This is a genomic window from Xenorhabdus sp. PB62.4 (assembly GCF_014467285.1).
In the GTDB taxonomy this organism is placed as follows: Bacteria; Pseudomonadota; Gammaproteobacteria; order Enterobacterales; family Enterobacteriaceae; genus Xenorhabdus.
In genome coordinates this window covers 1-57671 of the sequence record NZ_NKHR01000016.1, presented here as the reverse complement: position 1 = coordinate 57671, position 57671 = coordinate 1, and the positions used below count along the sequence as shown (strand labels likewise).

Genomic DNA, 57671 nt, shown 5'->3' with positions numbered 1-57671 from the left:
TTGCCCAAAATGCTTGTTTGGCTGCGACTAAGTTAGATATCCCACATGTTGTTATTGGTGGTTTTGACGATGAACTCTGTGCCTCAACATTTCAGCTTAATTTCCCATGGGAGTGTGTGATTTACGCCATGGTTTTGGGCAAGAAAATAGAGAGATGATTTATGTCCAAAAATAATATAACCCATGCCTCTTTATCAGAATGGTTTGATAATCCATTATGTAAACTTCCCTCTGTTTATCGTAAATATGGATATTCTTGGCCTGATGGAACGTTACCCGATGATTATGCAAGGATGTGGGTAAAACCAAATATTACAAATACAGAGTTACCCTATATAGCTATCGCTATATTAAATGTATTGTGCTTTGATGGTACCACACGCTTACTCGTTGGTAGAGGCATAGATCCTGATCCTGATTATGCTCTATTAAAAGCCCGTGCGGAAGCGGTAGAACGAGTAAGTGCTTTTTGCCGACCCGCTGAAGAAGTTCATTTTGCTTCACCAAAAGAATTAAAAGGGAACATACATTCTGCAATACTTAATCTTATCGACCTTCGCCATGAAACCAATAATCCTCGTTGGTGGATATCCTGTAATAGCAAAATAGATGGTAGCCCAAGCTTTTTACCTCTCGAATTTGCACAAATTGAATCTTTGGCTACTGTCAAAAATCCACTAGTCTTCGCCGACTCTACTGGAATGGCTGTACATTCTTTATATGAAAAAGCAATCCAAAACGGGCTCCATGAAGCTCTGGAACGAGCTATTTTGAAAGACATATGGCAAAATGGTTTACTTTCCGTGCGCATAGCGAATGCTGATATAATAGGTAATAACCTAGTTTCATTTATCGAACAACTAGGTGCTTCTATCTGGTTTTCTCACATCAATCTAGAAGACAGTTACCATTTTTACTTAGCTTTATTTTTGGGGGATGGCATCAATAGTCCTGCTTTAATTACAGGCTGCGGTGTTGATAGCTCAAACCAGCAAGCAAAATACCATGCTATTACTGAATTGTATGGACAGCTTATACATGCCTTTGATATATGGCCAACTTTTATCTCTGAAGACAAATCCAAGTTATATTCAGGATTTAAAGCTAATATGATGAAAGAAGTTGCTCAGGAAACACTTATTCAGCTTAAATTTCATGATGCCTGCAAGAACAATGTTTATTCATACAACTATCACAATGCAAATAAGCAAATTACAAACGATTTTTTGATTATAGACCGCTCAACACCTTTATCTGAATTATTAGGTTTTCATTCAGTGCAATGTATCCTTCCTGCTAATCTACCTTTTTGTTGGAATGAGGGCCTCAAAAGCCTTCACCCTTTCTCATGAATAACTATATTAGAACTAGCAAATTTTTCACTATGATTATTGCATCTGGTGACTGGTATACCTGTAATTTAGCTCAATTAAGTAAAGCAAAGATTTCTGAACCAGATAATGAGATTTTTCGGATTATAATTAAATTATATGAAGCTGATGGATTAATAGATTTAGACTCAATTAGAAATGATTTTGGTTGGGATGAAGAATTGTGGAATTCTATTATTGACCAATTAAAACAACTTGGATTATTTGACCTATCTGATAGAGAGTTATGCTGGACAGATAAGAACTCCTTCCCATTACCCGAAACCGATATTGCTGCCTATCTTTGTGGAAAATCTATTCTATTCCATGCGGATTACTCAGATCCAGATATCTACAATCAAGATCGACATCAAATGGAGCAATTTTTAAATATATCACCTTCGCCACCTATTTATTCAGCCAACTCTTTTATCAAAACAGGTCGTCTTCCCCATCCTGCATTTTATCCATCAGGTTATCAACCGAAAACACAATTTGAGAAGCTCGGTTTTTTACTGTTTTGGACATTTGGGAAACTACGATTAGCTAGCTTTCTCGATGTTTTGGATGTGGTCCTTAAAGCTGTGCCGTCGAAAGGGTGTCGTCATCCTTTCACAATAATTGTAACTATTAACAATAGTATTTATGAGTACAATATACGTTATCACTCATTAAATTTAGTTTCTTCAGAAAAAAGTAATACTGTAAATTTCTTTGCACTTATTCGTGTCAAATGGAATTTCGAACAATTTCAATGGCGTTATCGGCATTCATGGGCTTGGAAAGATCTTTTTTTCGATTTGGGTCATCTTAATGAGCAGGCCCGTTTTGTTGCAGAAAAACTGGGATTAAATTTATCGATTGATAATACGTTGGATATTCAAGACCTCACTACTCTGGTTGACGAAACAGCCACTACTTGGCATTTATTATTGGAGACCAAAGGTGAAAAATTTAACTAATGTACATATTGCATTACCTTTAGAGTTAGATTTAAACCCTTCTCTTCCTTGGCATGAACTCTGTGTTGCAGTCCGAGAAGGGAATTTAGCTAAAATAACCAAATGTTTTCATGATGTTTTGCCTTCTCCGATACTACAAGATCAAATGGCGCTTAATTTGGGTATTTTAAAAGGGTTAGGTAGTAACTCTTGGGATGATGCAGTTGCCGAATTTGGACAACGTCGAGATGCTAAAAATTTCATATTTGTAGGCCCCATGAGAGCGATGGAAAGAAAGCCAGCTTCTCCAGGTTTATTAGCGGCATGTAGTACACCTAATGTTAAGTATTTAGTTGATCTTATAGAGAATAATCTTGACGCACTTGGTAGCCGTCTTTTTGGCACATCACTCGATCTTCACGGACGACATATTGAATTTTATGATATTGGATTAATTGAAGGGCCATTTAGACATGGTCTTGGTCAATATATCGCTTTATTTAGTCCTTTTTATTTTTCTGGTTGGAGCGATACAGCCCGGCAAATAAATTATCGCCGTTCAATTCTTTTTCATAACATTATCAAAATTCGTTTCAAAAACCTAACTTCTCCGTTACTTAAAAAGCATTTTATGGTTAACGGAGCTTCCAGTATTTTAGAAAATATATCCGAAGAGCAATTAGATCAATCTCTTGCTTTGTGGTTGACACTTCATGAATTACTACATGGCGCGGGGCCTATTCCTTTATTCGGTGCTTCAGTAAAAAAAATTCCTTTAGGCTTAGAGTATGCTGGCATTGAAGAATTTCGTGTTGATATGTCAGTCTGGCTCTTACTAGAATTATGCAAGGATTTATTCGGTGAATTAGTACCTATCACTCAGGAATTGATTTTAGCTGAACGATTACTTCGTTCTTTTCGCGGTGGATATTGGGTAAACTTGTCATCCGGTGGAATTTTAACTAACTCTGATGCTGAAAATGGCCTTTTTTGGTTTAGTTGCCTTTTTCAAAGTAACGTTGTAGAACTTAATGATATTGTTATAAATATTGATAAAAATAAAATTTACAATGTCTTATTAAATATTCTTGATGAAATTTATAAATCAGAAAGTAATAGCTCTCAAGTAGAGAATGGACAAGAATTTTTATTGGAACTCGCAAATCGTCTTCGCATGCGTTATTTTAAATTTATGGAGGGTAAATTTGTTTACACTGAACATCAGTCTTATTTTAACCGACTTATTTCTTCGTATCCAACGCATTTAAGCTTTAGCACTAGTTTTTAATTCATTATGATCAACTTTAGGGTATAATGTTATTATGGTATATAAAATTAGAGAAGCGTGTGTATCAGATGCAAGGAAAATTGCTTTGTTACATGTTAGGTCTTGGCAGGCCGCTTATAAAAACATTTTACCCAGTAAAGAACTGGGTGAGTTATCTCTCTCTGAAAAAGTAGGTTCTTGGAATAAAAGGCTAAATCATTCTGAGTCTAACTTCCCTAAAACACTTATTGCTGAATGTGATAGCGAAATAGTTGGGTTTTGCTCTTTTGGATCTGATCCTGACGATCCTAACACTGGCTCAATTTTAGCTATTTATTTTTATCAAAAACACTGGGGAATGGGATATTCTCAGCAGTTAATATATACAGCGCTTAATGAACTGAAACTTGCAGGTTTTACATTTGTAATAATATGGGTAATTGAAGATAATTTAAGAGCTTTAAAATTTTATAAGAAAATTGGGTTTTCCCCCTCTGAAAAATATAAAACTGTTAATTTGCTTGGCTGTCAGATTCGTGAGGTTTGTTTATTTAAGGAGTTGTTATGAAATTAAACTTTTTATTATTAAATAAATTAGAGCGGCTCATATATCCTTATCACACATTTCTTTGTGACATTTATGTATGCTCATATGTTATATCTTCATTTATACTTTTTCATGGCTTACATATAACATATACTTGTAACACAATAATATTGTGAGTTAAAAATGTTTACGTATAGCTAGTTGGTACGTGAAAAATTTCTAATTATGGCTGGGTTATATTTGAGAGCAATAATCCCAATAGTATAATTATTCAGAATACAAGAGATAATTTTTCCCTATATTTAGGCAAAAATAATTAATATCATTTGTAATTACAATACTTATCATTAATTTTTAGACTGATTTTATTTTTATAACCGACATTCCGCAGCTATATCTATAATAATATGATTTTTAAAGGTTTATGTGATTTCTGAACTCATGTTAAATTTTAATAAAAACAATATATTATGAATGAGGTGCGGAATTTCGGTTATAATATGATCATGAGGTAAATAATGAAAATACAAAAATCCCCTATTTTAATATTTCTTGGTAATACATTTGCAACTACAGTTGCGCGAGGAATAAGCCTCCCATTTATGTCGATATATCTAGCTAGTAATTTAAAATTACCACTAGGAATAGTTGGCGCTATCCTTACTGCAAGCTTGTTTATTAGTATTTCTTTTAATTTTTTTAGTGGATACTTAGCTGATAAGTATAACAAAATATTTGTCATGTTTGCATGCATGCTATTTTTCTCTTTTAATTTATTTGTAATCCCCATGATTTCTAAAGCTTGGATAATGATTTTTATACTAAGCTTAATTTATATTTCTAACGGCACGTTAAATATTACAGTTAAAGCATGCATTGCTGACTGGGTTTCTAGCGAGCAACGACCGCAAATTTTTTCTCTCAATTATACTTTATCAAATGCGGGCTGGGCTATAGGGGCCCCTATCGGAGTAATGGCTGCAAAATTAAATTTAACTATCCCGTTTTATCTTTCAGGAGGGATATCATTTTCAATGCTAATATTTTTAATTTTTTTCTTGCATAGTAAGAGATACTTTAAAAATAACACCAATTCAAATAACCCTCCCCCCTCAATAAATTTTTTTGAAACTTTAAACATCTTATTTAAAGACCATATTTTGATTTATTTCACCATTGGTAGTTTCTTCATGTCTCTTATTTTTAGTCAATCTTCTAGTTATATTTCTCAGTATTTATTGAGTGTTTATGATGCAGATTTTGCTTATAAAATACTTGGGGTAATTACTCCTGTAAATGCCTCATTAGTTATTTTATTACAATATATAATAAGTAAAAAATTGCATAAAAAAAACCTATTACTAAGTTTATCTTTAGGTGCATTAATGTTTACAATAGGCATTGTTGGTTTTTGGATTGCAGGAAAATCTATATTAATATGGATTATTGCAATGATATTTTTTACATTTGGAGAGATTATTGTTATACCAATAGAATATATATTTATTGATTGCATTGCACCTGAAAACTTAAAGGGAAGTTACTATGGAGTACAAAACTTTCGATATCTTGGTGGTGCTTTATCACCTATAATGGCAGGGTTTATCCTTAGCTACGCAACTCCCACAGCTTTATTTTCTACACTTATTATAGCTATTTTTTTTAGTTTGCTTTTCTATTTTATTGGTTATAATGATTTAAAAAAAATTAATAGGTTTGGTGAATTCGACTAATATGTGCAATTTTTCAGAAAAGCAATTAATTTCGTAAATATAACAATTAGGATCATTTCACCCAATCAGCTCCCTGCCGAAAAACCAGAACAACAAAATCAAAGAAGTGAATATAATACTCAAGTTTCCTTAACGCGGAGTCGTTTCGAAAATATAGTAGATCGAGCCTGGCAAAGGCGAAATGGCCTTGAAGAACGTAACGATCTCTACCGGAAAGTCATTATGGGAACCAGTGCTTATGCCATAGAAAATCGTATCGGTAATTGTGCAGAAAAATCCTGTGTCGCATTTACTCGATTAAAAAGAATGGTAGCAAAACCACTCGAACTTTTTGAAATTAACATTAATAAGCAACATGATGATTATCATAGTATTGTCATTATTGGCAGAACCACAGGGAACTCACAGTAACCCCGTACATGGAATCATGAAGCTGTAATTTGTGACACTTGGAATAAACAAGCCTACTCAAGCACGCTTTATGAGAACGACATTGCATTCGCAGGACAATTCACCTTACTTCATTGATACAACTAACCATCTCGTGGATAGCCGCTATGTGCTTTGTTCAAAACACCAAGCCGATCACACTTTCATAACAATTCATTCTCATTCACCGAAAAGTACCCGCAAACCTTCCGAAAGTCTCTTCAAGAGAAGCCTTTTAATCGCTTCAATCAGGCAATGAAAGAAACATAAAATTAACACCTATTCCCCATATGGATAACAAATCAAAATAAGGGGATTTTTCGGATGATGAGGTAGCCATGAAACTAGAAGACTTACGTGCCGACCAAAAACGCCCATTCACCAGCAAAGAGTATCTGAGTTCACTTCAAGATGGCCGTGAAATTTATATTTATGGTGAACGAGTCAAAGATGTTACAACGCATCCTGCTTTCCGTAATGCGGCTGCCTCAATTGGTCAACTATACGATGCCCTCCATGCACCGGAAACTCATGATGTACTCTGTTGGAATACCGATACCGGCAATGATGGCTACACTCACAAATTCTTCCGTTTTGCTACCAGTTCTGATGACATCCGCCAACAACGCGATGCTATTGCGGAATGGTCACGGCAAAATTACGGTTGGATGGGGCGCTCGCCCGATTATAAGGCCGCATTCTGCTGCTCATTGGGGGCTTATCCTGAATATTATGGGCAATTCGCTGATAATGCCCGTAGTTGGTATAAACGCATTCAGGAAAGTTGCATCTATTTCAACCATGCTATTGTTAATCCCCCTATTGATCGCCATAAGCCAGCGGATCAGGTCAAAGATATTTTTATTCAAATAGAAAAAGAGACGGATGCCGGAATTATCGTCAGTGGTGCCAAAGTCGTCGCCACCAACTCTGTACTGACTCACTATAATTTCATCGGCTTTGGCTCAGCACAGGTTATTGGGGATAATCCCGATTTTGCCCTGATGTTTGTCGCGCCCATGGATGCCGATGGCGTGAAATTAATTTCTCGCGCCTCTTATGAATTGGTGGCTGGCGCGATCGGAGCACCTTTTGACTACCCCCTTTCCAGTCGGTTTGATGAAAATGACGCCATTTTGGTCATGGATAAGGTATTAATTCCATGGGAAAACGTGTTAATTTATCGCGATTTTGATCGTGCCCGTAACTGGGCGGTACAAAGCGGATTTGCCCGGTTGTTCCCCATGCAAGCCTGTGTGCGTCTTGCCGTTAAGCTGGACTTCATTACAGCGCTATTGCAAAAGAGTCTTGAATGCACTGGTGTTGTGGATTTCCGCGGTGTTCAGGCCGATCTGGGGGAAGTCGTCGCATGGCGCAATCTGTTCTGGTCATTGACAGATGCGATGTGGGCAGAAGCCAAGCCGTGGGAAAATGGCGCTTATCTGCCGGATACCCAAGCGATTCAGACTTATCGCGTGATGGCTCCGATGGCTTACACGAAAATCAAGAATATTATTGAAAGTAATGTCACCAGTGGCTTGATTTATTTGCCATCCAGCGTGCGTGATATGAATAACCCTGAGATTAATAAGTATCTTGAGAAATATGTTCGTGGTTCTAATGGTATTGACCATGTAGAACGAATTAAGATTTTGAAATTAATGTGGGACGCCATTGGCAGTGAATTTGGTGGTCGCCATGAATTATATGAAATTAATTATGCCGGCAGCCAGGACGAAATTCGCCTGCAATGTCTGCGCCATGCTTATGGTTCCGGCAATATGAAGAAAATGACGGAATTGGTGGATCGCTGTCTCTCTGACTATGATTTGAATGGCTGGACCAGACCCCATTTACACAATAACCGTGATATTAACTTGTTAGATAAGCTGCTGAAATAAATCAGTAGCAGGAGGTCTATTATGTCTGTAGAAAATGAACATCGCCTGCGTTTCAGAGATGCGATGGCAAGCCTTTCCGCTGCGGTGAATATCATCACCACGGATGGCCCTGCGGGGCGCTGCGGTATGACTGCAACGGCAGTGTGCTCTGTGACAGATACACCTCCGACTTTAATGGTGTGCATTAATCGTAATAGCGCCATGAACCCGGTATTTCAGGAAAATGGCAATCTGTGTGTCAATATTCTGAATCATGAACAAGAGCTAATGGCGCGCCATTTTGCTGGCATGACCGGTGTCAGTATGGAAGATCGCTTCAAGTGGAATATTTGGAACACCGGAGTGTTGGGGCAACCGCAGCTACAGGAGACGCTTGCTAATCTGGAAGGACGTATTGAGCAAGTGCAGGAAGTCGGCACCCATTATGTCTATCTGGTGGAAATAAAACAGATCATTGTTCAGGAAAAAGGCCATGGACTGATTTACTTTAAGCGTGGTTTTCACCCTGTAATGGATGAAAACATGGCAATAACGGCTTAAAGTAAAACCATTTTTGAAACAGAATCATATTCAGCATAACCTCTCTTAAGATGAAGGTTCTTTATCAAAGAGCCTTCATCAATTTGAAAAAAGAGACAAACTCAGATCAAACGGTCATGAACCCAATGGTTAAATCGTTTAGAGAAAGTAGTATTCACGTTCAACGAATGTTCCTATTACCTTATCGTGCATCACTTCGGATTTAGAATAGCCTATCGTTTTTCGATTTAACCTTTTTATACGGATACGAAGAGTCAGGTTGGTTCTTTCGATACGTTAGGTCAAGGCCTTTCCTGTGAGATGTTTTTCCTCAGGAAGGCAATCATAAACGGCATAATTATCCGTACAGTAGAACTGGATATCCCCTCCTGCCAGAGGCAGTGTGGTTACCTGTCTGGGGGTGAGGTTTTTAGTGTGCGAATGACCGTGTTAATGCCGACCTTCAGGACGCGGGCGGTATCCCTAACACCGGCGTTATTCATCGCCATATCAATAATCCGCTCTTTCATGCCAGGATTACAGGCTTGATAGGTATAGGTTAGTTGAAAAGTTTTACGGCAGGCGTAACAGTGATAGCGGGGATGTCCAGTGGGGACTTTATCACAACATCTAATCATTGGGAACATGAACTTGAACTCGATCTTGTCCAGCTAGAAGCGGTTATCAATTCAGGCACTGACCGCCCATCTCATCATTAAAAACATGTAGATTTTCTTCTGTAATTGCTCCAAGATTATTCCAATATCATAACTACATGGATGATGTGAACATGAAAAATCCTTATTGCACGGTTGATGAATTGGGCTTTCCAAAATTTGATGCATTTGACTTTATGCGGTATAAATTTTTACCTGATAACCCTAGGTTCGTAACAGGGGAAAGTTATTTATGGGCCTATAAAGCCGCCTACTTGCAATATAATACAAATTTAATCATAAAATATGCACATGAAGCAAAAATACCAGTACTCTTGCTAGCTGGTGTCGCTGTTGCTGAGGCAGGAGGGAAGCCAGATAGAATTAAAGCATATGGTGTTTTGCAGGTGAGGCAAATTTTTCACGACACATTTAATGGTGACAATAAAAAATCAAATGCAACATCAGTTGGTGTGTTAGCTATTCAATTAAGAGCCGCTGCTGAAACATTGGGAATAGATCCATCAACGTTAACAACGAAACAACAACTTCAACTTTCTCATTGCCTCCTAACAGATGACTTCAATATAAGAGTATCTGCCTTGCATTTAAGAGATTTAATCCTCCATGACTATCCTGATATAAAAAATACAAGTGTGCTCACTGATGAGCAAATCATATTGGCTGGTTCTCGATATAATAGAGGAATAGAGAGAGACAAAAAGGATTTTATAAAATCCATATATTCACCGAGCAACTTAAAAGAGAGGGATTATAGCTCATATGGAAGAAGGATATTAGAAAAGAAAAAGTCAATATATATGATATTAGGGGTTAATGGTGAATTGTAAAATAAAATACATCATTTATTATATATTTTGTTTATTCATTATATATTCGTTTTCTTTTTTTGAAGAAGAAATATATATTGATGGAATGGAAATAAAAAATGCGTGTATAGCTCATCGTACGTTCGTCGCTGATGATACACGAGATGTCTCTGCCCCTGTGGCTGCTTTGTTTATACTTCCTCTGCTATTCAAAACAATAAGGATTAAGTTTAAGTCGTTGAAGATCAACGTCATGTTGATATCATTGATTATGTATTGGGCATGGCGTTTTTTTATAAGAATAATACTTTGTTGACCCCTCTAAAACATTCAGAGGGGATATAATATTAATATATCCTATCTTCCCAAAAACTATATCCAGAAGTACCAGCAATGTGATGTTGCCACGTTATACTCGCATATTGAATAGAAACCATTTCTTCAGGTTGCTGATTGGAATGATTTATCGAATGAGGGTTGCTCACATTCACTCTTTCTATGAAAGCTTTTTTTAATTTTACTGAATAATATAGTTCGTTTCCGCCATTCATTGATGTTCTATAAAAGAAAAATTCAATTTCAAGTTCTTCGTTCTCAGATATTGCAACACCGAGTAATGGTGAGGATTTGTCTATTGGTTTTATGAATGAAACAGGGCGGTGATTAACATTGTTCATTCTTGTTATTTCATGTTCAAAGGAAAGAACCAACACCTCATCTTCATGACCTGTTTGATATTTATTCCCTATGGAATCAAAGGTAGAGCAACCTGCAGATATCAAACCTTGTTTCTTCCCTTTTATCATTGCATATATTAAATTCGCCACACAATCCCCTAGATTAATGTACAATTTCCATTGTAAAGAGAATTAATAATACAAAATTATTTCACTCTAACGGTATCTAAAAAAATTAAGTTCCTAATTGAATTTGTTATACCATCTGGCTACTCGACTACTTAAGTTAAGCAATAACTTTTTTGGCTGTTTGAACACTATGTGCACTGACCACTGTATCATGACCACAACATTCCTGGGCCAGTCGCTGGTACTTCATGCTGTTTCCCCCCACTTTCTCCGTAGCTTGTATTGAGTACAGAATAGTCATGATCTATTTTCTGATTTTAGTTACTTTTATTTATCACTCAATTTACGAAAAATAGAAGTGTGATAGTGATCGCGGGGTTACATTAAATAACCTAAATGCTGGATAAAAGATTGAACTAAGTGCCTGTTACAAGACCAAAATTTTCGTCCGGGAAGACACCGTTATTAATAAGTAACAGGAATGGATAATGGATATCTTAGTGACGACTTAACCAATATTCAGATTAATATGAATACAGAAATAAACCGTCAATACATAACAAAAAATTAATATATAGATATTTATGATTCAATTTTATGTTTACTCTTCTTCCATCTACCATTTTCTGACAAAAAACAAATGGATTAGGTTAAATGGCAATCAAGTTGATTCATTTACGAACATACAAATCTTTTATTAATAATTTTTGATATTAATTTAGTGAATATTCTGCCAAATCTGGTATTACTTTTTTACGTTACTGTGATCAACCGTTGAGAAGATATTATATCAGTATATTAACCTCCCTCGCTTCACGATCACCCTGAATAAATAAACAAAATCACAACCCGTGCAATACGTTACGTTACAAACATGTTAACAACAGTATAATCATCTGGATGTATTGCCCATCGGAATGATAGCTAACAGAGGCATTCACTATGAGTAAAACCGCCCCGGTCGGTTTATGGGATCAACCGAAACCCTTTTTCATGATCTTTTTCGTTGAATTGTGGGAACGATTTGGTTACTACGGCGTTCAAGGCATTCTTGCCGTTTACTTCGTTCAGAAGCTTGGTTTTTCAGAAACAGAATCATTTATTACTTTCGGTGCATTTACCGCACTGGTTTACGGTCTGATTTCCATCGGTGGTTACGTCGGAGATCACTTACTTGGGACAAAGCGAACAATTGTTTTGGGTGCCATTATACTGGCAATCGGCTACTTTATGATTGGCCTTTCCATCATAGAACCTGAGCTGATTTTCTATGCCTTAGGAACCGTCGCTGTTGGTAATGGCCTCTTCAAAGCCAACCCTGCCAGCCTGCTGGCAAAGTGTTATCCGCCACAAGACCCGCGTTTAGATGGTGCATTTACGCTATTTTATATGTCCATCAACCTCGGTTCTCTGGTTTCCCTCTCTCTCGCTCCCGTCATTGCTGAAAAATATGGTTATGCCCTCACCTATAATATCTGTGGTATTGGCCTGATTATCGCTCTGCTGGTTTATATTACTTGCCGTCGCATGGTACATAATATCGGTTCAGAACCTGACCATGCGCCAATAAATTATATGACTCTGTTTTTAGTGCTGGTTGGTTCAGTGGCGATGATTGGCATCTGTGCATGGTTATTGCACAACATTAAAATTGCCAATATTGCGCTGGCAACGATTTCTGCCGTTGTTGTTATAATTTTCTTCTGGCAGGCATTCAAACAGGACAAAGTCGGTCGCAATAAAATGTTCGTGGCATTTATTCTGATGCTTCAGGCTATCGTGTTCTTTATCCTGTATAGCCAGATGCCGACTTCCCTCAACTTCTTTGCAATCAACAACGTTCACCACCAGATTCTGGGTTTTGATATCAATCCCATCAGTTTCCAGGCACTAAACCCATTCTGGATCATTATTGTTAGCCCTATTCTGGCAGTGGTGTACACTCGACTGGGTGCTAAAGGTAAAGATTTTTCGATGCCAACGAAATTCACCTTCGGCATGTTCCTGTGCTCTCTGGGCTTCCTGACCGCCGCTGCCTCCGGCTTATTTGCCGATGAGAATGGCATTACATCTCCATGGTTTATCGTACTCGTGTATCTGTTCCAGAGCATAGGCGAATTAATGATTAGTGCCTTGGGGCTGGCAATGGTGGCAACTTTTGTTCCCAGCTATCTGACTGGATTTATTCTGGGCATGTGGTTCCTGTCACAAGCTGCTGCTTCAGTATTGGGTAGTTATGTGGCAACCTTCACTGCCGCACCAAAAGGTGTGAGTGATCCACTGCAAACCCTGCCAATTTATACTGGCGTATTTGGTAAAATCGGTATCGCCACGCTAGTCATTGCCATCATTATGGCCTTTATGGTGCCATGGTTGAACCGCATTATGAAAGAAGAGGTGAAGGCGTAATCGCCCTCATTCTGCTGGCTTAAACACATTTTCCGCTTGCTGATTCATTAAGATCACGAGCGGAAATTGTTTTTTCACATAATCAGTGAAGAATAAAATATCATTTTTTCTTCCTTATTTAATATTTATGACACACCCTTCCTATTCCTTTCTTTCTTTTTTATTCGTTAACCTATTAATCTAATAACTTACTCTCAAACTGCTTTCAAAAACACCCAAGGTAATGTTTACCATGATAATAGCTATAATAAGTTTGATACCAATAATATCAAAAGAGTTAATAATCGTTATGCAGAGGATTATGAAATTCCGGCTGCGGTACTCAGGAAATTAATATCATGATATTACCGTCTAAAGTTAAAGTCACAATAAAAGCCGGCAAGACAGAAACACCATTGGCCGCAGATAAAAGCAGATAAAAATAGAAGAGACTTCCACTGGGTGGTTTAGTACACCGAAATTGAATATTACAACAAGCTTTTCTCAGCCAAGCCGTGTCATTCATACCGGAAAGATATCGTTATAATCCATATCCTTTATGAACTGCACCTCAAAATCAGGTGCAGTTCATAACTATCGACTACAATGCTAATTGAGTGCCATTACAGCACATCAACCGCATTCAGCTCTTTAAAAGCCTGTTCCAGACGCACAATCATGGAAGCCTGACCCGCACGCAACCAAACACGTGGATCATAGAATTTCTTGTTAGGTTTGTCCGCACCTTCTGGGTTACCCAACTGACCTTGCAGATAGCCTTCGTTCTTTTTGTAGTAGTTCAGAATACCTTCCCAAGTTGCCCACTGGGTATCAGTATCGATATTCATTTTTACTACACCGTAGCTGACTGCTTCCTGAATCTCTTCTGCGGTAGAGCCGGAACCACCGTGGAAAACGAAGTCCAGGCTGTTGTGTGGCAGGTTGAATTTCTCAGAAACGTAATCCTGTGAGTTACGCAGGATTTTTGGTGTCAGTTTAACGTTACCGGGTTTGTATACACCGTGAACGTTACCGAAAGAGGCCGCGATGGTGAAACGTGGGCTGATGGCATTCAGTTTTTCATACGCGTAAGCCACGTCTTCTGGCTGAGTGTACAGGGAAGAGCTGTCCAGATGGCTGTTATCAACACCATCTTCTTCACCACCAGTACAACCGAGTTCAATTTCCAGCGTCATGTCGATTTTCGCCATGCGTGCCAGATATTGGCTGCAAATTTCAATGTTTTCTTCCAGCGATTCTTCTGACAGATCGATCATATGGGAAGAGAACAGTGGCTTGCCCGTTTGTGCGTAGTGTTTTTCACCCGCGTCCAGCAGGCCGTCGATCCATGGCAGCAATTTACGCGCGCAGTGGTCGGTATGCAGGATAACAGGCACACCGTAATGCTCTGCCATCTGGTGAACGTGGTGAGCACCAGAGATAGCACCGATAATTGCCGCTTGCTGGCCTTCTGCTTTCAGCCCCTTGCCGGCAACGAAAGACGCGCCACCGTTGGAAAACTGGATAATGACCGGAGCACGTACTTTTGCCGCCGTTTCTAACACTGCGTTGATGGAATCAGTACCGACACAGTTAACCGCGGGTAATGCGAAATTGTTTTCTTTAGCGACGGCAAAGACTTTTTGAACATCATCACCAGTGATGACACCCGGTTTTACGAAATCAAAAATTTTAGACATGTTACGTGGTCCTGTATTGATATTGAACAGGCAGCAAACACTGCCTGCTAGCACAACTTAGTTACTTTTAGCACGTTCTTCCAGCATCACAACGGCTGGCAGTTTTTTGCCTTCAACAAACTCAAGGAAAGCACCACCACCAGTAGAGATGTAAGAGATTTTGTCAGCAATTTCGAACAGGTCGATTGCTGCCAAAGTATCACCACCCCCTGCGATAGAGAAAGCATCGCTCTCAGCAATCGCGCGGGCAACAATTTCGGTTCCTTTACGAAAGTTAGGGAATTCAAAAACACCCACAGGGCCATTCCACAGAATGGTTTTGGCATCTTTCAGGATTTCGGCCAGACGTTCAGCAGACGCATCGCCCAAATCAAGGATTTGCTCTTCGTCTTTAATTTCACTGGTCGATTTCAGCGTCGCTTCCGCGGTTTCAGAAAATTCAGTCGCAACACGAACATCAGTAGGAACCGGAATATCACAGCTTTCCAGCAGTTTTTTCGCTTCTGGGATCAAATCATCTTCGTACAGTGAACGACCAACATTATGCCCTTCTGCGGCAACAAAAGTATTGGCAATACCGCCACCTACGATCAGTTGATCAGCAATTTTGGACAGTGAATCCAGCACAGTCAGTTTGGTTGAGACTTTAGATCCCCCCACAATCGCCACCATTGGGCGAGCCGGATTATGCAGCGCTTTACCTAATGCTTCCAGTTCACCGGACAACAGCGGACCAGCACAGGCAATCGGGGCAAATTTAGCAACGCCGTGAGTTGACGCCTGAGCACGGTGAGCTGTACCAAAAGCGTCCATGACATACACATCACACAGTGCTGCATAGTGCTTCGATAATGTTTCATCGTCTTTTTTCTCACCTTTGTTGAAGCGAACGTTTTCCAGAACCACTAATTCGCCTTCCGACACTTCAACACCATCCAGATACTCTTTTTCCAGACGAACAGGAGAAGAAAGTACTTCTTTCAGGTAATCAACGACAGGTTTCAGTGAGAACTCTTCGTTGTATTCTCCTTCAGTCGGGCGTCCCAGGTGAGAAGTAACCATGACTTTGGCTCCCTGATTTAACGCAGCCTCAATCGTCGGCAAAGACGCACGGATACGTGCATCAGAAGTCACTTTGCCATCTTTTACAGGCACATTCAGATCAGCACGGATCAATACGCGTTTACCCGCCAGATCTAAATCAGTCATCTTAATTACAGACATGGTGAATCCTCTCATTGATTCTTTATAAAATTACTCAATCTTCTGCTATGTACCGTTTATGGCATAACAAATGATTATTTGAAACCGGTTGCGGCCATTGCCAGCGCTGTGTCAATCATGCGATTAGCAAAGCCCCATTCATTATCACACCATACGAGGGTTTTGATCAGGTGATTACCGCTGACCCTCGTTTGTGTTCCATCAACAATGGCACTGTGGGGATCGTGGTTAAAATCCGTTGAAACTAACGGCAAATCAGTGTAATCCACTATACCACGAAACTCTCTGAGAGCTGATTTTTGCAGGAGCCGGTTCACATCGCCAACTTTCACTGCGGCGCGGACTGTCACGCTTAAGTCAATGGCTGTCACGTTAATCGTGGGCACTCGTACAGAAATCGCCTCAAACCGATCACTAAATTTGGGGAAAATACGCGTGATGCCTGCCGCCAATTTTGTATCAACAGGAATGATGGATTGACTGGCCGCCCGGGTTCGTCGTAAATCACGGTGATACGCATCAATCACTGGCTGATCATTCATCGACGCATGGATGGTTGTCACCGTGCCAGATTCAATATTGAACGCATCATCCAACACTTTGATGATGGGAATGATACAGTTTGTTGTACAGGAGGCATTGGAAACAATGCGATCTTCCGTAACCAATGAATGGTGATTGACACCATATACCACGGTTGCGTCCAAGTCATTTCCTCCCGGATGAGAAAACAGGACTTTTTTGGCACCACTGGCAATATGAGCTTTTCCATCTGCCCGCTCGCCATATTTACCCGTGCAGTCAAGCACAATATCAATACCCAGATCTTTCCACGGCAAAGCTGAAATATCCTGCTGATGAAACAGCCGAATACTGTCATCTCCTACTTGCAATAAATCATTATTCAGGCGTATATCCCATGCAAAACGCCCATGACTGGAATCGTATTTCAATAAATGAGCAATGCCTTCCGCATCTGCCAATTCATTGATAGCGATCACTGAAATTTCAGCCCGACGCCCGGATTCGTAAATAGCACGCAAGACACTGCGCCCTATTCTCCCAAAACCGTTAATCGCTACCCTGATAGTCATGTTACTCCCTGAATGTCTCTGTAGTCATGCAACCGCTTAGGATAACTGAGCAACTGCTGCTTGTACGGATAATTCATCACAAAATTAACCAGATTGTGACAGACAAGACATTTTTTCACTCTGATTTACGCACTGAATTTATGGATTTTATGCACCAAACTGAAACGGTTCAGCTACTATAAAAGCAGATTACGAGAAAAAAAGCATAATGGCAAGCGCCATTCATCACACTGTAGAGGAAAAATTGAATAAAAAAAGAGCGCATTCGCTCCAAAATTGATTCGAATGCGCTTAAGAGAATAATTTGCCGATTATTTCAGCAGAGCGGTTGCCTTAGAAACGACGTTTTCAACAGTGAAACCAAACTCTTTGAACAGAGCATCAGCAGGTGCTGATTCACCGAAAGTATTCATACCGACGATATCGCCGTTGATACCAACGTATTTAAACCAGTAATCAGCAATACCCGCTTCGATGGCAACACGAGCAGAAACCGCCGCAGGCAGTACTGCTTCACGGTATGCCGCATCCTGCTTGTCGAAAGCATCAGTGGACGGCATGGAAACAACGCGAACCTGACGGCCTTCTGCACTCAGTTGTTCAGCCGCTTTCACAGCCAGTTCAACTTCAGAGCCTGTTGCAATCAGGATCAATTCAGGCTGACCTGCGCAATCTTTCAGGATATAAGCGCCTTTCTCGATATTCGCCAGTTGCTCAGCAGTACGTGCTTGCTGTGCCAGATTCTGGCGGGAGAAGATCAGAGAAGTTGGGCCATCTTTACGTTCAATCGCATATTTCCATGCAACCGCAGATTCAACCTGATCACATGGACGCCATGTGCTCATGTTTGGCGTTACGCGCAGGCTGGCGATTTGTTCAACTGGCTGATGGGTTGGGCCATCTTCACCCAGACCGATAGAATCGTGGGTATAAACGAAGATGCTGCGGATTTTCATCAATGCTGCCATGCGAACGGCATTACGGGCATATTCCACAAACATCAGGAATGTTGCACCATAAGGCACAAAACCGCCATGCAGTGCGATACCGTTCATGATGGCAGACATACCGAATTCACGTACACCGTAGTGAATGTAGTTACCGTCCTGTACTTCATTCAGTGGCTTAGAACCAGACCACATGGTCAGGTTACTTGGTGCCAGGTCAGCGGAACCACCCATGAATTCCGGCAGAACTTTACCAAACGCTTCCAACGCATTTTGTGAGGCTTTACGGCTTGCAATGGAGGCGGGGTTCTGTTGTAAGTTTTCAATGAATGCCTTGGATTCAGCTTCCCAGTTCTCTGGCAATTCACCGCTGGTGCGACGGGTGAATTCTGCCGCCAGTTCAGGATACGCCTGCGCATAGGCAGCAAACGTCTCTACCCATGCTGCTTCTTTGGCCTTACCGGCTTCCTGAGCATTCCAGCCAGCATAAATGTCCTGAGGAACTTCAAACGCAGGATGTTCCCAACCCAGTGCTTTGCGGGTTGCTTCGATTTCAGCATCACCTAATGGAGCACCGTGGCATTCTTCTTTGCCTGCTTTGTTTGGAGAGCCAAAGCCGATAATCGTTTTACACATCAACAGAGATGGTTTGCCTGTCTCTTTGCGTGCGGCTTCGATAGCGGCTGCAATTGCATCAGAGTCATGGCCGTCTACGCCACGGATAACATGCCAGCCGTATGCTTCAAAGCGTGCTGCGGTATCATCAGTAAACCAACCTTCAACTTCACCATCAATCGAGATACCGTTGTCATCATAGAAAGCGATCAATTTGCCCAGTTTCAGCGTACCCGCCAAAGAGCACACTTCATGAGAGATCCCTTCCATCATGCAACCGTCACCCATGAACACATAAGTGTAGTGATCGACGATATCATGACCAGGACGGTTAAACTGTGCTGCCAGTGTACGTTCTGCAATCGCAAACCCTACGGCATTGGCGATACCCTGTCCCAGTGGGCCAGTGGTCGTTTCTACGCCTGCCGTATAGCCATATTCCGGGTGACCAGGGGTTTTGGAATGCAGTTGACGGAAATTCTTCAAATCATCGATGGAAACATCATAACCTGTCAGGTGCAGCAAGCTGTAAATCAGCATGGAGCCGTGGCCGTTAGATAACACGAAGCGGTCACGATCAGCCCAATTAGGATTGGAAGGGTTATGGTTCAGATAATCGCGCCACAGCACTTCGGCAATGTCAGCCATTCCCATTGGTGCGCCAGGATGCCCTGATTTTGCTTTCTGCACAGCGTCCATGCTCAAGAAGCGGATAGCATTAGCAAGGGTTTTACGAGTGGTCATTCTTTACTCCAAGTCGGATAAAAGCGTTAGTGAACTAAGAACTAATTTTCGCAGCGCAGCATACAAACCGCAATCATTAATGCCAGATTAAGGGAAACTATCTTAATTTCCTTTTGGCAAAAATTCTTTGATTTACCCCGTTGTTTAGGCGCGTTCTCAGGCCAATGTGTGCAACCAAGGGTAAATTTGCGCAAACAGGGGATAATTCCACACTGTGATTTGCGCAATAGGAAAGTGATTATTAAACACGATACTTAACAAGTTAATCAAGACCAAAAAAGCGAGTTTTTCTGCCAAGCCAGCATCATGATATAAGAGTGATAATCACTGGCGGCTAAAAACATTTACTCATTCAAAGAACGGTAGATTTCATAATTTTCATCAACAAAACAAACCAGATTCACGTGCAATATATTTTGATTGGCTAACAAACCCGAATGAATTACCTTAAAAGCGATTTCAGTGGTATCACCCTGAATGATATTAATTTTTTTATTAATCCAATTACCAGACTTCATTATAATATTCCCCAAAAAAGATTATTGATAAAGTTTATTGTAAATTTATTTCATATAACACATTGGTTAAATATTATCATCCGATTTATTCTATTAGAATAGATAAAAACTCGTTAAAAACATCCAGAATGGAATTAGAAATCCTCAAAATAATTACCCCTCCATTATCACTCCGATATAAAAATACAGTTATTCCTCCTGAAAAATAAAATAATTACCAAAAGACATCAAACCAATAAACGTTAATTATTGGATGATAAAAAAAAGTGATTTGAAACAACGATAAAAAAAGGCGAGCTTATTACTTCATATTTATTCTTCATCATTAAAAATAACCAAGGAAAAAACATGAATAAAATAATAATTTTTATCTTTTCATTTCTATTAGGTTTGCAATTATCTTTCGCTGATGTTAATTCAATACAAACACAATCTGGTTATAACCTGGTGGATGAGTTAAAGCAAAGATATAACGACACTCGAAATAATTGTGGAGATGAAGATCAACCTGCGTTTTTATGCTCCGGGATTATATTAAGAGGAACAGTTCCTTCAAATGATTATCACTCCTGGAATCCCAGCCCACACTCACAAGGTAGTGGTGGTGTCTCATTTTCTTATCTGAGAACTGATTCTAAACTTATTACATTAGATGCTGGTTACTCAAATGGATTCATTTTTTCTCCTTATTTGTCAACATCAGCAAATAATAAAAAACATCCTGAATCCCTCTGTTATTTTCCTGTCAACGCTGATTCGTTCGACAGGGCTGAAAAAGGATGTGGTGTTTCCTCAGGTATTCCACAAAGTGCCCCTTGTCAACAGCAAGGAATTACTACCGCACAACAATGGATAACACAATGGGTAAACAATGGAAGTGATGAACAATATCAGTGTGGTTTTGATGTAACCATTAAATCAGGAGAGAACCATGCTGATGCTTTCATGCAGGGCATTCAGGCTCGTTTACAGCTCTCATTGGCAATAAATAATGAATTAATTTTGGCTACCTGGCCTCAAAATATCCCCAATGAACTTCCTCTTGAAGCTTTCTTTTATCTTTCTGGAGGATTAGCAGGGGCACAGCATGACCAAAAAGATTTTTATCAAGTAACAGGAAAAGTTGTACCTATAATACAGATAGGACTTCCTTCTGATTATAGCCAAGATGCAACGTTTTCCTATAATCCAGAAGATCAAATCATCTTTAACTAATAGAAAATGCTCTATCCAGATATGGAGAAAAATCAAACAACAGCAGCTCACCAGAATGGTGAAACAATCAGAGATTATAGGGTTACAAGCAGTGGCTGCTGGAAAACATACGCGATATTCAATATTCCTAATGATTGGGTAATAGAGAATCAAGGAAAAAAAGCCACAGTTAATTATTCTGTGGATAATATAGCCAGAACTGAATATTAACTCCTTCAGATATTAGGACAATAATTTAATAACGTCATTTGGTTATTTATGGAAGAAGTAAATAGTCATAATATGGAATTAAAAAACACAGCCCCTATTTTTTGGGGCTTTCTTTATCAAGAATAGCTTGTTGTTGATATATTTAGTGGAGGAACTCATATACCAAGCATTGATTTATTTGTATATTACAAGTCACCTTTTATCTCAAGCCTAACCAAAAATGCCCAAATCAAACATAACATCCGATTCAACATCAACACTCACTATAATCCAATCAGACTCTATCAATACCAAAAAAAATGGTCTTATTCACTTATTGCAAAATTGCGTCGAAAGTGATGCTTCCATCGGCTTTATTGCACCGCTGGCAGAAAACGAGGCAGCACAATACTGGCAAGGTGTAGAAACCGAACTCACTTCCGGTCATCGTCTATTACTGGTTGCACTGGAAGGTGAAAATATCGCGGGCTCAGTACAGCTTTCCCTCTGCAAGAAAAAGAATGGGTTACACCGTGCCGATGTGGAAAAATTGATGGTACACACCGCCTGCCGCCAACGCGGAATTGGCAGAATACTGATGGAAGAACTCGAACGGTTGGCAAAACAGTATCAACGTAGTTTGTTGGTCTTGGATACACGCACGAATGATCCAGCCTCAACATTGTATCAAAAACTCGGTTTCATTGAAGCCGGACAAATTCCGAATTTTGCCCTCAATTCCAACGGTGAATTATCAGGAACAACGTATTTTTATAAGTTAATTTGAAGTGTTGATCGCCTGTGAGAAGCGGAAAAAGAAAAGCCCTGAGTTAAAAACTCAGGGCATCTATCAATAATGGTAGCGACAGGCTGCAATCATTATTTGATCTTCTTCAACCGAGTACACCAAACGATGTTCTTCAGTGATACGCCTCGACCAGAATCCGGCCAAATTATATTTTAATGGCTCTGGTTTACCAATACCTTCGAAAGGGTGGCGATGTATGTCTTTAATAAGTTGATTAATACGTTTCAGTATTACCTTATCTGTTTGTTGCCAGTAAAGATAATCTTCCCAAGAACTACCGGAAAAGGTAATTTTCATCAATCTAAATCCAATTCCTTAACCAGCCCCTTTCCTGAACGTAATTCTGCGATTGAATCCATTAAACGATTTGCATTATTGGGCGAACGCATTAAATACGCCGTTTCCTGCAATGATTCATAATCAGACAAAGACATCAATACACAGCTTTCCCCATTTTTTCGGGTAATAATGGCAGGGCTACAATCATTGACTACGCTGATCATAGTTTCGGAAAGATGTTGCCTGGCTTCACTATAGGTTAAGACTTTCATTATGACTGTCCCATTTTAATTTGTTGACAATGCACACTAATCAACCAACTCAGTTGTACAATATATTGACGGATATATTTTAGTCAACATTTATGGGGTGATAATTCAACAATAAATCATGAAAGCATGAATCCCCAACGTTCCAAGATCGAGCTTTTTTATCTACTTTAGAAAATGTATTTTTAACTGAGTGTTTTTAACGAATGTATTTTCGTGGAAAAAGAAAAAGCCCTGAGTTTTTAACTCAGGGCTTATAAATTCTGGCGGTGCGGACGGGACTCGAACCCGCGACCCCCGGCGTGACAGGCCGGTATTCTAACCAACTGAACTACCGCACCGCATGGCGTTCTGGTTGAGAACGGGGTGGATAATACGAGCCGGAGCGTAATCCGTCAATCACTTTTTATAACAAAATGGTTCACTTGCACAGTTTTTCGCCTTAATAAGATGTTTTTCCTATCTTGCTACTGTTTTGTCAATGCAATTGTTCAGGTTTTAAACGCCAAAGACAGCTTCCCCCTTTCTTTTCCACTAAATCCAGACGAGATTCATGTTGAATTAATTCCTCATCAGAAGCATAGACAATTCTCAGACCAGCCTGAGGACGCGTAATTTTCTGGATTTCTGCAATCTGGGAGTTACCTGATACTTCCCCTTCCATCGAAAAAGCCAGTGATGTCTGGCCGCCGGTCATCGCCAGATAAACATCAGCCAGAATCTCGGCATCAAGCAATGCCCCGTGGAGAGTGCGTTTTGAGTTATCGATATGATAACGATCACACAACGCATCAAGATTATTACGCTTGCCGGGGAAAAGTTTCCTTGCCAACATCAAGCTATCGGTGATCGTACAGAAGTCAGCAGTTGGGGGAATATCACGTTTCAGTTTACCGAACTCATAATCCATAAAGCCGATATCGAACGTTGCGTTATGGATAATCAGTTCAGCCCCACGAATAAATTCAATGAATTCATCGGCAATATCGGCAAATTTCGGTTTATCCTGCAAAAATTCATCACTAATGCCGTGAACTTCAAACGCTTCCGGATCAACCAAACGTTCCGGTTTAATGTAAATATGAAAATGACGCCCCGTCAGACGACGGTTAATCACTTCCACTGCACCAATTTCAATGATGTTGTGTCCCTCATAGTGAACACCTAACTTATTCATACCTGTTGTTTCGGTATCGAGAACGATTTGGCGGGTAATTGCAGTGCTCATAGTGTTTTTTTGTGTCAGACTTAGAGTTTTGATTAAAGATGATATAGGAAGAGTCTACCAAAGATGAACAAACAGGTAGAAATTTTCACCGATGGTTCTTGCCTCGGTAATCCCGGCCCCGGAGGATATGGCGTTCTGCTCCGTTACCAACAGACTGAAAAAATGCTGAGCAAAGGTTATTTCCGCACTACCAACAATCGCATGGAGTTAATGGCCGCCATTGCCGGGCTTGAAGCCCTCAAACACCCCTGCACCGTTATCCTGACAACTGACAGCCAATATGTACGTCAGGGAATCACCCAGTGGATCCACAACTGGAAAAAACGGGGCTGGAAAAAAGCAGATAAATCTCCTGTCATCAATGTTGATCTCTGGCTGCGACTCGATGAAGCCATCTCTCACCATGATGTTGACTGGAGGTGGGTCAAAGGCCATGCGGGGCATCGGGAAAATGAGTTATGTGATGAACTTGCCCGCACAGCCGCTAATAGCCCTACTCAAACTGATAATGGTTATATAGAAAGTGAAAATTAACCTGTTAATTAATGGCGTCGGTGAAAATTTTTCACCGCCCCTAACGCATTACTGAATTTCGGTTTCAACAACCTTGCCCGCATGGGGTTTAACGTCAGGGGGATTGTCCGCTTGCGGGCAATAATGACACTCAAACACCCAAACATCAATTCAATTGAGTTATAAAAATGCCCTCTGCTTTGCCATGGCAAAACATGAAAATTAGCATGATGAACAATTTCGTAGTTTAAAAGGCGAAGCCAATCCAATTGACGAAACATAGAAAACATTTGGGCACGGCAAGGCTGCCAACGGCAGATGGGCGCAACTATTTTTCTTACCCCTAATACACTTATCGGATTAAAACCACTGATAATCAACCAACCATCATCGATCATCACTCTATCCACTTCCCTCAACAACCAATGAGGATCAATGCTATAAGTCAGCATATGTGCCAACAAACAAGCATCAACAGATTTAGCTGCAAAAGGAAGATAATGGGGATCAGTTATCACATTCATATTTTCCCCCTGTAATCCGATGTTGACCTGATGGCTTATCAAACAGGAACGACTGTCAATTTCCGCACTTAAGTTGCCGACTTTCAACAAATGAAAGCCAAACATTTTTGGCCACCACAGTTCCAATTGACGTTCCAGAGCAACACGGTAATATTCTCCCCACGGTAACTCAACCCAAGAAACAGGAGGGATTATTTGTTTGATCGAACGTGCTGAACGCATGTCATCTTCCTTTCAATCTATGATAAACCTACTACGAAAATGAGGCATACAATGGAGCTTATCAGGATCCCTGCCCTTTCAGATAACTACATTTGGTTACTTTGTGATGAAGACAAGCATTGTGTCATTATCGACCCCGCAGAATCACAGCCTGTCATTGACATTCTAGCAGCAAATCAACTTATTCCTTTGGCGATACTGCTAACACACCATCACCATGATCATGTTGGCGGTGTGCCGGGTTTGCTCATAAAACATCCCGGATTACCTGTATATGGCCCTGAAGAAACACAAAACAAAGGGGCAACCCATATTGTTCATGATAATGACATTATTGAGATTAAACGGTTTTCTTTCCGTATTATGGAATTGCCAGGCCATACACTTGGTCATATTGCATTCTATCAGGCCCCCTATCTATTTTGTGGAGACACGCTCTTTTCTGGCGGTTGCGGGCGGTTATTTGAAGGTACAGCCGAACAGATGTTCTCTTCCCTTGCGAAAATTTCATCGTTACCCGATGACACATTGATCTGTTGTGCTCATGAATATACCGCAGCAAATATGGCATTTGCAAAAACAGTATTACCTGAAAATCAAACTATTCATGATTATGCTAAAAAGATACTTAAGTTACGTGAAAATCATCAGGCAACAGTTCCCACAACTTTACAAACAGAGAAAAAAATCAATGTTTTCTTAAATTGTCACCACATTGATTTACAAAAAAATATCGGCATCAAACCGAATTCAATGCCACTTTCTTCTGTTTTTCAGCAGTTAAGAACTTATAAAGATCAATTTTAATTTTGTTGGGTTGTCTTCTGCGTGATTGGTCAGTATCATCGCTCACCTTTTAGGCAAACATCAAAAGAGAACATGAAGACAAAAGCGATCTTATTCGCCTCTGTTCTGCTTGCCGGTTGTCAATCGAGTCTGCAACAAAAGACTCCTTCCCAGCAGCATGTACAGAAGATGTCTTCGACGAATCAGAAAACAGACGGTATTGCAGAGCCAGAGGATTCTGCAAACTGGAAGGTGAGTCCGACAACCCAACAAGATTTGTGGGGACATATCCGTGATGAGTTGAAGATGGACATTCCTGATAACAGCAGGGTGCGCGAACAACAAAATGACTACCTGAAACACAAGAGCTATCTCCAAAATGTGACGTTACGGGCAGAACCGTACATCTATTGGATAGTTGAGCAGCTTGACGAACGAAATATGCCAATGGAACTGGTTCTGCTGCCCATAGTGGAGAGTGCTTTTAATCCCCATGCCACCTCTTATGCCCAGGCGGCTGGTTTATGGCAGATTATCCCAAGTACCGGCCGCCATTACGGCCTGACGCAGGATAAATGGTACGATGGCCGACGCGATATTGCAGCTTCAACAACAGTCGCACTTGATATGCTTGAGTATCTGAACAAGCGGTTCAATGGAGACTGGTTACTCACCATCGCTGCTTACAACAGTGGTGAAGGCCGGGTGATACGTGCAATCAAAGATAATCAGGCAAAAGGAAAGCCAACTGATTTTTGGTCATTGTCGCTGCCACGTGAAACAATGCACTACGTTCCCAAAATATTGGCGCTAAGTAACATTATCCGTCATGACAAAAAATATGCTTTCAAGTTGCCAAAACCTAACAACCAGAAAGCATTGGCTAAGGTTGAGGTAGGGCAACAAATCACGTTGTCACAAGCGGCTGAACTCTCTGGATTATCATTGTCATCAATCAGGGCATATAACCCGGGTTATAAACAAGGCATGACTTCCCCTCATGGGCCGCATTACATCATGCTGCCACAAAAGAGCGTTAACCAGTTTAAGACTTCATTAACTGATGAAAGCGTTTTGAAAAATATTCGGCTGTCTGTCGCTCACAATACTCACCAGCTACAGCAACAAGGCCAATATAAGGTTCGTGCCGGAGATACACTGTCAGCGATTGCAAAACGCTTCAATACAACTCATAAAGAGTTGCAAAGATTGAACAACTTGAAAACAGCTCATCGACTCAAGATTGGGCAGGTATTGAAAATCGATAACAGCAGCCCTGTTACTTATCATGTACGCAAAGGTGATTCGTTTTTTAGCATCGCCAAACACCACGGCGTGAATATTAATGATCTGATGAGTTGGAATAAAAACATCAAAATCAAAGAAATGAAACCCGGCATGGCGCTAACACTTTATCTTAATTAAGTAAGTTTATTCTCTCCAGCATGGCTCCCTGTTCTTTTGGATAGGGAGTTATTTTATTCCGGCCTGGCAGGCGCAACATTGCCATTTGAGGTTTCTCTCCGCATTGAAAATAGAGAGTATATACAAAGAACAACACTTTGAATATGTGACCTAGATCAGCGTATATTTTATATTCCATCTGTTTTGTATAATATTATTGCTGCTTATAGTAGATTGGAATAAGGTTATTACGTCTATTTGATTTTCAATAATAAATATCAAATGAAGTAAAAATTTCAAAATGTAATAATCTTGATATATTACATTATAATTATTTGTATAGAGGTTCTCTCACAAGGCAGCTCAAAAACAATCAAAGCTTCAAAATCACTTCTAAAAAATATTTACATACTTAAACAGAACAGTAGAAACAATGAATGAAGGAAAAATTTTTCCAAAAAGTTTATTTTAGAAAATAATCTCAATTGATTTACCACAAACCCTATACCGGAAATTATAGCAAATTAAAAAACAAGGAATAAAAAATGAATAAGCAAGCTCAATTAGTCATGTTTACAGGTGGACGGGACAGCACTCTAGTCGCAGTACATCTAATGCTAAAAAGCGTTCCAGTGCATTTATTTACAGCCAGCAGTGGTTGTTCGCTACACAGAGGAATTCTTAACCACCGAGTACAAGAGCTAAAAGACAGATTCGGCGATCTTGTCGTTTCGCATAAGATTGAAGATATAAGCGGATCTTTTCGCACTCTAGCCATTGAAACTTTAGAAGATGATATACTAAAAGATAAAAAAAACCTCGTTCTTCTTGGTGAAAAAATTGCAATTCATGCACACATTATTGACTACTGTATGCGACATGGAATCAAAATTATTAATGATGGAATCACTCATTATCAGAAAGAATTTCCTGAGCAAAGGCTAATAGCAAAAGAGTATTTTGTCGAGTTTATGAAAGGATATGGCATTGAATACAATAGCCCCATATACGAATTTGCCCAATCACAAGACGATGTAAAATATCGTTTATTGCAAGCAGGTATCTCTACTAAATCTTTAGAAGGAATTTCAATTTTCGCCGATAGCTTCACACCAGCTTCTGACGAAACCATCCTTGACTATCTAAAGAGAAAAGAAAGTAAATGCAGGGATATAATTGAATTCCTTACTGGTGGTATTGTTGTCAAGGCTGTGGAAGAATGTTGTTAAAAGTAAACTAAATATGATGGAGGTTTTATGATAAGAAAATGCGCTGCCATAGTTATCAGGAATAAAAAGTTACTTGTAGTTAGGAAACATAAAACCTCCATATATATATCACCCGGTGGTAAAATTGAAAGTAATGAGTCTCAGATTGAATGTTTACTTCGTGAAATACAAGAGGAAATTGGTGTCACATTTGTCAACCCTATTCATTTTAGCGTCGATTACTCAAAATCTGTTTTTGAAAATGAACCCATTGAAATTAATTCATGGTTAATTGATATAAAAGGAATCCCTTCCCCCTGTTCAGAAATCGCTGATTTAAGGTGGATCACATCAAAAGACGCCGAAAAAATGCAAATAGGAAATATTTTTAAAGAGGCCATTATCCCAAAACTCAAAAAAATCGGCTTGATAGAATAATGAACTTCCTAGATGATTCAGCGATAAATTCAAAACTTTTAGCATTTACCTCTAAAGATAAGGGTAATGATAACTACTATAAAAAAGTCAACATTATTCGGAAAGAAATAAAGAAAAATCTTAGGGAGCATTTACAGCTCGAACATGAAGAAATATTCCTATTGAATAATAGCACTCATTGTTTACTGAATGTAATCTATGGGCTAAATATGAATTCTGTCTCTATATCGATTAGAGAAGGTTGCTACGCTCCATTTAATAATATTACAACAATTCCCTTTTCACACTCTATTCCATTATTAACACATATCGACCCACAAACAGGAGCAATTTGCTCATTAAAAGAATCTGATTTTGTTTTAGATGCAGCTCAATCTATAGGTACTATATGGTATCATAAAATTGCCACGTCCTCTAAGATACTATTTTTTCCATTACATAAACATCTGGCTATTCAGGCTGGTTTAGGCGTTCTTTGTGTTCAAGATAAAAATCATTACCCAGAGATATCAAAAATAGCAAGAATATCTGAATCAGGTACAGTTAATATTAGAACGTATAATGATACACTAGTTAAATTAAAAAACGATCCCCAAATTTTTAATGTTGCTTACTTCAGCTTAATCGATAACGAGATAAATCAATTAGAAGAAATAGGTTTTAAATGTATCACTCCATTAAACTCAAAAACTCCATTTGTTATTTTTCAGTCTAATTTTAATTTAGACAATACACCTTACAATAGAAACTCCGTTATAACTATGAAAAAAATAGGGGAAATGAGTTATAGATTCAGTTGCTATAAAAATGGTAATATCAACTCAGAGCCAATTAATTGTAACTCACAATTAATTAAATATATACAAGGATTATTATGAATACTGTAAACCATACTGCCAAAATAGGTTACCTATGTGCCCTTTTAGGTGGAATCACTCTAAGTTTTGATACTGTTTTTATACGAGCTATCAATTTCAGCCCAGATCAAATTGCATTTTGGCGTTCTTTTTCCATGTCACTGCCAATGATATTAATTATTGTATTTTCTTTTTTTAAAGGGAAAAATAAAATTAAAAAAGAGGTAGTATATAATAAGGATTTTCTCCTTGCTTCTTTTTTCTACGGTTTATCATCAGTATTATTTCCGATCTCTGCAATGACAACATCCATCTCAAATATGTTGTTTATAATCAGCACGGCTCCACTCTGGGCCGCTATATTTTCATGGGTTGTTACTAAAGAGATTGTAAGCCGCATAACGGTATTGTCATTTGTTATTTCTATAGTAGGGATAACTATCGTAATGTTTGGTTCCCAAACGAGTCTTTCTGTATCCATTGGGGATATTACTGCCTTACTGACAGCAATGTCTATGGCTGCTGCTTTCGTCGTTGGCCGGGTTAGTAAAAAAGATCTATCTTTAACCCCTTCTATTGGAGCAATATTTTCCACTGTATTGTTATATTTTTATTTTGATATTAACTTCGCCATTTCATTATCCAAGTTTTTTTTAATTTTAATAGAAGGATCTGTAATAGTATTTTTAGCCCTTACATTGATAGCTAAATCTTCAAAACTAATACCCTCCCCTCATCTGGGTTTTTTCTTACTGTTAGAAGCAGTTCTTGGCCCAATTTGGATATGGATTACCTTTGGCGACATTCCTAGTGCTTATACATTTATCGGTGGAAGTATTATTCTCATTGCTTTAATTACGAATAGTTTACATGCCATTATGACATTAAAAGTTTCCAAATCTGAATAATTATTGATGAATTTGATTCATGAAAAAATTTACCACTACTATCAGAAAATCATGGTTAAAAGACATGATTTGCTGAATTTTATATAGAATAAAGCCAGAACATAACTAAAATACAATGGCTTTACTGATTTGTTTATAAAGGTTAGGAGAAATATAAATTGACTTCATTAAAATCAAACAAAAATAACCTCCCCGATGTTTTTACTGAAATTAAAGACTATCTCCTACTCCCCTCAGGGTTTCAACTAGGCAGCACTCCTTATTGTGAAACAGAAAGCCGTGATTATAGTGCCATACGCTTTCAACTAAACGGGAAGTCGATCGTATTTCGTCAAGGTAAGATCACCCCCAATAAACAAGGTCAATTTGTCACACTCTGGAAACGGCCTACACCAAATTCAGACATAACGCCTTTTGAACAAAGTGATGATATTGATTTCTGTTTAATAGCCACGTTTTCTGAGACGCACGCACTATCATAACTAAATGAAATGATAAAAATTGCTCTCAAGCGCATTTTCAATGAAACGTTGCATAATCAATTTTCCTGATTTTTGCCAGTTGACAGACACAGCAACGTTGCACTATAAGACCTAAAGTTAACTTGAGGTCAATAGAGATGGTAAAAAATAAACACATTGATTTCAATCGCGCCTTGACCATTGGCGAAGTTTCAAAACGCAGTGGAGTCGCGATATCAGCGATTCACTTTTATGAAGCAAAAGGGCTAATCAAAAGTTCACGCAGCCACGGCAATCAGCGTCGTTTTCCTTCCGTTGTCCTGCGTTATCTTGCGATTATTAAGGCTGCTCAAAGTACCGGGATACCCCTTAAAGAAATTCAGGCCGTTTTATGTCAGTTCCCTCCCAACAGTAATTTGACCGCAGAACAATGGCAGATAGTTTCTTCACAATGGCGGGATATGTTGGATAAACGCATCAAGATATTGACCCGGTTACGCAATGATTTAAATAGCTGTATCGGCTGCGGCTGCCTTTCACTCACAGACTGCCCTTTACGCAACCCGAATGATATTTTGGGAGAAAAAGGAACTGGGGCAATTATTTTGGAAAAGCTTTAGAAAGTCACATAGCTATTAATCAGAGACAGGCTCTAAAAAATTTAGTTTTAAGATATGGAATTCTTTTTAAGGAATATTTTGAAGTTATTTCTAATCTTTTGTTCAAATTATAAATATTATCCCTACTCATAGAGGTATTTTTATGAAAAAGATGGCAATTTTAGTAGCATTAATTTCAGGAACTGCATTACCTTCCGTAATAGCAGCAGAAAGAACCATTGAGATACAGAGTTTCACCTCTGTTAACGTGCAAAATGGTATTGCTTTAACAATAAAATGCGCGACAACGCCTTCATTAAAAGCCAAAGGAACGCAATCTTCCATCAATAAACTCAATATCAGTCGTGATAACGATACACTTAATCTGATTAACGAAGCGGCTAAAGAAGATAATTTTCTCACCTCAGGCGTTAAAATTACGCTATACACTGACAAGCCACTGAAGAATTTATCCACTAAATCCGGGGTAAAAACGCAAGTGGACGCTTGTGCCGTCGATAGTGAAAATCTGGCAGTTTCAGGTGAAATGGGTAGCAAAATTGATGTTGCAGGTAAAACCAAGTACCTTGATCTTACTCTGGAAATGGGGGCTGTATTTAATAAAAGCGCTCAGAAATTCAGTGCCAATTCCGCCAAAGTGAATTTAAGTATGGGAGCATCTGCTTCTCTCTGCCATATTCCCCAAATCACTGCCAGCCTGACAGCGGGAACTCAGATCTTTGTCGATGAAGACGCTGTAGTTAAAACAACAGATAATTTCGCCAGCGAAATTTCTACGGATGTCTGCTCCTGAATATAATAGCTTTTAATTATATTTTTCAACATCACTCAGTCTATTTTTCGTGCCCTAATAAATCACTAAAGAGCAGGCTGAGTGAAAAATTAAGTACAGTTAAAAATAGAAACAATTCCATTTTAACACCCACAAAAAATAATATAATTACAAACATAATTATATACTCATTGATATTTAATCTATTACATTGATGAACTTGGCAGTTTTTTTTATCCGTTGTAAAAGAAATTATCTGGAAACTTTACTCAACTATTTAAATAAAGCTAACAGATCCAACAAATATGACAGCATTAATTCATCCTCATTTATCAGGAGCATTTAATGAAAAACATTTTTAAAGCATCCCATCTTGCTATTACACTGGCTCTTACTACTGTCGTAACTTCAGCAATACCAACGGCTTTTGCAAAATCAACTGACCAAATCATCAATCAGGCACCGGGTTACTATCATCAAATGGTTGGGGATTTTATAGTTACCGCTATTTATGATGGATATCTTTATATTCCCTCCGCATTACTGAAAGACATTGGAGCAAAAGATATTCAGACGCTGCTTGCTCGCATGTTCCTTGTTGAAGGAAAGAATGGCGTTCAGACAGCGGTAAATGCCTACCTCACGAATACCAAAGAGGGGTTGGTATTAATTGATACGGGTTCAAGCAAATGTTTTGGCCCTACGATGGGAAATGCCATGGATAATATCCGTGCCGCAGGCTATTCACCGGAAGAGGTAAAAACAGTATTGCTTACACATCTGCACCCCGATCATTCTTGTGGTATCGCTTCCGCAGATGGGAAAATGGCATTCCCTAACGCCGTTGTCTACGTTTCTCAAGAAGAAAAAGATTACTGGTTGAATCCTGGAACTATGGCTGCTGCCCCTGAAGAAAAGCGCGCTATTTTCAAAATGGTCCAAGATGCGCTGGCGCCCTATATTGCTAAAAACGCATTCCGTACCTTCAAAAACGGAGATAACATCATTCCTGGTATCGAAGCAATATCAACTTTTGGCCATACTCCAGGCCATACATCATTTAAATTACACTCTGGTAAAAACAACATGCTGATTTGGGGCGATATTGTTCACTCCTATTCAGTGCAATTTATGCACCCTGAAGTTGCTATAGAATATGATATAAATAATGATAAAGCCGTTGAAGCACGTAAAGCTATTTTCAAAAAAGCTGCAAAAGAAAAATGGTTAATTGGTGCTGCACATTTACCTTTCCCTGGTATCGGACATATCCGTAAAGATGCACAAGGATATACCTGGGTGCCAGTTGAATATACTAATTCACTGAAAATAAATGATTAACACCGTTATTCACTGTTAATATATTAAATCTTCATTCGTATTTTCTTACTGAAATAAGTCACCCTATGGGTGACTTAATACCTATCCCAACAGACGTTAAAATACGTCCCCACTCTGGCGAAGTATTCAAACTACGTCTACACTAAAAATTGAATACCATCTCAGCACTCCTTTGTGACATAAAATCTGATGTTTTCCATTCATCACTCTTGTTTAACTAATTGACAGGTTGTGTTTGAGGTAACCAATATAAAAAATAAGGTAACTATGTTATGGAAAATAAAGACAAAATAATTAAAACACCCTGCATATCCGATTTTATCATGGAGAATGACCCTGTATCTCCCGAAGATAAAATAAACCCTCACGTTTCATATCTCATTATAGATGATCATAAACGTGCCCTATGTATCGATGATATAGAATATGATAAAAAGCGCGCATATATGGGATCAGAAAAATATTCTTATGCCTTTATCATATTAAAACTGAGGACTCTGAAAACACCAGGAAATCCAATGAGAGTGACCGGCTCATACCAAGAAAAAAGGTTCTTCATGTATGCCTATGATATATCTGAAGAAACCACTAAAATATGCTGGGATACGCCTAATTCCTCCCCAGAGGATAAACGAATATCACTCAAAAAAGAGTATGTCAAAACGGAAGATGGAATGAGGAAATATAGACTCATTTGGAATAATCAGGGAACAGAAATGTTTTTATTCAGTCATACTCATGATAAATCTAAGCAATGGGCTTGGCTAACCGCATCCCATAAGAAATACAGTCTATTTACTCTTCATCCCCATTTTATTAAAGCAAGACTCATAAAAACCTTACTAGAAAAAACCTGGCCAAAAATTCAATTCAATTTAGCAAACCTACGAACTATAGATACATTCTACAGATTAGTTTCAGACAAAAAAGCGGAAGATATATACAAAAAGTCAGGACTGAAAAATTACACATATAGAAAACAAGTTTTTGATTGTGATGACTTTAGCCTTGTATACAAAGCACAAGCCAGTAAAGAAGCCTATGCAGATAAAGAAATTTATGGATATGCAATTGGGATGATATTGGGGAATACTAAAAAAACTGCACATGCCGTTAACATATATATCACCCCTGAACTAAAAGTTAAAATTATAGAACCACAAACAGGAGAAATCACAGATGCTAAAGACTGGAAATACGAACCGTATTATATCTTAATATAAGATATTAACCTCGTATTCCATTTCGGTTTTTATTGTATTCAGGTATTGGTGTAGTAATACACCAATACCTGATTTTTCATACTCTTTATTTTCCATGGCAAATGTCAATTATGAGGATAGTGAATGAGGTCATGGATAATCACTGTTTCATCTCCTGAATTAGCATAAGCATGGTGACAATCAGCATGAAAACGCATGGATTCACCCGCTGAAATTTTATGCCAAGTGTCATTAAGACGGAGATCTAACTCTCCACTGAGTACAATAACATGCTCTATCACTCCGAATTCATGCGGAGAAGATTCACTTGAAGCACCCGGTATTAATTCTATTTTGAGTAAATCAGTAAAAAGTTCGTCATCAAAAGGTATCAGTGGCGTTACACGCATGCCTGAGTTGTTTTGTTCAAAGATCGGTAATTCATTAAATCGGTGCAATACAGGCTGAGATTGGGGAGACGCTCCTTCTAAAAAAGTTGAAAAAGCAATATTAAAGCCTGTCGCGATTTTCCACAGCGTCGAAATCGTCGGGCTTGATTGACCACGTTCAATTTGCCCAAGCATCGCCTTACTGACTCCCGTCAATTTCGCCACCTGACTGAGGCTTAACCCGCGGGAAGCTCTTAATATTTTAAATTTTTCAGCAATTTTCGATGTGATATCACTCATTGGTGCTTTCTCAAAAGAAATAAATTCATGATTGAACGTTATAACGGACGATGTTATTCTCACCATCGTCCGTTATAACGTCCGATAGGTAATGTCTTATGCTTAGGCTATCATTTTTTAGGGATTTCTCACCAGTAACACTCATCACAGGGTTTGTTGCGGTATTAGTTGGCTATGCTAGTTCAGTTGCGATAATTCTCCAAGCCGTGACGGCAATCGGTGTCGAACCAGTACAAATAGGTGCTTGGCTGGTTATGCTCGGTGTAGGAATGGGAGTCACGACAATTGGGTTGTCACTCTATTACCGCACGCCCATTTTAACAGCTTGGTCAACACCGGGAATTGCATTATTGGCGACAAACTTTCCAGATACCTCCGTTAATGAAGCCATCGGTATTTTTATCTTTGCTTCGGCATTAATGTTGATATGCGGTATCACCGGACTATTTGCTAAATTAATGAACTACATTCCACATACCATAGCGGCGGCAATGCTTGCCGGGATATTACTCCGCTTTGGTTTGGAGGCATTTGAAATGCTACAAGTCAATTTTTGGCTTTGTAGTGCCATGCTACTTGTTTACTTAATTTTCCACCGCTATTTTCCGTTATACGCCATCATCTCGACGCTGGTGGTTGGCTTGATTATCTGTATTTTCAACGGTGATTTAAATTTGGTGGGTAAAAACATTACATTTTCCATACCTGAATTTATTATGCCGCACTTTAGCGCAACCACACTTATTGGCGTAGGCATTCCATTTTTTATCGTCACGATGGCATCACAAAATGCACCGGGAATCGCTACCTTACAGGCGGCGGGATATCCTCCTCGTGCATCCAAATTACTTATTTGGACATCGTTGATGACAATAATTCTGGCACCTTTTGGTGGATTCAGTATTTGTATTGCCGCTATTACGGCAGCCATTTGCATGGGAAAAGATGTTCATCCAGATCCGAATAAGCGATATATTGCCGCAGTCAGTGCTGGTTTTTTCTATCTGCTAGCAGGCATTTTTGGCGGAGCCATTTTCTATTTGTTCGACGCTTTTCCAATTCCATTAATAAAAATTTTAGCTGGATTAGCTCTGCTTGGTACTTTTACAAATAGTTTGCATCAAGCAATCAAGGATCAGTATACAAGAGATGCTGCCATTATCTGCTTTCTGATCACAGCATCAGGGGCAAATTTATTGGGTATCAGTTCCGCGTTTTGGGGATTGATCGGTGGGATCATTGCTCACGCTGTATTAAAAAAACACCATCTTCTATCGATGGAACAGGAAACTGAACAAAAGAGCCAGCAATAAACCATAATATGATTGAATTAGTTAATTATATTCGCGCTCAATAAAGAGCGCATAAATATTAGAATCCTTTCTGTGACTTGATTATTTACATTGCATCTTCCATGAACTTAGTATTCATGCTATTTATATTATTTTGCCATTGCATATTTCTAAGAGAAATTTCAGTGAGCTTAACCTCATTAGCAATGGCTTTACATTCCTGAATATCTATTGAGCCAACACGATCGAAAACTTCATTCATAGCCTTAAATAATTCTGTGCTATTAATATAATTGTCACCAAGAGTGCGGCACAATTCATTATTGTTGAGTGATGAAAGATTATCTGTCGGTATTCTGCCAGTAGAGCAACCTGCCATAACAAGTACTGACAATAATAGTAGTTTTCTTATCATCTAAAGATCAATCTATAAAAACGGAGCGGCAGTATACCCGCAAATGAAAGGAAAATACAGAGTGACCAAATTTCCCCGTCAATGACTGACATACATGAGGAGGCAAAAGCTAAATGAGGACATGGCCTGATGCTAATATAAAAAGTAAGTGCATAGTTCAACGTTCAATGCAATTGAGTAACAATATAAAACACCCTTTCGAGGTATTCTTTAAGTTTAAAGAACCTTCATCGCCAACCTCGTTAGAGTTATTCACTGACGATATCCGTTTCCAAAGGTACGCAGATATACCACAATGCTTGCTCTCCCTTTCAAGCTACGGGAGTTTTTATATAAATAATATTTAACATTATCACCATCTAATATAAAGTTAGTGTACATATCACATGTGATGTGACATTGATGATTAATATTCAACGCAACCCCTAAATCTCCCAGTATTTTCTGTAATGTTTCCAGATTCTTGTCTTGGGGGCGTAGTAAATTACTTAAAAGCAACGGCTCTAACGGCTTTAACAGATGTATAACAGTATTCCCGATCCACCCTGAAGTGGCACACTGAAACCGGTTTGGGAAGGTATCCATTTCATTAGTATATGACCACTTCCTGACTAACGTGATATTATATTCACATAAATCAACTAATTTAATACGAGGCCAATAGTTTTATTATTTAATATTACTATTGTCGTAATAATTATTAAGCCAATAGTAATAATCTAATGTTATATTTTTTCTTCCAATATTTAATTGGAATTTGACTTTAGTCACAAAAAATTAATTTTTAATTATTATTTCCCTTTGAAAAAAACTTTCTTTATGTTAGAAAGTTCTCCGAATAAAATTTATAATCAAATTATTATGTAGTTTATATTAAAAAACACATAATCATATTGAGAAATAAAACTCAAGGCGGTAGCTATTCTTGAAACAAATAAAATATAGATTAAATTATTAACAATAGATATGTTACACACATAAATTATGTTTATGTCATTAGATATTATTCCTAAATTTAGTGCATTAGATAAAAGGATAGCACTGTTTATAGCTGAAATACATCACTACATATGCGGGGAAAGCCTGTAAAAAGAAGCCTAATGTATGGGCTCAGTCATGACCTCAATCAAATACATTTCTCTTACTCGTATACGGGAGTCCATATACGGATATAAAGCCTAAGAAGGTTTTAAATAGATGACACCAATTGAATCCTATACAGTCCATGTTGCAATTATTGCGTCAATCCTACCCATTGATGTATCAGTAGTCGATAAAAAATATTGCGTATTTATTGTGCTTATCACAGGAGATAATCGTGGAGAATGTTATTCAGTTTGATGGAAAAATATTAGTTCTTGGTTTTGGCACAGTTGCACAATGCCTAATTGATGTTATTAATAATCATGTCATTTTACCTCCTGAAAATATAATAGTAATTGAACCTGGTGAAGCTACTGAGCAAGATGTTGAAAAAATAGTAAACAAGGGGTATCAATATGTGTCATGTAATAAGCTAACTAAGAAAAATTATAAGAAAACTCTTGAACATTATTTTTTTAGTGGGGATTTATTAGTCAACTTAACTTGCTCCGTAGATGCTATTGATATTATGGAATTTGCGCACAGTAAAGGATTATTGTACGTGGATAGCAGCTTTGAAATATGGGCTGAAGATCAAGTAGAAGAAATGGGAGATATGCAGCATCAAACATTATATGCGTTACATAATAGGGCAAGAGAGGTTTCAAAAAGATGGGAGAAAAATAGTCCGACTGCTATCACCAATCACGGCGCGAATCCAGGTATTGTCAATCACCTTACTAAAGCTGCACTTGTTGAGTTAGCAAAACATTTGGGTATTTTTAAACAAGCTCCTGAAACAAGGGAGCAATGGGCTGAACTTGCCAGAAAATGTTCGGTAAAAGTTATTCATATCAGTGAACGGGATACCCAGATTTCCCACTCCCCAAAACCGATTGATGAGTTCAGAAACACATGGAGTGTACAAGCTTTTATGGATGAAGCTACTTCACTAGCCGAACTAGGTTGGGGTACCCATGAAAAAACTTTACCTTCTCATGCCATAACGCACAATACTGGTTCTAAAAATGCTTTATTTTTTCACAGATATGGCTGTGATATCGTTGTGAAATCATGGTTACCTGACGGCGGTCAGATCTATGGTTATTTAATGCCTCACAGTGAGTGCGTTACCTTAAGTCAATACTTTACCGTTTTTGAAGATTCTGCTGTTGTTTATCGTCCAACGGTCAAATTTGCCTACCTACCTGCACCGGATGCTTTTGTTAGCATACATGAATATATGATGAGTAATTGGACACCTCATGCGAAAGCAAAGATTATTAAAGATGATATTATCACTGGTTCTGATGAATTAGGAATTCTGCTTATGGGACATAATAGAAAAACTTTCTGGTATGGTTCACAAGTGGATATTCACAGAGCTAGGCAAATTGTACCAGGTCATAACGCAACAACCATGCAGGTAATTGGTGGAGTCATTTCTGCTATAATTTGGTGTTTAACAAATCCCAAACAAGGATACTGTGAGACTGAAGATTTGCCATATCAAGATATTTTATCAATCGCTGAGCCATACATATCTCCAATATATCAATCATTTAGTGATTGGTCCCCTACAAATAATGAAGAAAATATGACTGAAGATGATAGATGGCAATTTAAAAATTATTTAGTACGAACATAAGGAAGAAAGTTGCAACCCTGATTATATAAAAACAGTAACGTTGGTTATGGTATGCTTGGGAATCTCAACTGAAACCCATTATTGTGCATACCTTCAGCAAATGATACCAAAAGCCACTTAAGAAATTATCCCAATTTAAATTTGTTTTTTGGCATAGAATAATTTTAATGTTCACAGTATCTTGCTCATGAATACCTCAGAAAAAAATTTCATTTAGTGTATCGAATATAAAAATATTCCCCTTAAAAATAGAATCAAGAGACTAAATAGAAAAACATTGGGTTATTCAAAATCTCCAGAAATGCATCACAGCCATCCACATTTATAAAATGGCTAAAATGAAAGGAATTAGTTAATGAATAAAAAAGAAATGGTTATTTTTATCTTATCCAGGGAATATCCTCCATTTACTATAGGTGGAATTAGCACAGTTACATGCTCTTTGGCTGAAGGTATTTCATCATTAATAGATGGAGATGTAGCAGTTATAACAAACACCACAGGAATGACTGATTCCTATGAACAGAATAATAATCTTCACATTTATCGAGTGGCAAATGAAGATATATACACCAGCTATTCTGATCTATCAGATTCTGTTATAAAATCTCATCATAGAATTTTAAAAGGCATAAAACATTTAATAAAAAATGTAGGGAACCCCAGTATAATATTATTACCAGATTTATTTTGTTTTCCAGAAGCAAAGGTTATTTCCAAAATATACAATTGTCCTATTATTAATATCTTATCTCAGGATTTTAGAAAAATAACACCATATGATAAAAATAAATTTCATATGGTTTCAAATTCAATATCCGCGAATCATTATAGTTTATTCTCTCTAGAGGAGAAATCATTGAGACTATCCGACTATAATATTTTTGTTAGCAGTTCCCTTTCTAATAGTATAAATGAAAAGTATGAAATTAGCATTAATAATCAAAGTATTGTTCACTTGGGAATTATACCTAGTGAAATGACCGAATTAACTAACAATGAGCATCTTGAAATAAGGGAAAAGTTATCCTCCACAAAAGATATTTTGTTTGTTTCATGTGGCCGTTTAGTACCTGTAAAAGGAATGAATTATTTGATTGAAGCCTTTTATTTATTAAAGAAAAAAATTTCCAATGTAAAATTGATCATTATTGGCATTGGTCCAGAATTGACTTACCTACAAGGCTTGGTTAATCAACTAAATTTAGAAGAAGAGGTTAAATTTTTAGGTAATATGCCAAGAGACGACGTATTAAAATATTTTAAAGTGGCAGACATTGGAGTTATCCCATCAATATGGGAATCTTTTTGTTATGTTGCAGCAGAACTAATGGGAATAGGTAAACCTATTATTTGTTCTGGAGTAGATTCACTAAATGAGCTTATTAGAGATAATATAGATGGAATAAAAGTGCCCGTATATATAGAAAATGAAAAGCGAACTTTGAATCCAATAGATATTTTTCATGGAATGTTACGGCTTATTGAAGAACCAAATTCAACCAATAAAATGGCTGAAAATGCAAAAAAAAGAGCACAAAAAAAATTCAACAATGATTTATTTATAAAAAAAATAATGTACATATGTAATAAATTACTGACTGAAAATAATAGAGGTATTTGATGATAAAAGAAGATGAATTAAATAGTTATCTAAAAAAAATCCAACCTATAGATCACATGGCTAAAAGGAGGATTATGCTAAAAGAAGCAAACTCGTTGAAAATATCTAATAGTTTAGGTAAACTAGATATAATTACCAAACAAGTTCTGGCGATAAAGGAAGATATAGACCCACATAATTTCAAAAAAACAATTATAGTTATGGCGGGAGATCATGGAGTTGCGAATGAATGTGTATCTGTATTTAAATCAAATGTTACAAGTAAATTATTACTTAAAATTTCTGAAGGGAAAGCTCCTATTAACGCAATTGCCAATACTATAGGAGCACAGTTAATCTCTATAGACATGGGAGTTAGTGATATTATTAGCCCTCATAATAATATCATTAACATGAAGTTAGGGTACTCTACAAATAATATATCTCAAGGACCTGCAATGGACAGAAACACTGTCATTAGAGGTATTTTGAGTGGGATTAAACTTGTTTCATCTAATACTATTATTAATAGCAGTAATATATTAGCTGTAGGAGAGATTGGTATAGGAAATACTACATCAGCTAGTGCAATTACAAGCTTTTTATGTAATATTTCTCCTGATGAAACAGTCGGGCAAGGCACTGGAATAAGCATAGATGCTCAAAAAATAAAAAAGGATATTGTAAGAAAAAGTTTAGCTATAAATAAAATTAACCTTGAGGATCCAATAGATATTCTTGCTAAATTAGGAGGATATGAAATTGTTGGCGTTGTGGGCATTATACTGGGAGCTGCTATTAATAAGATTCCTATTGTAATTGATGGTTTTATTAGTAGTGTCGCTGCTTTTCTTGCCTATAAAATGTCGCAAGCTGTATCTGAATACATGATTATATCTCATTTATCTGCAGAGCCGGGACATAAATATATAATAAGGGAATTAAAAAAGTCACCTTTATTAGATTTAGGTATGAGATTAGGACAAGCATCAGGGGCAGCCTTTACCTTGCCTCTTATTGAATCAGCTTGTGCTGTATATTTAAAATCGGCAACTATTCTCGAATCAAAAATTAAGGCAGAAGATAAGAATATATAATTTATATTTATAAGAAAAATGAAATCTTAGTCATAATGAAATGGATATCTCCCCAAATTGGCTTCAGTGAGCCATGCCAAATACATCAGAAAAATATGAAGAGGTACCAATGGGACAAATTATCTAAGTTATTCTAGAAAAGAGAGTTTTTCAGTTACATATTGTTTATTCATCTTGGAAATTAACTCATAACAAAGTTATGACGAATAACAAACTCACGATGTTCATTGTTCAACAATCACAGTCAAGGATAATGATGAAAACCTGTGGCAGTGCAAATTACTGGAGCCGCCAATTCGGTCAATTTAGCCATGACGTAAAATAAATTATTCCTTAATATGTTACATCTTTCAGAATGAGGGACAAGAACAATCAAAATAATACTGTTGCTATTGTGTGGAAGCTGATAGCCATCCCGGAATACGTTATGTACTGGAAAAAATGGTGGAGCAACAAGATATTTAGTGTTTACATTGGGTTTGTCAGCGTCTCATGCAAAATATAACTACATTGATTAACTAGATACTCAGACTGGGGTTGGAATATGGCATTGCCATCCCTGAAAGGACTCATAAAGTGTAACAGTGTTTACCTGAGCATCTGGAAAATGACGAGAATGAATTGGTGGCATTAAGCCGTCAAATATTTCAAGAGTTGTTATCCGAACTAAAAAAACAATAGCAACGTTTGAAAACGCTGAATAAACACCTTGAGCAGCTCAGTGCCCAACATGAAGATATTCACCGTCTTCTGAGTTCCTGCCATTGGAACATTAGGGGATCCGGCATTAATGATCGTGTTAGGTAATAGCAAAACATTTGAGAATTATTGTCATTTTTCTAGCTACTTGGGGTTGGTACTGAAAAAGCACAATAACGGAAGGAAAGTCAGGTTGATGGGAATAACGAAGCATGAAGATCCACACTTACGCGGAATACTCATTCATAGCGCCCGATCAGTCACATACAGTCTAAGAAAGCTGTCTGATGAACAATGTAAAGAATTACAATGCGACTTAAAAGATATGATAGCTCGGACTATCGCGCTGGAAAATAAGATCGATGATATTAACGTGTAAAGAAAAATCCAGAGTGATGTCGTAATCACAGGGTAGTGAAAGTGAAATAGTTTTTAGATTTATTAATACCGCTAATTGCGTAGGAAAAGTGAGATGGAAAATCGGCCAGACCAGTACCTGTAAGACCCTGATATATCCGGCCAGGGTGAGAGCATGAATGCTAGTAAAATGAGCTAATTGATTGAAAGTGATTTTTTACACAGACAGATATATTTATTTTGTACAAAATAAAGACATTATTACTAACAAAGATCATTTATTCAGAGTAAAAAACGTTCATGCTCTCACCCTGTATATCCGGCAACGAATGAGTAAAAGTCTGAAAACCGATAAGACACTAGTTTGCACATAACCATCATGGCTCAGCAGAAAATAATCTGCAAACACAGAAGCCAAATGTAAGAATATATGTTTTAGACTATTTTTATCAAAAAATATGCCACTAACTTGAATTTGGTTGATGGCCATATAGCTATTTAGATAGCATCTCACATACTACTTAGTAACGTAAGCAGTAAAATAATAAATATGTAATTAAAACTTTAATAAAACAGAAGATACTTTATATAGACTGAAAATATGCTAATAAATAATAGAAATGAAGAATCATGTATTGTATTTGATTTAGATGGGACATTGGTAAACACATGGAACATTCACTTAAAAACTCTATATGAAACTTCACTAGAAATAACAGGATTAAAACATAGCAAGTTAGATATTATTCATGCAAACAAAATCACAGAGCGAGAAACTCTATCTACTTTATTAGGAAAAATGGATAGTGAATATGCTTTAGAATTCTACATAAAAAAATTCATGGAAAATCTTAACTCATGTGAAATAGAAATTTTCCCAGGAATTGAAAATATGTTAATATCATTAGACGATGCTGGCTGCAAAATTGGATTATTTACAGGGAGAAAAAGAGATACTACTATTTCTTTATTAAAAAAATTAAAATTAATTGATTATTTTAAAAGCATTATAACATCGGATGATGTAATTAACTCAAAGCCATCTACAGAAGGCTTAATAAAAGTGATTAAAGAACTAAAAGGGAACAAAGAAAAAAGCTTGTATATTGGCGATACATTAACTGATATAGAAATTGCAAGAGCGACGAATATCACTTCTATTTTTGTTAATTGGAATCGCAACTCCATTTCATTACAAAAAAACTCACAAGTAACAATAGTAGATGATTCTAGATTACTTTTACTTTATATAAAAAATTTCTTAAGGATAAATAAATAAATGTATGAACATTTCCTAAAAACAGTTAATGAAAACATTAATAATATTGCAATAAATAGTGAAAAAAGAATCATAACCTATGGTAAACTAAACGAATATGTAAACGAATTGGCTTTTTTGTTAAAAAACATTGGAATTACAAATAGTACATGCGTAGGACTTTTTTCTTTAAATAGCACATTGCATATAATTAGTGTATTAGCATTATCAAAAATAAAGGCAAAAATAATTTTCTTCCATCCTAAAATGACTGAAGAAGAATTTAATAAAGTTAAATTTATTGATCCAGAATACATTATTTATGACGAAAATGATACTTTTAAAATTGATAACTTCATTTACTCTACTCATCATATTGAATTTTTAGATTTATATTTAATAAGTTATTTTAAATATAAAAAACATCAAATAGAATATCAAAATGATATAATTGGAGATATTGTTTTTTTATCATCAGGTTCAACTGGCTATTACAAAGTAATTGTAAAAACTGAAAAGCAAATATTAACAGAAAAAAAACAAATAATTTCAACGCTCGATATAAAAAAAAGTGATAAAATTGTTTGCTCTGCACAATTATGTCATTCTTATGGATTTATGTTTGGAATGATAGTTCCACTACTAACTGGTAGTGAAATAACATATACAGATCCTATAATATTGGTATCTAGCTTAGAAAAGATCTTAAAGAAAAATACCATTTTTGTGGGCTTGCCTACGCATTATAGATTATTATGCAACTACAGCAATCAAACATTTAGAAATATTAAAATAGCCCTATCTGGCGGTTCAAATATTAAATCAAAGGAGCAAGAAAAAATTAAGTTATTAGGATTTAAAATTAGCAATATATATGGAATGTCTGAAACTGGTGCACTCATGATTGAAAATAATCATCATAATAGTCTATTACCTACGCACCCTTACCGTCCCATAACAGGTGTAGAAATAAAGTTAGATTACAGTGAAACATACAATTATTTTGATCAGTTTTCTTATGAAATAATTGTTAAAACAGACTCGTTATGTTCTTATATAATTGACAATGGAATAACTAAAAAAAATCATTTTGGTCAATGGTTTCCTACTGGAGATTTAGCAGTAAAAAATGGAGGAAAACTCCATATAGTGGGAAGAAAAGACTTAACTATTAATGTCGGAGGAAAAAAAATAAACCCATTCGAAATTGAATCAGTATTAAAAGAACATCCTAATGTGAATGAAGCGGTTGTGTATGGAATATCAGATATAAAAAGAGGTCAAATACCTATCGCCATTGTAGAAGTTAATAAAAAAACAGATCTGACAGAATTATTTGATTTATGCCATAAAAAACTGTCAGAATATAAGATTCCAAAAAGAATAGAAATTAAAGATTATTTACCCACATCTTCAATTGGAAAAACATTAAGAAAATTAAATTAAGGTAACTCAATATCATGATAACAAAAGAATATATTGAAGTAAAAATAGCTCACATGCTCAAAGATGTGCTAGAATTGGAAGTTACACCTGAACTAATAGAGGATAATTTAAGAGATGGATTTAATATTGATTCTGTTTCAGCGCTGGAGTTGCTAGTTAGAATAGAGCAAGATTTTCATATTCAGATTCCAGATGAAGAACTAAGTGTTAATTTACTTAATTCTTTTACTAGACTTGTTGATTATGTTGAATATAAATACAATCAAAATTAATGAATCATTAAAATGCGTATATCTATTCATCAGCCACATTATCTTCCTTGGCTCCAATTAGTTTATAAGATAATCATTAGTGATATATTTGTTTTTTTAGACCATGTTAGTTATTCTAAGAATGACTGGGTTAACAGAAATAAACTAAAAAATTCTAATGGTACTTTTATCTTAACTATCCCTGTGGAGAAAAGTAATGGTTGCTCTATTAAAGAAACGCGTATTTCAGGAAATGACTGGAGGAATAAACACTTAAAGAGTTTTTATTATAACTATAATTCAGCCAAATATTTTGATGAAATTTTTCCATTTTTAGATGGAATATATAAAAGGAAGTGGACATATATATCTGAAATAAACTATGAGATATTGATATGGATTGTTGATTTTTTAAAACTAAATGTCAAGATTATAGTTTCATCTGAATTGGGTTTGAGTAGCTTAAAAAACGACATGCTAATTGATATTTGTAAATTAACAAATAGCAGTGAATATATCACTGGTAAATATAGCTATCACAATTATTTAGATCATGATCTTTTTAAAGCTAATAATATTAACATAAAGCCAATTGAATGGAAATGTCCTATTTATAAACAATGTCATAATAAGAATGGTTTTATTCCTGATTTATCTATATTTGATTTGTTCATGAATCATGGTTATAAGTCAAAAGATATTTTGCTTAAAAGCATCCTGTAACATTCTATACATGTTTTTAATTAAATACGATTGTTTGTCATGACAAGGTAACTCTCCATAACAAATCAAGCTCATATGAACTAGGTAGAATCACCCTGAAGTTTATTAAGTGTACTTATAGAAAATTGGTTACTCTTAAATTACTATATTAATGGAGCTAATATTTTTAAAATTAAATCATAAAATAACATAAATTAGGCAAGTGAGATAGTATAATATGAAACCATCTCATTTGATATCATCAACGCATTAATTATTATCTATTCCTCTGAGTTATTATTATAATGAATATTACGATTTTAAAACCTCGTGAATATGTTATTATATATAATTCATATTAAATCATTCTGTAATAATCACGCTCATTGGAATAGGTTTTTAAAGGAATCACTCTCATTTACTTCGTTCATTACAGCGTTGCACTTAACATGTATATCCAAGCAACAAATATATTGCTGACGGAAATTCAATTAAAATATTTTGAGCATTAAACATAGTAAATATCAACATAAATGTCACAGAATTTTTATAGGTTAATATACTCATTTTATAGGTATTCCAATGATAGATGTAAAAGACTTAACTAAGATATATAAATACCATGAAAAAGAGCCTGGTTTTATTGGCTCAATAAAATCACTAGTCAATAGAAAGTATAAACTTAATAATGCCATAGACAACATATCCTTTAAAGTAAACGAAGGTGAGTTTGTGGGATTAATCGGCCTTAATGGAGCAGGAAAAACCACAACTCTTAAAATGCTAAGTGGATTATTAACTCCAACCAGAGGAACAATCTCTGTTTTAGAGGAAATACCTTGGAAACGTTCGTTAGCATATTGTAATAAGATATCTATGCTTATGGGAAATAAAGTTCAGCTGATATGGGACTTGCCTCCAATGGATTACTTTAGATTAATAAAAGATATATACAATATTCCTATGGTGGATTTTAAAAATAGAATAAATGAACTTTCTGAGTTATTGGAGGTTAAAGATTTATTGAAAATACAAACGAGAAAACTCTCATTGGGAGAAAGAATGAAAATGGAGTTAATAGGAGCAACATTACATAACCCAAAAGTATTATTCATGGATGAACCGACAATTGGATTAGATATATTTGCACAAAAAAATATCCGAGATTTTCTAAAAAAATATAATAAAAAATATCAATCAACAATTTTTTTGACTAGCCATTATCTTGAAGACATAAAAGAATTATGTGACAGATTGATTATCCTTCATCATGGAATGATTATATATGATGGAAAGACAATAGATATTATTAATAAATTTAGTGACTATAAATATATAACGATGAAATTGAAAAACACAATCCTTAGAAAGGAGTTTGAATTATTTGGGGAAATTACTAGGCAAGATAATTTAGATATTACACTAAAAGTTAATAGAAATAAAATACCAAAAACAGTTTCAGCACTACTAGGAAAGTTTGTTATTGAAGATCTAATTGTAGAAGAGCTATCAATGGAAGATATCATATCTCAAATTTATCATAATGGAAAATAATGAAATGAAACTCAAGATTAAAGATTTTATAATATATAGACTAAATATAAAAAAATACTTATGCATTTCTCATATTACTTGGCAAAAAGGAATTGAGTATCGATTTAGTGTTTTTTATATGATTATTGAAGCTATAATACCATCTATTGCAATGATATTTCTATGGAGAACTATTTATAACAATGGTGATTTAATTGGGGGTTATACATTCTCCGAGTTAGTTATGTATTTTATAGGAGCACGATTTATTAATTACTTTGTCTGGTATGCAATTGATTGGAAATTATATGAACAAATTCATGAGGGAAATCTTAGTACATTGTTACTAAAACCTATAGATGTTCAGGCCTATTACTTTTGGGAAATGATTGGGGATCGAGTGGTCAATATTGTGTTAGGTGTCATTCCTCTTTTTATTCTGATTATTATATTAGGAAATCATTTCGAATTCCAAGTATCTTTATACAATATATTTTCTGGTATTTTATCTATTAGCCTATCTTGTATTTTATGGTTCTTAGTTTCTTGGACTATTGGCTGCTATGTTTTTTGGGCTCAAAAAGCAGATATGATATTATTTGTTAAGGAAATGGTTATTATGATCTTAGCTGGAGTATTTTTCCCAATTGATATTCTTCCATCATACATAGTTTCGTTAATTGATAAAACTCCATTTCCATATCTTGCATACTTTCCATTAAAAATATTATTCACTGATATGGAAGAAACAAATATTTCAGTTGGATTAATGACACAAATTATTTGGTGTATGATATTTTTTGTCCTCGGACGAATTATATGGAAACAAGGATTAAGAAAATATGTAGAGGTAGGTGGATAAAAACACAATGATTGACCATAATATTTATTAATTTAAGTTTAATATAATTAACATAATGTTTTCTAAAAAATAAAATGATTACAGCTATCAAAAATTGATTTTTAAACATGAAAAAATTAATCAAAATGATTATATTTATATGCTTACATATATTTTTAATAGTTAAATTATCCATATAACAACTGAAATTTTACTTAGAGTTTGATATGACCAGATATTTAAGAATCATAAAAAATATATCTTTTTTAAGCTTGCAACAGGATATGGAATACCGACCAAATTTCCTTGCCGCTATATTTTCATCATTATTATGGATTTTAGTGCCTATAGTCCTTTTCAAATCCATCTATACACATGTCGATAATATTTCAGGTTGGACTTGGGGAGAAGTAATTATTTTGATTGGCACTTATGTTATTATTGATTCAATAATGATGGGATTGCTAATAAACAACATGGGTGAACTTCAAGATGATATTATAAAAGGTGATATTGATGTTTATTTAGTTAAACCAATAGACTCACAATTTTATGCTTCTTTTAAAAGAATTAATTTTGCACAATTAACTAACTCAATTAGTGGAGTATTTATTGTTATATATGGTTATTACTCTTCTTCTATAAACTTTGAATTAATTAATCTATTATTATATTTTCTATATCTATTGACAGGAATGATAACATATTACAGCATATGGTTCATCTGGACTATTACTGCTTTTTGGTGGCCGAGCAATGAACATAGAGATTCTTTATTTTTGAATAACATTATTATTGCGCGTTTTCCTATAGATATATTTAATGGAGGAGTTGGATTTATCTTTAAAATAATATTCCCGCTTGCATTAATTTCAAATCCAGCAACCCTAGCATTACTTGGAAATATAGGATGGAATTTAGGTGCTCTCTCTGTTCTTATTGCAATTTTTTTCTTAACATTATCAAGAATAATATGGATCTTAGGGCTAAAATCATATTCTAGCTCCGGTAGTTGATATTATTTTCAATAAGTTAACTTTTTAATATCTCTATGGAATTGTTAATGACTTTACACATGCTCATGCCAATTAAATAGTTTTTCTAAAATTTATCTTAAATACAACCTAAATATATTCAGGCCTATTTTTGTAAATTCTTATCATCAAGTAAACATTCAATAATGTCTAATACGTTGTAGCTCTATTTACGCTGAACGATATTGCATGAAAAGAAAATATAAAATGCATATCTGGTGCCAATGTAGTTTTTAAGAAATATTATTCATGTATTACCCGATTAGTAAAATTGAGAGTCTAAAATTATTTCGACATCTGATAAAAAACTACAGCTGCGCCAAATTCAGACAAAAAATAATATAAAAAGGCAAACTGAAGTAATTGCTTAGAGATAATACATTAGGAATGAGAATAAACTATATCTTATATTTATACATCCCCTTTATAAGAATTGTTTTTTTCAAAAAATAATAACCATTGAATATTCTATAAACTATTTTCAAAAGAGGTTATATGGACAGTAAATATAATGCAAGTGTTCTAATCATTACTAGAAATAAGCCAGAACGTTTAGATATAACATTAAAATCCCTATCAAATCAATATGTTAATTATTTTTCATTTGAAGTTATTATAATTGATGACGGATCTGATATTGATTTAAAAAACATAATAGAAAAATATTATTATTATCTGAATATTGAATATATAAAAATAAAACATCAAGGAATTTCTGTTGCTAGAAATATAGGTATTAATGCAGCGAGTGGTGAGATTATCATCTTCACTGATGACGATGTGATATTAAATCCTACATTCGTTAGTGCGCATGTTTTTGAACACCTTAAAGAAAAAAATTTAGCGGTTGTTGGTGATCGTTATAATGTATATTGTTCTAACTTGATGCATAATTCCTTTAAATCCTCTCTAGCTAAGGCTTTACATGGCGATATGAATGAACTATTGAAAAAAACTCGTCGAGATTTCTATGGAAAAATAACATTAAAATTGTTTGATGTAGAATATCAAAATTACCATCATGCTAGATGGATTTGCTTTGTAGCTCGAAATGTTTCTGTGAGAAAAAATGATCTAGTAAGAGTTGGAAATTTTGATGAAAAATTCACCGGATGGGGGGTAGAGGATATTGAATTAGGATATCGTTTACACTTATATGGAATTTGTTACAAATACAGAAAAGATGCTATTGTCTATCATTTAGAACATCCGGTTGGAAATAACAGAGTAAGAGATATTAATAAAAATTTTGATTATTTTATGAAAAAACATACAACCGTTGCTCCCATCCTCTATAAAGATTTTACATTCGGAAAAATTAGTCTTGAAGAATTATGTGAATCATTAAAAAATGGTTTTATAATCGAAGTAAAAAGTTCTAAAAACACTTATTATAAAATGATTAGATAAAAGGTAATTTTTGTAATGAATGAAAATTTTAAACTATTAAATAAAAAAATAAAAATACTACATTTGATACAACACATGAAGATTGGTGGGGGACAAAAAGCTTTAACTAATATTATTTCCTCCACATCTATATCCTTTGAGCATGTTGTGGTCAGCACTTTTAATCAGTACGAGTCTGAACTAAATAAATTGAATTCTTCATTTATTGATTGTGAAAAAAAAAATATTCTAAAAATTATTAGAGAAGAAGCTCCTGATATTATTCACTATCACTGGTGGCCTGGTTTCAAAATGATACCTAAAAATAAAATCCCTCATAATTGTGGTATAATTGTAACAGTCCAAGATCCAACTCCAGTTGAAGATATTCAAGCTGATATATACATTTCAGGAAGTAATTTTATTAATTTATTTCAGAAACATATAGATGGTAAAAAAAGAATCGTCATAAAAAGTTATATTGATGTTAGAGAATTCACTTTGAAAAAGAAAAAAAACACAGAAATTATTATCGGACGTCATAGTACTATTTATAAAAATAAGATCCCTGAAAATTACATAAAAACATTATTAGATTTTTCCTTAAAAGCAAAATTTATTATAGCTGGTGATGGAGAATCAAAGATTATAGAAAAACTTAACCTTGAAATAATAAAAAATAATGCACAAAATAAAATTGAAATATGGCCAGGAGAAAAGATAAAGGAAATGCTTTCTATCTGTGATATATTTTTATATATTACTCCTGATGATAGTTTTGAAGGATTTGCTAATGTAATTTCTGAAGCAATGGTTGCTGGTATTCCTGTTATTGCTGAAAATAAAGGTGGAAATTCTGAACAAATTATTCATGGGAAAACTGGGTTTTTATGTACTGGATATAATGAAGCTAGGGATTTTTGCCAGCTTCTTATCGAAGATAGAATATTGCGCTTGAAAATGGGAGGTAACTCTAAAAAAAGAGGATTAACATTCGACCATACTATAATGGGGAAGCAATATGATCAGATATATACTAATTTAGTAAAGTTAAATAATAAGGAAAAACAATAAATGAGTAAGCACCTTGATTCTACAGGTAATTATTTTGAACATTTAGGTCCATATGATTGTTTTTTAAATGCATTAACTTATTTTATGGAATATAATGATATAAATACAGATAACCTCCATGCATTTAATTTTAATATTTCTTATCATTTACCAACCCATATTTTTTCTGGAAGTGTTGAACCACATATATTTTTTGTTTTTTTGAAAGAATTTTTAAATATAGAAAAAAAAGTGTATTATTTAAAGGAATTAAATAAAATCCCAATAAATGAAATATTCATTTTGGAATCTAATGCTTATTTTTTTAAAGATGAATTTGATTATTACCAAAAAGAAGATCATACAAAATATGTTATATCAAAAAGAATTGAAAAAAATAAGTTTTTGATATGGGATCCATATGATAACATAACAGAAATTAAAGAGACCTCTGATTTCCATGTAAGAGGAAGTTTTAATATAAATGGCTTTTATTTATACCGAAACACGAATAAAAAAAATAACAAAACAGCAGTGCCATTTTTATTAGAAAGGAATTATAGAGAAGAATACAATTATATCTTTAATAACGCCAAGGAGCTGATTTTATCAATAAAAGAAAACAAAGAAAATCAATTAGCTTTAAAAGATATGTATATTTTTAGAAAGTTTTATGGTTGCATTAGAGGTATCTATATGGTAAGAGAACGACATTTTAGAAGTGATGTAACTAAATATAATGGAAACGAAATTTTAATTGGATGGAATATAGTGCAGAAAAGTATCATTAAATTTGGATTACAATTTATAAATAGTGATATAGAACTTATTTATTCACTAGACTCTGTTATTGATAAAGAAATTAAATATCTTGATTCATACACATTTATTTTATAAAAAATATGGTGGAATTATTATTTTCCTATGTTTATTTTGTAACATAATTTACAAAAATTAGAAAAACTGTTCTATTCTTACGAGTAATAAAAAATGAATAATTTCTTACCCTTTTATACTCCAGATATTGGAGAAGAAGAAATTAACGAAGTAATTGATTGCTTACGAAATGGTTGGCTAACAACAGGTTCTAAAGCAAAATTTTTTGAAAATGCATTTGCTCAAACATTTGGAGAAAATCTAGAAGCAATTGCTGTTAATTCAGCAACCGCTGGTTTACATCTTGCTTTAGAAGCAATAGGAATTGCACCAGGTGATGAGGTTATTACGACGACATATACTTTCACAGCAACTGCGGAAGTAATCAGATATTTGGGAGCAGACCCTGTATTCGTAGATATAAATCCCTCTACATTAATGATAGATACAACACTTATTGAAGAAAAAATCACAGAAAAAACAAAAGCAATTATTCCTGTTCATTTTGCAGGAGCAACTTGTGATATGGATTCTATATTTAAAATAGCTCTCAAATATAATTTAAAGATTGTAGAGGATGCCGCACATAGTTTACCAGCAACATATAAAGGAAAATGGATAGGCTCTCTATCAAGCGACGCCACTGTATTTAGCTTTTATGCTACTAAGACTATGACAACAGGTGAAGGAGGAATGATCCTTACTAAAAATAAAGAGATTGCTAGACGCTGTCGAATTATGAGATTACATGGTATTAATCGAGACATATTTGATCGATATACTTCAAATAAGGCAAATTGGTTTTACGAAATTGTAGCTCCCGGTTATAAATATAATATGCCTGATATACAAGCATCAATTGGAATTGCTCAATTGAAAAAACTATTTTCATTTCAAAAAAAACGTCAAAGAATAGCTGAATGTTATAATAATGAATTAAAAGAGTATCCTATTATCCTTCCTCCCCTTGGATTAGATGGAGATATGCATTCTTGGCATCTGTATGTGATTCAATTGCATCATGATTTAGATATAACGCGAGAATATTTTATAGATGAAATGGCAAAAAGAGGAATTGGATGCAGTGTCCATTTCATTCCCTTACATCTACATGTTTATTGGAGAGAAAAGTATAAATTTTCCTCTATGGACTACCCTAATGCTACTAAAGCATATAATAGAACTGTGAGTTTACCTCTATATACAAAAATGAGTGATGAGGATCAATATCGAATTATCGAATCCATTAATAACATATTATATAAGTGAATTTTAAAAAATTAATTTGCGATTATTGAAATTAAATCGAGATATTTTATATGACCTTATTAAATAGCGATGAAAAAATTCTTGTTATAGCAGCACACCCTGATGATGAAATTTTAGGATGTGGGGGAACGGTTGCTTTATATCGTAAAATGGGCATCCCAGTAACAAGTGTAATATTTTGTGAAGGAGAATCACTGCGTTATGCAAACCAGAATATTGACATGACATTATGTTCTCAAAATGCGGCTAAAAAATTAGGCGTAACAGATATTAGAAATTTGAATTTTCCGGATCAAAAATTAGATCAATTTAATCTTATTGAAATCATTCGCCCATTAGAAGAAATAGTTAAAGAAATACGCCCTACAATAATTTATTGTCAATATGGTGGCGATATAAATCTCGATCATGAAATTTTATTTAAGGCTACATTGGTTGCTGTAAGACCTATAGAGAAATATATAAAATCAATTTTTACCTTCGATACTGCGAGTAGTACTGAATGGGCTTATCCTAGGACATTTATTCCTGATACATGGGTGGATATTACATCAACTTTAGAAATAAAACTTCAAGCTATAGCTTGTTATGCTTCTGAAATTTGTGATTATCCACACCCAAGATCTCTAGAAGCATTAAAAAACAGAGCTTATTCTTGGGGAAATCAAGTGTGTTTGCCCGCTGCTGAAACTTTTATGACTGTTAGATCTGTTTATCGTGGTAGTTCAGTTCCATTGTAAATGGCACAAATAATCAAATCGGACTACTCAATACATTATAAAAATCTCAATTTCTATAGTAATAATTTCTCTCACGATTAGGCATATACGACAGATAGAAATAAAAAAATATCTTGGATTCGTCTATTCATGAATAGCTAACTAAGAAAAATCTTGCTGGAAAAAGTTTACCCAACGCATTATGGCAAGATCTCATATTTTTAATATGGTTATTTAGGTTAAAATAAAATCATCCTGTGACTCTTTATAATTATTTATATCATTAAAACGCTAAGATTACGCAATTCTATAAACAGTAACGTTGAATACCGAACAAGAAAATCTGGCGGCTTAAATTCATTAATAGTGCCAACTATGTTGACAATTACCGGTTAAAGAAGACCCAGTTTCCAGGCAATTGATTGAATTAATTACTCTTGATGATCCGATTGCCACCATGGATGCTCTACATCTCTAGGGAAAACCTTGAATTGGTTAACCAATGTGGCAGGGGTTATATTGTTGATCTCAAAGGCAATTAAAAAATTCTATATGTTAGTCAAATCGCATTTCGCTACACACTACAGCTATTATTAATCTGCTGAATTTAAAAAAAAATAGAACTCATGGACAGGAATAATTCTGTCATGCCACGCAAATCCATACTGTATTGCCTGAAGAACTTCAGCAATAGTAGCCCTCAATCAGAGTGTCATTGGAGGTAGTCAGTAATCGAAATATGAAAGATTAACCTTCCCTCCACAGGGTGAGATCTCATATATTTAGTAAGGTTATTTAGGTTAAATAAAGACCAGAATATAACTTCTTATAGCTCTTTCTCTCATTAAAACGATAAGATCACGCTATTCCATAAAAATAGCGATCGTAATAATGAGTATTTTTAACTTTATCAGTAAGATCGATGACCCGCGTTCTGATATCAA

The 57671-nt window shown here is 35.8% G+C and carries 58 protein-coding genes, 1 tRNA gene and 1 pseudogene (1 of these 60 running past the window's edge); 45 read left to right on the top strand and 15 right to left on the bottom strand.

The genetic code is table 11. The features are described 5' to 3' along the window. The 9 genes from Xenpb_RS13515 to hpaC form a co-directional block, all read left to right on the top strand. Window positions 1-158: the end of a SagB/ThcOx family dehydrogenase gene (locus tag Xenpb_RS13515; RefSeq protein WP_187654803.1), read on the top strand. Its footprint begins 619 nt before the window's first position; 158 of the gene's 777 nt are visible here — the last part of the coding sequence; its start codon lies off the left edge, out of view; the stop codon is at window positions 156-158. Window positions 159-161: 3 nt separating this feature from the next. Then, window positions 162-1352: a YcaO-like family protein gene (locus Xenpb_RS13510; protein ID WP_187654802.1), complete on the top strand. Its 1191-nt coding sequence runs from the start codon at window positions 162-164 to the stop codon at window positions 1350-1352. Between the two features lie 32 nt (window positions 1353-1384). Further along, the gene (locus tag Xenpb_RS13505) at window positions 1385-2332 is read left to right on the top strand and encodes a hypothetical protein (RefSeq protein WP_187654801.1); all 948 of its coding nucleotides are present in this window, start codon (window positions 1385-1387) and stop codon (window positions 2330-2332) included. Continuing rightward, window positions 2316-3599 carry a hypothetical protein gene (locus Xenpb_RS13500; RefSeq protein WP_187654800.1) on the top strand — a complete coding sequence of 428 codons (1284 nt, stop codon included), beginning with the start codon at window positions 2316-2318 and terminating at the stop codon, window positions 3597-3599. Before Xenpb_RS13505 ends, Xenpb_RS13500 begins: the two co-directional genes overlap by 17 nt. Before the next feature lie 34 nt (window positions 3600-3633). After that, on the top strand, window positions 3634-4146 hold the full coding sequence (locus tag Xenpb_RS13495; protein WP_187654799.1) for a GNAT family N-acetyltransferase: 513 nt from the start codon (window positions 3634-3636) through the stop codon (window positions 4144-4146). Between the two features lie 497 nt (window positions 4147-4643). Then, window positions 4644-5858 carry an MFS transporter gene (locus Xenpb_RS13490; protein WP_187654798.1) on the top strand — a complete coding sequence of 405 codons (1215 nt, stop codon included), beginning with the start codon at window positions 4644-4646 and terminating at the stop codon, window positions 5856-5858. A 3-nt stretch (window positions 5859-5861) separates the two neighbouring features. Beyond that, a complete protein-coding gene (locus tag Xenpb_RS13485; protein WP_187654797.1) occupies window positions 5862-6269 on the top strand; it encodes a hypothetical protein in 408 nt (135 codons plus the stop codon). A gap of 356 nt (window positions 6270-6625) precedes the next feature. After that, entirely contained in the window at window positions 6626-8188 is a 1563-nt protein-coding gene (hpaB, locus tag Xenpb_RS13480; protein ID WP_187654796.1) for a 4-hydroxyphenylacetate 3-monooxygenase, oxygenase component, read from the top strand. 21 nt (window positions 8189-8209) lie between these two features. Continuing rightward, on the top strand, window positions 8210-8728 hold the full coding sequence (gene hpaC, locus Xenpb_RS13475; RefSeq protein ID WP_187654795.1) for a 4-hydroxyphenylacetate 3-monooxygenase, reductase component: 519 nt from the start codon (window positions 8210-8212) through the stop codon (window positions 8726-8728). 138 nt (window positions 8729-8866) lie between these two features. On the opposite strand, the pseudogene Xenpb_RS20045 reads toward hpaC, so the two are convergent. Next, a pseudogene (locus tag Xenpb_RS20045) lies at window positions 8867-9318 on the bottom strand (IS1 family transposase); the annotation flags it as partial. On the opposite strand from Xenpb_RS20045, the gene Xenpb_RS13460 reads away from it, so the two are divergent. The 3 genes from Xenpb_RS13460 (at window position 9271) to Xenpb_RS13450 (ending at window position 10509) form a co-directional block, all read left to right on the top strand. Continuing rightward, window positions 9271-9426, top strand: coding sequence for a hypothetical protein (locus tag Xenpb_RS13460; RefSeq protein ID WP_187654793.1), 156 nt, complete (start codon window positions 9271-9273; stop codon window positions 9424-9426). The pseudogene Xenpb_RS20045 and the gene Xenpb_RS13460 sit on opposite strands and share 48 nt — an antisense overlap. 71 nt (window positions 9427-9497) lie before the next feature. Then, window positions 9498-10214, top strand: a complete 717-nt coding sequence (locus tag Xenpb_RS13455; RefSeq protein ID WP_187654792.1) for a hypothetical protein — start codon at window positions 9498-9500, stop codon at window positions 10212-10214. Further along, window positions 10201-10509, top strand: coding sequence for a DUF2645 family protein (locus tag Xenpb_RS13450; RefSeq protein ID WP_187654791.1), 309 nt, complete (start codon window positions 10201-10203; stop codon window positions 10507-10509). The genes Xenpb_RS13455 and Xenpb_RS13450 overlap by 14 nt, the downstream gene beginning before the upstream one ends. Window positions 10510-10540: 31 nt before the next feature. Here Xenpb_RS13450 and Xenpb_RS13445 read toward each other — a convergent pair whose 3' ends face one another. Together Xenpb_RS13445 and Xenpb_RS13440 are read right to left on the bottom strand one after the other, a co-directional pair. Further along, window positions 10541-11020 carry an Hcp family type VI secretion system effector gene (locus Xenpb_RS13445; protein ID WP_187654790.1) on the bottom strand — a complete coding sequence of 160 codons (480 nt, stop codon included), beginning with the start codon at window positions 11018-11020 and terminating at the stop codon, window positions 10541-10543. A 136-nt stretch (window positions 11021-11156) separates the two neighbouring features. Next, window positions 11157-11300 carry a hypothetical protein gene (locus Xenpb_RS13440; RefSeq protein WP_187654789.1) on the bottom strand — a complete coding sequence of 48 codons (144 nt, stop codon included), beginning with the start codon at window positions 11298-11300 and terminating at the stop codon, window positions 11157-11159. 641 nt (window positions 11301-11941) lie between these two features. Here Xenpb_RS13440 and dtpB point away from each other — a divergent pair. Beyond that, window positions 11942-13408 carry a dipeptide/tripeptide permease DtpB gene (gene dtpB, locus Xenpb_RS13435; protein WP_187654788.1) on the top strand — a complete coding sequence of 489 codons (1467 nt, stop codon included), beginning with the start codon at window positions 11942-11944 and terminating at the stop codon, window positions 13406-13408. Window positions 13409-14010: 602 nt separating this feature from the next. Here the strand turns inward: dtpB and fbaA are convergent. The 5 genes from fbaA to Xenpb_RS13410 form a co-directional block, all read right to left on the bottom strand. Further along, window positions 14011-15087: a class II fructose-bisphosphate aldolase gene (gene fbaA / locus Xenpb_RS13430; protein WP_187654787.1), complete on the bottom strand. Its 1077-nt coding sequence runs from the start codon at window positions 15085-15087 to the stop codon at window positions 14011-14013. A 57-nt stretch (window positions 15088-15144) separates the two neighbouring features. Next, a complete protein-coding gene (gene pgk, locus Xenpb_RS13425) occupies window positions 15145-16311 on the bottom strand; it encodes a phosphoglycerate kinase (protein WP_187654786.1) in 1167 nt (388 codons plus the stop codon). 74 nt (window positions 16312-16385) lie between these two features. Then, a complete protein-coding gene (gene epd, locus Xenpb_RS13420) occupies window positions 16386-17405 on the bottom strand; it encodes an erythrose-4-phosphate dehydrogenase (protein ID WP_187654785.1) in 1020 nt (339 codons plus the stop codon). A 311-nt stretch (window positions 17406-17716) separates the two neighbouring features. After that, window positions 17717-19711, bottom strand: a complete 1995-nt coding sequence (gene tkt / locus Xenpb_RS13415) for a transketolase (protein ID WP_187654784.1) — start codon at window positions 19709-19711, stop codon at window positions 17717-17719. Window positions 19712-20055: 344 nt separating this feature from the next. After that, complete coding sequence (locus tag Xenpb_RS13410) at window positions 20056-20229, bottom strand: hypothetical protein (protein WP_187654783.1); 174 nt, start codon at window positions 20227-20229, stop codon at window positions 20056-20058. A gap of 348 nt (window positions 20230-20577) precedes the next feature. Between Xenpb_RS13410 and Xenpb_RS13405 the strand changes: the two genes are divergently transcribed. Then, on the top strand, window positions 20578-21444 hold the full coding sequence (locus Xenpb_RS13405; RefSeq protein ID WP_187654782.1) for a hypothetical protein: 867 nt from the start codon (window positions 20578-20580) through the stop codon (window positions 21442-21444). A gap of 430 nt (window positions 21445-21874) precedes the next feature. Beyond that, window positions 21875-22420 (top strand): GNAT family N-acetyltransferase, encoded by a 546-nt coding sequence (locus Xenpb_RS13400; protein ID WP_187654781.1) that lies wholly within the window; start codon window positions 21875-21877, stop codon window positions 22418-22420. 63 nt (window positions 22421-22483) lie between these two features. On the opposite strand, the gene Xenpb_RS13395 is transcribed toward Xenpb_RS13400, so the two are convergent. From Xenpb_RS13395 to dnaQ, 4 genes are all read right to left on the bottom strand, one after another. Then, a complete protein-coding gene (locus tag Xenpb_RS13395) occupies window positions 22484-22738 on the bottom strand; it encodes a Txe/YoeB family addiction module toxin (protein ID WP_187654780.1) in 255 nt (84 codons plus the stop codon). Next, on the bottom strand, window positions 22738-22992 hold the full coding sequence (gene yefM / locus Xenpb_RS13390) for a YoeB-YefM toxin-antitoxin system antitoxin YefM (protein WP_047961408.1): 255 nt from the start codon (window positions 22990-22992) through the stop codon (window positions 22738-22740). Before yefM ends, Xenpb_RS13395 begins: the two co-directional genes overlap by 1 nt. A gap of 261 nt (window positions 22993-23253) precedes the next feature. Further along, a tRNA-Asp gene (locus Xenpb_RS13385) sits at window positions 23254-23330 on the bottom strand. A 137-nt stretch (window positions 23331-23467) separates the two neighbouring features. After that, window positions 23468-24217 carry a DNA polymerase III subunit epsilon gene (dnaQ, locus tag Xenpb_RS13380; RefSeq protein WP_187654779.1) on the bottom strand — a complete coding sequence of 250 codons (750 nt, stop codon included), beginning with the start codon at window positions 24215-24217 and terminating at the stop codon, window positions 23468-23470. Window positions 24218-24280: 63 nt separating this feature from the next. On the opposite strand from dnaQ, the gene rnhA reads away from it, so the two are divergent. Then, window positions 24281-24751 carry a ribonuclease HI gene (gene rnhA / locus Xenpb_RS13375; protein ID WP_187654778.1) on the top strand — a complete coding sequence of 157 codons (471 nt, stop codon included), beginning with the start codon at window positions 24281-24283 and terminating at the stop codon, window positions 24749-24751. A gap of 8 nt (window positions 24752-24759) precedes the next feature. Here rnhA and Xenpb_RS13370 read toward each other — a convergent pair whose 3' ends face one another. Then, window positions 24760-25476 (bottom strand): methyltransferase domain-containing protein, encoded by a 717-nt coding sequence (locus tag Xenpb_RS13370; RefSeq protein ID WP_187654777.1) that lies wholly within the window; start codon window positions 25474-25476, stop codon window positions 24760-24762. A 51-nt stretch (window positions 25477-25527) separates the two neighbouring features. Between Xenpb_RS13370 and gloB the strand changes: the two genes are divergently transcribed. From gloB to Xenpb_RS13315, 11 genes are all read left to right on the top strand, one after another. Then, window positions 25528-26283, top strand: coding sequence for a hydroxyacylglutathione hydrolase (gloB, locus tag Xenpb_RS13365; protein ID WP_187654776.1), 756 nt, complete (start codon window positions 25528-25530; stop codon window positions 26281-26283). A 72-nt stretch (window positions 26284-26355) separates the two neighbouring features. Further along, a complete protein-coding gene (mltD, locus tag Xenpb_RS13360; RefSeq protein WP_187654775.1) occupies window positions 26356-27687 on the top strand; it encodes a murein transglycosylase D in 1332 nt (443 codons plus the stop codon). Between the two features lie 524 nt (window positions 27688-28211). Then, complete coding sequence (locus Xenpb_RS13355; protein WP_244170869.1) at window positions 28212-28895, top strand: hypothetical protein; 684 nt, start codon at window positions 28212-28214, stop codon at window positions 28893-28895. Window positions 28896-28922: 27 nt separating this feature from the next. Further along, window positions 28923-29312 carry an NUDIX domain-containing protein gene (locus tag Xenpb_RS13350; protein WP_187654774.1) on the top strand — a complete coding sequence of 130 codons (390 nt, stop codon included), beginning with the start codon at window positions 28923-28925 and terminating at the stop codon, window positions 29310-29312. Further along, window positions 29312-30190: a DUF6024 family protein gene (locus tag Xenpb_RS13345; protein ID WP_187654773.1), complete on the top strand. Its 879-nt coding sequence runs from the start codon at window positions 29312-29314 to the stop codon at window positions 30188-30190. The genes Xenpb_RS13350 and Xenpb_RS13345 overlap by 1 nt, the downstream gene beginning before the upstream one ends. Then, complete coding sequence (locus Xenpb_RS13340) at window positions 30187-31077, top strand: DMT family transporter (RefSeq protein ID WP_187654772.1); 891 nt, start codon at window positions 30187-30189, stop codon at window positions 31075-31077. The genes Xenpb_RS13345 and Xenpb_RS13340 overlap by 4 nt, the downstream gene beginning before the upstream one ends. A 158-nt stretch (window positions 31078-31235) precedes the next feature. Beyond that, entirely contained in the window at window positions 31236-31559 is a 324-nt protein-coding gene (locus Xenpb_RS13335; protein WP_187654771.1) for a MepB family protein, read from the top strand. A 137-nt stretch (window positions 31560-31696) separates the two neighbouring features. Beyond that, complete coding sequence (soxR, locus tag Xenpb_RS13330) at window positions 31697-32158, top strand: redox-sensitive transcriptional activator SoxR (protein ID WP_187654770.1); 462 nt, start codon at window positions 31697-31699, stop codon at window positions 32156-32158. Window positions 32159-32300: 142 nt separating this feature from the next. Further along, the gene (locus Xenpb_RS13325; protein ID WP_187654769.1) at window positions 32301-32951 is read left to right on the top strand and encodes a DUF2807 domain-containing protein; all 651 of its coding nucleotides are present in this window, start codon (window positions 32301-32303) and stop codon (window positions 32949-32951) included. A 324-nt stretch (window positions 32952-33275) separates the two neighbouring features. Then, entirely contained in the window at window positions 33276-34271 is a 996-nt protein-coding gene (locus Xenpb_RS13320) for an MBL fold metallo-hydrolase (RefSeq protein WP_187654768.1), read from the top strand. 272 nt (window positions 34272-34543) lie between these two features. Beyond that, window positions 34544-35494 carry a lectin MOA-related protein gene (locus tag Xenpb_RS13315; protein ID WP_187654767.1) on the top strand — a complete coding sequence of 317 codons (951 nt, stop codon included), beginning with the start codon at window positions 34544-34546 and terminating at the stop codon, window positions 35492-35494. A 104-nt stretch (window positions 35495-35598) separates the two neighbouring features. Here the strand turns inward: Xenpb_RS13315 and Xenpb_RS13310 are convergent, their stop codons facing one another. After that, window positions 35599-36162 (bottom strand): helix-turn-helix domain-containing protein, encoded by a 564-nt coding sequence (locus Xenpb_RS13310; protein WP_187654766.1) that lies wholly within the window; start codon window positions 36160-36162, stop codon window positions 35599-35601. 98 nt (window positions 36163-36260) lie between these two features. Between Xenpb_RS13310 and Xenpb_RS13305 the strand changes: the two genes are divergently transcribed. Next, window positions 36261-37475, top strand: coding sequence for a benzoate/H(+) symporter BenE family transporter (locus tag Xenpb_RS13305; protein ID WP_187654765.1), 1215 nt, complete (start codon window positions 36261-36263; stop codon window positions 37473-37475). An 85-nt stretch (window positions 37476-37560) separates the two neighbouring features. Here the strand turns inward: Xenpb_RS13305 and Xenpb_RS13300 are convergent, their stop codons facing one another. After that, the gene (locus Xenpb_RS13300; RefSeq protein ID WP_187654764.1) at window positions 37561-37869 is read right to left on the bottom strand and encodes a hypothetical protein; all 309 of its coding nucleotides are present in this window, start codon (window positions 37867-37869) and stop codon (window positions 37561-37563) included. A 1318-nt stretch (window positions 37870-39187) separates the two neighbouring features. Between Xenpb_RS13300 and Xenpb_RS13295 the strand changes: the two genes are divergently transcribed. From Xenpb_RS13295 to Xenpb_RS13215, 17 genes are all read left to right on the top strand, one after another. Further along, window positions 39188-40600: a saccharopine dehydrogenase NADP-binding domain-containing protein gene (locus Xenpb_RS13295; protein WP_187654763.1), complete on the top strand. Its 1413-nt coding sequence runs from the start codon at window positions 39188-39190 to the stop codon at window positions 40598-40600. Between the two features lie 220 nt (window positions 40601-40820). Then, window positions 40821-40928, top strand: a complete 108-nt coding sequence (locus Xenpb_RS20495) for an IS1 family transposase (protein WP_187654849.1) — start codon at window positions 40821-40823, stop codon at window positions 40926-40928. A 27-nt stretch (window positions 40929-40955) separates the two neighbouring features. Further along, window positions 40956-42224 carry a glycosyltransferase family 4 protein gene (locus tag Xenpb_RS13285; RefSeq protein WP_187654762.1) on the top strand — a complete coding sequence of 423 codons (1269 nt, stop codon included), beginning with the start codon at window positions 40956-40958 and terminating at the stop codon, window positions 42222-42224. Continuing rightward, window positions 42224-43300, top strand: a complete 1077-nt coding sequence (gene cobT, locus Xenpb_RS13280; RefSeq protein WP_187654761.1) for a nicotinate-nucleotide--dimethylbenzimidazole phosphoribosyltransferase — start codon at window positions 42224-42226, stop codon at window positions 43298-43300. The genes Xenpb_RS13285 and cobT overlap by 1 nt, the downstream gene beginning before the upstream one ends. Before the next feature lie 763 nt (window positions 43301-44063). Continuing rightward, complete coding sequence (locus tag Xenpb_RS13275; protein WP_368666826.1) at window positions 44064-44378, top strand: transposase; 315 nt, start codon at window positions 44064-44066, stop codon at window positions 44376-44378. A 579-nt stretch (window positions 44379-44957) separates the two neighbouring features. Next, window positions 44958-45635, top strand: a complete 678-nt coding sequence (locus Xenpb_RS13270) for an HAD family hydrolase (RefSeq protein WP_187654759.1) — start codon at window positions 44958-44960, stop codon at window positions 45633-45635. Further along, window positions 45636-47060, top strand: coding sequence for a class I adenylate-forming enzyme family protein (locus Xenpb_RS13265; RefSeq protein WP_187654758.1), 1425 nt, complete (start codon window positions 45636-45638; stop codon window positions 47058-47060). It begins immediately after the preceding gene. A gap of 14 nt (window positions 47061-47074) precedes the next feature. Continuing rightward, window positions 47075-47332, top strand: a complete 258-nt coding sequence (locus Xenpb_RS13260) for an acyl carrier protein (protein WP_187654757.1) — start codon at window positions 47075-47077, stop codon at window positions 47330-47332. Window positions 47333-47344: 12 nt separating this feature from the next. Beyond that, the gene (locus Xenpb_RS13255) at window positions 47345-48034 is read left to right on the top strand and encodes a WbqC family protein (protein WP_187654756.1); all 690 of its coding nucleotides are present in this window, start codon (window positions 47345-47347) and stop codon (window positions 48032-48034) included. A 561-nt stretch (window positions 48035-48595) separates the two neighbouring features. Continuing rightward, window positions 48596-49567 carry an ATP-binding cassette domain-containing protein gene (locus Xenpb_RS13250; protein WP_222942977.1) on the top strand — a complete coding sequence of 324 codons (972 nt, stop codon included), beginning with the start codon at window positions 48596-48598 and terminating at the stop codon, window positions 49565-49567. Between the two features lie 4 nt (window positions 49568-49571). Beyond that, window positions 49572-50408, top strand: a complete 837-nt coding sequence (locus tag Xenpb_RS13245; protein WP_222942976.1) for an ABC-2 family transporter protein — start codon at window positions 49572-49574, stop codon at window positions 50406-50408. Between the two features lie 206 nt (window positions 50409-50614). Continuing rightward, window positions 50615-51403: an ABC transporter permease gene (locus Xenpb_RS13240; RefSeq protein WP_187654755.1), complete on the top strand. Its 789-nt coding sequence runs from the start codon at window positions 50615-50617 to the stop codon at window positions 51401-51403. Window positions 51404-51916: 513 nt separating this feature from the next. Further along, a complete protein-coding gene (locus Xenpb_RS13235) occupies window positions 51917-52831 on the top strand; it encodes a glycosyltransferase (RefSeq protein WP_187654754.1) in 915 nt (304 codons plus the stop codon). Between the two features lie 15 nt (window positions 52832-52846). Next, the gene (locus Xenpb_RS13230) at window positions 52847-53884 is read left to right on the top strand and encodes a glycosyltransferase family 4 protein (RefSeq protein ID WP_187654753.1); all 1038 of its coding nucleotides are present in this window, start codon (window positions 52847-52849) and stop codon (window positions 53882-53884) included. Continuing rightward, on the top strand, window positions 53885-54760 hold the full coding sequence (locus Xenpb_RS13225; RefSeq protein WP_187654752.1) for a hypothetical protein: 876 nt from the start codon (window positions 53885-53887) through the stop codon (window positions 54758-54760). A gap of 93 nt (window positions 54761-54853) precedes the next feature. Next, window positions 54854-56008, top strand: coding sequence for a DegT/DnrJ/EryC1/StrS aminotransferase family protein (locus tag Xenpb_RS13220; protein ID WP_187654751.1), 1155 nt, complete (start codon window positions 54854-54856; stop codon window positions 56006-56008). A 50-nt stretch (window positions 56009-56058) separates the two neighbouring features. Next, entirely contained in the window at window positions 56059-56748 is a 690-nt protein-coding gene (locus Xenpb_RS13215; protein ID WP_187654750.1) for a PIG-L deacetylase family protein, read from the top strand. Window positions 56749-57671 lie beyond the last annotated feature (923 nt).

Excerpts from the sequence above, each read along its gene's own strand:
- gloB (WP_187654776.1), top strand. The coding sequence starts at position 25,528 with ATGGAGCTTATCAGGATCCCTGCCCTTTCAGATAACTACATTTGGTTA.
- Xenpb_RS13505 (WP_187654801.1), top strand. The coding sequence starts at position 1,385 with ATGATTATTGCATCTGGTGACTGGTATACCTGTAATTTAGCTCAATTA.
- Xenpb_RS13240 (WP_187654755.1), top strand. The coding sequence starts at position 50,615 with ATGACCAGATATTTAAGAATCATAAAAAATATATCTTTTTTAAGCTTG.
- pgk (WP_187654786.1), bottom strand. The coding sequence starts at position 16,311 with ATGTCTGTAATTAAGATGACTGATTTAGATCTGGCGGGTAAACGCGTA.
- Xenpb_RS13395 (WP_187654780.1), bottom strand. The coding sequence starts at position 22,738 with ATGAAAATTACCTTTTCCGGTAGTTCTTGGGAAGATTATCTTTACTGG.
- Xenpb_RS13260 (WP_187654757.1), top strand. The coding sequence starts at position 47,075 with ATGATAACAAAAGAATATATTGAAGTAAAAATAGCTCACATGCTCAAA.
- Xenpb_RS13405 (WP_187654782.1), top strand. The coding sequence starts at position 20,578 with ATGAATAAAATAATAATTTTTATCTTTTCATTTCTATTAGGTTTGCAA.
- Xenpb_RS13245 (WP_222942976.1), top strand. The coding sequence starts at position 49,572 with ATGAAACTCAAGATTAAAGATTTTATAATATATAGACTAAATATAAAA.
- rnhA (WP_187654778.1), top strand. The coding sequence starts at position 24,281 with ATGAACAAACAGGTAGAAATTTTCACCGATGGTTCTTGCCTCGGTAAT.
- Xenpb_RS13410 (WP_187654783.1), bottom strand. The coding sequence starts at position 20,229 with ATGAAGTCTGGTAATTGGATTAATAAAAAAATTAATATCATTCAGGGT.
- fbaA (WP_187654787.1), bottom strand. The coding sequence starts at position 15,087 with ATGTCTAAAATTTTTGATTTCGTAAAACCGGGTGTCATCACTGGTGAT.
- dtpB (WP_187654788.1), top strand. The coding sequence starts at position 11,942 with ATGAGTAAAACCGCCCCGGTCGGTTTATGGGATCAACCGAAACCCTTT.
- Xenpb_RS13255 (WP_187654756.1), top strand. The coding sequence starts at position 47,345 with ATGCGTATATCTATTCATCAGCCACATTATCTTCCTTGGCTCCAATTA.
- hpaC (WP_187654795.1), top strand. The coding sequence starts at position 8,210 with ATGTCTGTAGAAAATGAACATCGCCTGCGTTTCAGAGATGCGATGGCA.
- Xenpb_RS13490 (WP_187654798.1), top strand. The coding sequence starts at position 4,644 with ATGAAAATACAAAAATCCCCTATTTTAATATTTCTTGGTAATACATTT.
- Xenpb_RS13315 (WP_187654767.1), top strand. The coding sequence starts at position 34,544 with ATGGAAAATAAAGACAAAATAATTAAAACACCCTGCATATCCGATTTT.
- Xenpb_RS13215 (WP_187654750.1), top strand. The coding sequence starts at position 56,059 with ATGACCTTATTAAATAGCGATGAAAAAATTCTTGTTATAGCAGCACAC.
- Xenpb_RS13310 (WP_187654766.1), bottom strand. The coding sequence starts at position 36,162 with ATGAGTGATATCACATCGAAAATTGCTGAAAAATTTAAAATATTAAGA.
- soxR (WP_187654770.1), top strand. The coding sequence starts at position 31,697 with ATGGTAAAAAATAAACACATTGATTTCAATCGCGCCTTGACCATTGGC.
- tkt (WP_187654784.1), bottom strand. The coding sequence starts at position 19,711 with ATGACCACTCGTAAAACCCTTGCTAATGCTATCCGCTTCTTGAGCATG.
- Xenpb_RS13495 (WP_187654799.1), top strand. The coding sequence starts at position 3,634 with ATGGTATATAAAATTAGAGAAGCGTGTGTATCAGATGCAAGGAAAATT.
- dnaQ (WP_187654779.1), bottom strand. The coding sequence starts at position 24,217 with ATGAGCACTGCAATTACCCGCCAAATCGTTCTCGATACCGAAACAACA.
- hpaB (WP_187654796.1), top strand. The coding sequence starts at position 6,626 with ATGAAACTAGAAGACTTACGTGCCGACCAAAAACGCCCATTCACCAGC.
- Xenpb_RS13400 (WP_187654781.1), top strand. The coding sequence starts at position 21,875 with ATGCCCAAATCAAACATAACATCCGATTCAACATCAACACTCACTATA.
- yefM (WP_047961408.1), bottom strand. The coding sequence starts at position 22,992 with ATGAAAGTCTTAACCTATAGTGAAGCCAGGCAACATCTTTCCGAAACT.
- Xenpb_RS13225 (WP_187654752.1), top strand. The coding sequence starts at position 53,885 with ATGAGTAAGCACCTTGATTCTACAGGTAATTATTTTGAACATTTAGGT.
- Xenpb_RS13440 (WP_187654789.1), bottom strand. The coding sequence starts at position 11,300 with ATGACTATTCTGTACTCAATACAAGCTACGGAGAAAGTGGGGGGAAAC.
- mltD (WP_187654775.1), top strand. The coding sequence starts at position 26,356 with ATGAAGACAAAAGCGATCTTATTCGCCTCTGTTCTGCTTGCCGGTTGT.
- Xenpb_RS13345 (WP_187654773.1), top strand. The coding sequence starts at position 29,312 with ATGAACTTCCTAGATGATTCAGCGATAAATTCAAAACTTTTAGCATTT.
- cobT (WP_187654761.1), top strand. The coding sequence starts at position 42,224 with ATGATAAAAGAAGATGAATTAAATAGTTATCTAAAAAAAATCCAACCT.
- Xenpb_RS13265 (WP_187654758.1), top strand. The coding sequence starts at position 45,636 with ATGTATGAACATTTCCTAAAAACAGTTAATGAAAACATTAATAATATT.
- Xenpb_RS13455 (WP_187654792.1), top strand. The coding sequence starts at position 9,498 with ATGAAAAATCCTTATTGCACGGTTGATGAATTGGGCTTTCCAAAATTT.
- Xenpb_RS13370 (WP_187654777.1), bottom strand. The coding sequence starts at position 25,476 with ATGCGTTCAGCACGTTCGATCAAACAAATAATCCCTCCTGTTTCTTGG.
- Xenpb_RS13450 (WP_187654791.1), top strand. The coding sequence starts at position 10,201 with ATGGTGAATTGTAAAATAAAATACATCATTTATTATATATTTTGTTTA.
- Xenpb_RS13340 (WP_187654772.1), top strand. The coding sequence starts at position 30,187 with ATGAATACTGTAAACCATACTGCCAAAATAGGTTACCTATGTGCCCTT.
- Xenpb_RS13355 (WP_244170869.1), top strand. The coding sequence starts at position 28,212 with ATGAATAAGCAAGCTCAATTAGTCATGTTTACAGGTGGACGGGACAGC.
- Xenpb_RS13230 (WP_187654753.1), top strand. The coding sequence starts at position 52,847 with ATGAATGAAAATTTTAAACTATTAAATAAAAAAATAAAAATACTACAT.
- Xenpb_RS13305 (WP_187654765.1), top strand. The coding sequence starts at position 36,261 with ATGCTTAGGCTATCATTTTTTAGGGATTTCTCACCAGTAACACTCATC.
- Xenpb_RS13285 (WP_187654762.1), top strand. The coding sequence starts at position 40,956 with ATGAATAAAAAAGAAATGGTTATTTTTATCTTATCCAGGGAATATCCT.
- Xenpb_RS13270 (WP_187654759.1), top strand. The coding sequence starts at position 44,958 with ATGCTAATAAATAATAGAAATGAAGAATCATGTATTGTATTTGATTTA.
- Xenpb_RS13220 (WP_187654751.1), top strand. The coding sequence starts at position 54,854 with ATGAATAATTTCTTACCCTTTTATACTCCAGATATTGGAGAAGAAGAA.
- epd (WP_187654785.1), bottom strand. The coding sequence starts at position 17,405 with ATGACTATCAGGGTAGCGATTAACGGTTTTGGGAGAATAGGGCGCAGT.
- Xenpb_RS13510 (WP_187654802.1), top strand. The coding sequence starts at position 162 with ATGTCCAAAAATAATATAACCCATGCCTCTTTATCAGAATGGTTTGAT.
- Xenpb_RS13320 (WP_187654768.1), top strand. The coding sequence starts at position 33,276 with ATGAAAAACATTTTTAAAGCATCCCATCTTGCTATTACACTGGCTCTT.
- Xenpb_RS13325 (WP_187654769.1), top strand. The coding sequence starts at position 32,301 with ATGAAAAAGATGGCAATTTTAGTAGCATTAATTTCAGGAACTGCATTA.
- Xenpb_RS13235 (WP_187654754.1), top strand. The coding sequence starts at position 51,917 with ATGGACAGTAAATATAATGCAAGTGTTCTAATCATTACTAGAAATAAG.
- Xenpb_RS13250 (WP_222942977.1), top strand. The coding sequence starts at position 48,596 with ATGATAGATGTAAAAGACTTAACTAAGATATATAAATACCATGAAAAA.
- Xenpb_RS13350 (WP_187654774.1), top strand. The coding sequence starts at position 28,923 with ATGATAAGAAAATGCGCTGCCATAGTTATCAGGAATAAAAAGTTACTT.
- Xenpb_RS13300 (WP_187654764.1), bottom strand. The coding sequence starts at position 37,869 with ATGATAAGAAAACTACTATTATTGTCAGTACTTGTTATGGCAGGTTGC.